Raw genomic sequence first — 44,307 nt, 5'->3', positions numbered from 1 at the left:
GCGGCCTGGGGCTACCGGGCGAATCATTTCACGGTGAGCGTTAACAACCTGCAGCAGTTTGAGACGTTGGCCGATATAAACCAGCTCCTCAAGGATAACGGCTTTGCGGTGAACGCGTCCGGCGGTGAGGTAAAAGGTTCTCCCGAAGACCTTCTTGAGCAATCGTCCACTATGGCTGACCGGGTTCCGGTTACGTTCAGCGATCGGGAAATGACCATTCCCAGCTGCTTTTACGAGTTTGCTCTGCGCTACAAACAGCCCGACGGGCAGCTGTATAGCGGTTTTGTAGCCGCCTCCGCAGACAAGATTTTTGAGAGCACCAATGCCAGCACTAACGCCAGCACTAGCGCCGGCGATTAAAGCGTGCATCGGCGGGCTGAGGCGCAACTTACTTGCCGTTACAAAAATCTCACTCTTTTACAACGGTGCATGTTGCATTCATTGTCTACTTTTTAGACATCTGTGCACTCCAGATGAAACCGGTCAGATCCCACCGGAAACCGCACAAAAACAAAAATAGGGCGGTGAAGCCAGAGTGCCTGGCCGCCGAGGAGAAAACATGTCTGCATCCGCCAATCACCTTGATGAACGCACCCGGGATTCGGGCGAACTGCTCGATGACATCATGCCCTCTGCCATCACGCTTGCCATGATGCTACGCCACAAAAAAATGGCTGCGTGGCTGCGCTCCGAATTCGATGGCTATCAGGATCGTGAGTCAACTCCGCCCTACCGCCTGGATTTGCCGGGGCATATTGTCGCAAAATCGCCGCAGTATGGGTGGATTCCGGCCCCGGTAAGTGACAAGCAGAAACTTGAATTTGGCCACATTGATCTTACCGACGGGACCCGATTGCTGGAGAAAATCTGCGTGAACAGCAAAAAAGGCGACGGCAACCGGTTATTGCTCGACGTCGATGATATGGCGGTTCTTCAGAAACAGATCAACCTGAGCGCAGAGTTGGCCATCAACCTAAGCCGCGATGTTTATTCCCGCCTGCTAAAAACCGTAAGAGGCGCCGTGTATCTCTGGACACACGCGTTGATAGAAAACGGGCTGGAAGGAGAGCACAACCATTACACCCCCCAGCAGCGCGCACTGGTTGCAGAACTGGACGACCCTGAGCGTTTCTGGCGTAACGCCGTGGATGAGATAGACAGCTTGCCAATTCCGGACGTGCGTTCAGCGGGCTTTTTCGAGCGCATGTTCGGGCGAGCAGGCTGAGAGGCTTCCTTTTACCGACCCCAACGGGTACCCACACGTACCGAATATGATCTAAACTGACTCCTTGTTCCCGAACAATGACGTTTTTGTTCGATGCACCTTTTGGTTCAACGCAACAGGGAGTAACAATGAAGCCTGTCGTCACGCTTTTGCTGGCCAGCCTCCTCGTGCTGGCCGGATGTCAGTCGTCGCCAGAGAAATCCCCGGCTAACGAACCAGACAACGCAAGCCAACCTGAAAGCTCTGGAAGCCAAGCCCCCAACACGGTCCTGCTCAGCGCGCATCATTGTCTGAGTGAATATCTGCGTGAACAGGGCCGAGTTCATTATGGTCCCTGCCTCAAAATCATAAGCGTGAACGACACCACTCCGCAGGTCCGGGACGATGGCTTTATAACATTACCCGTCGCCACCGCTGTTATCCTCGGTACCAGTTGTGTGTATCGCCATGCTGACGGCTCGCCGATTCCTGCAACTATGGAAACAACGGATTTTCTTGTAACCCCGCAAACGTTTACCGAGCCGGGAAAACGCTGGTACCTGCATGCACAGACGCAGGCGAGCCAGGTTATCGGCTGCGAACCCACGCTATCACGCTCGAAAAAACCGACCTATAGAACGGATTAGCCGCGCCATGACTAACGATATCAGCATCGTCTGGCTTGGTGCTCTGGCAAGCTTGTTGGCTGGCCTGGCAACCGGCATTGGTGCCCTGGCGGTGTTTTTCATCAAGTCGTTGTCTGACCGGTTGCAGGACAGCATGCTGGCAGGCGCTGCGGGCGTGATGCTCGCGGCTTCCTTCTTTTCGTTACTGCTTCCCGGCCTCGAACATGGGGAGGCACTGCTGGGGTCAGCATGGGCGGCAACACTGCTGGTAATATGCGGCATACTGTCCGGCGCAGGGGCGCTATATTACATCCACCAGAAACTGCCCCATGAGCACTTCAATCTGGGGCCAGAAGGCCCTGACGCCTCGCACATACGTCGTATCTGGCTCTTCATTATTGCCATTACGCTGCATAATTTCCCGGAAGGCATGGCGGTGGGCGTCGGTTTTGCCGGCGGCGATGTGCAGAACGGCTACGTACTGGCCATAGGGATTGGCATTCAAAACATTCCCGAAGGCCTGGCCGTTGCGCTCTCACTGATGGCTATTCAGTACTCTCGAACCCGCGCATTTACCATTGCGTTACTGACCGGCCTGGCCGAACCTATCGGTGGTGTATTCGGCGCCACACTGGTATCGCTGGCGGAGCCGATTATGCCCTGGACTCTGGGCTTTGCGGCTGGCGCGATGCTGTTCATCATCACTAATGAGATTATTCCCGAAACCCACCGAAACAAATATAAAACGCTGGCGACCTTCTCACTATTGATCGGTTTTGTGGTAATGATGTTTCTGGACGCCACGTTGGGCTGATAGGCCTGAACGCTGTTTATTTCACTCGTCATATCAGTCTGGAGAGGCCACTTTGCCCGACAACAATAAAACACCGGCGCTGTTTGAATACGATTACATCATCGCAGGCGCAGGCACGGCCGGCTGCTTGCTTGCCAATCGCCTGAGTGCCAATCCGAAAAACAGGGTGCTGCTGATCGAAGCCGGGGGGCGGGACAACTACCACTGGATTCATATTCCGGTGGGGTATCTCTACTGCATCGACAACCCGCGTACCGACTGGTGCTTCCGCACAGAACCGGCCCCGGGGCTCAACAACCGGTCGCTGATATACCCCCGAGGCAAAACCCTGGGTGGCTGCTCCAGCATTAACGGCATGCTGTACATTCGCGGTCAGGCACGGGATTACAATCGATGGGCAGACATCACCGGCGATGACGCCTGGAGCTGGGCCAATTGCCTGCCAGATTTCATGCGTCACGAAAACCACTATAGCCTTGATGCCGCCGCTGCTTCAGATACCACTGCACCAGATGTCGCTGGCCAGAGCATTGCTGACCAGAGCATCGCGGGAGAGCATTTTCACGGCCATGGCGGTGAATGGCGGGTAGAACGCCAGCGTCTTAAATGGCAGGTGCTGGAAGACTTTGCAGCGGCTGCAGTTCAGGCGGGCGTTCCCCGCACAACTGACTTCAACCGCGGTGACAATGAAGGCGTAGATTATTTTGAAGTGAACCAGCGCGCTGGCTGGCGCTGGAATACCTCCAAGGCCTTTTTGCGAAGCGCTTCAAAACGGCCCAACTTGACGGTATGGCATTCCACTCAGGTGTTGAGCCTGGAAATGAATACCCAAGGAGACTTGCCAAGGTGCACCGGAGTGCGCGTTGCGGGAAAGAACTCAGGTGAGGAAACGCTCGCGATCGCCAGTCGGGAAGTGATTCTGTCGGCCGGTTCGATCGGCTCGCCGCAACTGCTGCAGTTATCCGGCATCGGGCCATCTGATCTGTTGCAGGGATTGAGCATTCCGGTGGTCGCAGACTTGCCGGGGGTGGGCGAAAATCTTCAGGATCATCTGCAGATCCGATCGGTTTACAAAGTAAGGAACGCCCTCACCCTCAACACCATGGCCAACTCGCTGTGGGGTAAAGCTCGCATTGGTCTCGAATATCTGCTCAACCGCTCTGGCCCCATGAGCATGGCGCCGTCACAACTGTGCGCATTTACTCGCAGTTCGGATGAATACGACTACGCCAATATTCAGTACCACATTCAGCCCTTGAGCCTCGATGCGTTTGGCCAGCCCTTGCACAGCTTCCCGGCGATTACTGCCAGCGTCTGCAACCTGAACCCCGGCAGCCGCGGCACCGTGCGGATCAAGAGTCGCAACCCACTGGAGGCGCCGGCCATTGCACCCAACTATTTGAGCACCCCGGAGGATCTGAAAGTTGCGGCCGACTCGCTGCGTGTAACACGCCGCATCGCCGGCCAACCCGCCTTTGCAAAGTACCAGCCTGAAGAATACAAACCTGGGCTGCAGTATCAGACCGACGAAGAATTAAGCCGCCTCGCTGGCGACATAGGCACCACTATTTTTCACCCGGTGGGCACCGCCCGAATGGGGCGCCAGGAGGATGCATTGGCCGTAGTGGATTCTCACCTAAGGGTAAGAGGCGTGCAGGGTTTGCGCGTGGTGGACGCGAGTGTCATGCCGGTGATCACCAGCGGCAACACCAATTCACCCACCTTGATGATTGCCGAGAAAGCCGCACGATGGATTCTGGCCGGTGATTAACCTGTTTGAGCGGACAGCTCAACGATCTCCCGATACTCACGAATTTGAACCACCTGTTCGGCGGCAGCTTCGGATGCGAGGCTGCACACCTCATTGACCATGGCACTGGCAATGGTGGCCGCTTCAACACCACGGTATTTTTCCAGCGGGCCAACAAGAACCCGATTGATCAGTGGCATGGCTTTAACGCCCAACGCTTCGCCAAGCCGATGCTCACGCCGGTCACCAAGCAACAAGCTGGGGTGGTAAATCGACAGATAAGAGTAGCCGAGCGCTCTTACGGCATCCTCCAACTCGCCTTTAACTCGATTGTAAAAGATGGTTGAAGAGGACGATGAGCCTATGGCGGACATCAGAATAAACGCGCCGGCCCCGGCCGCCTGGCCAAGCTCAGCGGCTTTCAAGGCGTAACCGAAATCCACTTTACGGAACTGTTCCTGGGAGCCAGCCTTTTTGATCGTTGTACCCAGGCAGCAAATGATGACATCCACCTGGAAAAGCCCGGCATTATCGTCCATACAATCAAAGTCAATTTCCTGCTGGTGCAGCTTGCGATGATCAAGCGACAACGGGCGCCGCACTGGCAGATTAATCGATTCAACTTCATCACGCCTCAGCAACTCGCTCAGAACAAGCCCGCCGGTTAATCCGGTCGCACCCAGTAATAGCACTCTCATAACGTTCTCTTTTCCAAGTACAGGCGCTCATCGTACCAAAGACTCAACCTGACCGGGGCCGGTCTTTTCCCGGGAGTGTTCTATGGCTACTTCAACAACGCCTTCAAGTACTGCAGCCCGGATAACTGGCGCATCTGGCCGCGAATCCAGAACGCCCGATCCAGTACATAGGGTGATGGAGACGCGGCACTCAATACTTTCGGGTTAGGCAAAACCGCCGCAAGCCGCGCTGCCTGCTCGGCCGAAAGCTGGCTGGCGGGCTTATCAAAGTAAACCTGGCTCGCCGCCTCTACACCGTATATCCCGGGACCGAACTCGGCGATATTAAGATACACCTCCAGAATTCGCCGTTTTGGCCAAAGCCCGTCAACGGCCAGCGCAAGTCCCGCTTCCAGTGCTTTGCGAACAAAGCTGCGCCCGTTCCACAGGAACAGGTTTTTCGCCGTTTGTTGGGTAATCGTGCTCGCCCCTCTTAGCCCTTCACCTGAACGGTATTCCGAAAGCGCTTTGCGAATCGCCGCAAAATCGACACCCCAATGGTCCGGAAATCGTTGATCTTCGCTGGCAACAACCGCGAGCGGCATCCAGGGGGAAATCTCCGAAAGACTGACCCAGTGCTGTCGCACCTCTTGGTCGGGGTTTGAAATGCTGTAACCGAGAATAAACGCGGAAGTGGGAGGATTTACATAGCGGAACAGAAGCAGCAAGGACGCAAACAACAGCAACAGCGTAATGACAATCCAGGCAATCCAACGGAAGATTTGTTTCACGACCGATTTTCGAGCCATAAATGCGTTACCTTAGCTCCGGTGGCTTGTTCTCGGGCTGTCTGTTTCCGGGCTCTGTATTTCCACGTTCTCCCGTGTTCACCACGGACAAACCGATAACCCGGAGACAGTGCTTTCGACACACAACGTGCAGTGGCGTCTTGCCCGCCTCGTCACCGTCTACGGTAATGGTCTTTGGCTTGGATGTCAGAATGTCGCAACGCTCGCACTTAAGATGCACAACGGTGCTGGTGCGTTTGGGCGACTTGCCGCTGAACTGCACCATAAAAAACGTCAGCAGTAGTTGCATCAAGGGGCGTGGTTTAACGGCAATAACGTCGAGCAAACCGTCGTTTGCGGTCGCTTCCGGAATTTCATTTCCACCGCCGAAGAACGCCCCGCTGGACACCGCAATTGATAACCAGCGCCCCCGGACAAACGATTTATCGCATTTGATTTCAGCGTGAAAACCCCGTTTGGCGCTCACTTTGCGCAATAGCTCGACGCCGTAGCTGAAACGGCCAAACAGCTTTTTAGCAGAGCCTTGCGCTTCTCTGGCGGGCAGTGTACCCAAGCCAACGTGGGCAACGTTCAGGAATAATCCATCTCCGAACTCGGCCACGTCGACCCTTTGCGTAACCCCTCGCTGAACCAACTCGCACAGAGCGGCAGGATCTTCCGGCAAGGCCAGATTGCGGGCAAAATCGTTCGCGGTGCCCGACGGTAAAACCGCCAGCGTTGCATTGCGTTCAAGGCATAAACGGGCGCCGGCGTTTACCGAGCCGTCGCCACCTGCAACCATCACCACGTCATCAGGCTGCACGTGCGACTTCCAGCCCTGCTCACCGAAATCACAACACTTCGGGCTAGTAATCCCGGCATCTTCCAGTTTCTCAAGCCAGAACTTCCGGCCTCTTTGGCCATCGCCTGCCCCTGGATTCGCCACTAGCCAATGAGTCATATAATTTTATCTCTCTATCTGAGACAGCCATTTTCCGGAAACAAGTGCGTTAAAGATACCTTAAACGTATCCCCGGTGACGTTACGATCGCGACACCGGGATTTCCCGTTGTCAGCGTTTCCTAACGGCTCTGCCTCTGGGAAACCACCAGTGCAACACCGGTAATAGAGATGATTCCCCCGGTAATGGCCAGTACACCCATACGCTCGTCAAACAGCCAGAAGGCTTCCAGCGCCGTTACCGGGGGCACGAGGTAAAACAGGCTGGCAACTTGGGACGCGGCACCTTCGCGAATCAGCCACATCAGCAGCAGTATCGCACCTATGGAGACGCCCAGAATCAACCACGCCATAGAAAGTTGTAACTGTAACGACCACTGAACCTCGCCCGTTTCCAGCATCAGGGCACCAGCCGCGAAAAACAAAGACGCAGCGCCGTATTGAATGATGGTGCCCGCAACCAGATCGGCACCCGTGCCATGGCGTTTCTGGTAAACCGTACCCAGGGAAATACCGGCCAAAGCAAGCAGGGCCCAGACCAGTGTCCATAACGGAAAACCCGCGCCCGGGTTGCCGGCACCGCCGAACTTTTCCAGCAGAACCAGTGTTACACCCAGCAGGCCAAGCCCTAACCCCAGCCATTGCCGCCATGAAACCGTCTCTTTCAATACGAGAACGGCAACGCCCGCTGTAACCAACGGCTGCAAACCGACCACCAACGACACAATCCCCGACGGCATCTCGCCCTGAATCGCATAGTAGACACCGCCAAGGTAACACCCGTGAACCAGTAACCCCGTTACCGCAAGGTGTCTGGCTGCACGCCAGCCCGGCCAGCGGGTTTTGAGCAAGCAGGCCAGCCCAAGAAGCAGCGCCAGAGTGATGAGCATGCGGATCAATAGCAGGGTAAACGGCTCTGCATAGGGCAAGCCGTATTTAGCACCGATAAAACCGGTGCTCCATAGCCAGACAAACAGTGCGGGAACAAAAAACGAGTAGAAAAACGATTTCATAAAAAACGGCCGGAGTCAGTTATCTGAAACGTCAGTCAGTTTAGAGACTAACTTCTATGCGTAACAGATACAGACACCTGACCAGGTAACCATTACAGATGCGCCTTGGCCAGGAAGGCGTTATTTTGCCGTCAGGATTGAGTGTAGTTTCTGAGCCAACTCTACGCCTTCACTACCCAGTGGCGTGAGGTATCCTCCATCATTCTGGGTAATAAGCCCCTTGGAGAAAAGGCGTTCAGCTGCCTGAACGGTTTCAGGTGCTGCATCGTTCCGGTGCACCTTGATACCGGCCTGCCCTGAGGAAGATTCAAACTGGGACAACAGATTGAGCTCGGCAATATGATCAGAAGAAAATGGCATTGTGTTTCCTTGTCAGCTTTGTTGATGATCAGATGCTTTGGGATTTCTTTTCCTGTTCAAGGGTCAAATCACGCTCAGTTTCATTCCACTGTTCGGAAAGTGCTTTATACGCATCGGAGAACCCCTTTTTCGCTTGCTCCCACGCAGACGCAGAGCTGGCCTTGAGTTCATCATACCAATCTTGCACTCGTTCACGCTGCTCGTGCAACGACGCCAGGCTTTCCTGAGCGCGTTTTCGCGCGGTCTCGCTCATGTCGTCCCAGTTCTCTGAGAGCTCTTTTTGCAACTCTGAAATACGAGCGTCAAGCGTTGAAAGTACCCGATTAATAGAGTCTTCCGCCTGATTCTTCTGGTCCGCGCCGTAATCCTGTAATGCCTCGTCCAGCTCTTGGGTTTCTTGCTTGAGCTGATCTACCGATAAATCGGTTGAGTCTGCCTGCACGGGCACCGTCAACATAAAAGAAGCGGTCGCAAAAAATGCGTAAACAATGTATTTCAAAGCCATAAATTACTCCAGAGCGACATTGCTCAAGAATACCAGCCGAGCAGTGATAACAATATACCAACCAACGGCTTATCTTATAAAAGCTTAATTAACTGACAATAAAGCCATTTAGTCGATCAAAAACAAAACGTTAAAATGTGACAAATGAACTCGAACCCACGAACCCTGGCCTTTCACCTGTGCAATATTTGTGAATACCCGTCGCCTGTGCCATTTTTAGAGGGAGGCCAAACAAGGAGGAAAAGCTATGCTTTATTGGGCAGTCATTTGTCTTATCATCGCCGTTATTGCCGGTGTCTTGGGTTTTGGCGGCATTGCGGGCACAGCCGCCGGCATCGCCAAAGTGCTGTTCTTTATCTTTCTCATTTTGCTGGTGATCTCATTGGTCGCCAATGCTATGCGAGGGCGGGGACCAAAGCTCTAACGCCCTGAGTTAGTGATCAGTGACTCGGCCCGGGAGGCGGATTAGCGCCCGGGCCGTTCTCTGTCGGTAACATTTTTCCGACACGTCGTAATGTCATTTTTACCCGGTAACGCCGTATACTCGAATTTGTGCCTGTTTCTGATGAAAACGGCAGCACAACTGTTGAATGCGCTTTCCGTGAGTAGCCAATGACACGCCTCCGACACATCGCCCTACCCTTGATGACTGCTCTGATCTGGTTTCCCGCGACGGCTACAGCCGACAGTATCAAACGAATTGTGCACCCCGGTGGCCGCGTTGAATTTACCAACGTAAAGAGCAACAATCCCGGCCGGGCCTCCAGCAAGAGCCAGACCGTATTCCGGTATCGGGACGATAAGGGCAGCGTTGCGTACAGTGGCGTTCAGCCCTTGGTCGCGGATTTCGACGTCATCAGTTTCCATTGTTACGCCTGCGATCCAAACTCCCGCGTTAATTGGCGCACCACACCTTTGTTCCTGAGCCGCTATCAGACGGAAATCAAAACAACAGCGGACGAGTACGGCGTAGATCCGGCGCTGATACGCGCGGTTATCCATGCCGAATCGGCGTTTAATGAAAAGGCGCTGTCACCCGTGGGGGCACAGGGGCTCATGCAGTTGATGCCGGGAACGGCTTTGGAAGTTGGCGTGCAGAACGCCATGGTGGCGGCGGAGAACATCCGCGGCGGCGTCACTTATCTTGCTAAACTGCTGGAACGCTTCAAAGGTGATACAAAACTCGCAACTGCGGCCTATAACGCCGGCCCTGGGGCCGTAAGCCGTTACGGTGGCGTTCCCCCTTATGCAGAAACCAAAGCTTACGTTGAGAGAGTTGGCATACTGCGCAAGCGGTATGCCAACAACTGATTAGGCTTCCGACAGCCCTACCTTGGGTAGGTTCAGGCTGCCGGTCACTGCACTCCCCTTACTCAGACGCAGCAATCAGACTGGCATTGCCACCTGCCGCCGTGGTGTCTACGCAAAGGTGGCGCTCAATGACGAAACGCTGATCAAGCATGTGCTCGGTAATCAGCGGTAACAGTGCGCCGTCTCGTTTGGCCAGTGCCTGCCGGTACTTCCGCAGAAGCGGTTTTTCGGCACAGCTTACAATGGCCTCGAATCCTTTGGCGGACGCCAGCGCATCCGGCTCAAGATTCCCCTCAATGCCCACAATCGGCAACCCGGCTTGCGCAGCGCGGCTTACGGCGTCGTTCACGCCCGGTGCAATCACCACAACCTTGTTACCTTGTGACAGCGCCATGGCGGCCTGTTCCAGAGCGGTTTCCTTATCCGGCCCAAGACACACCACCACGCCACGGGCGTGATTGGTCAGGCGGTTAAGCTCACCCGTTGGTCCCGGCAGCTCTTCTTCGTGAGCGTCCAGAGGCTCTGGCACCGTTCCGAAGACCGGTTTCATCATCTCGACTCTGGCACTCGGGGCCGGCACTTTAAGCTTGCTCAGATCGCCAATCAGACCCTCGATTTTTTTGACGTCGACAACGTTGCCGCCCGTTTCTGCTGAACGCTCAACGGTTGCGCCTTTCAGGAAGCGCCGAACGTACTGCGGGCCGCCCGCCTTGGGGCCAGTGCCGGAAAGGCCTTCGCCGCCAAACGGCTGAGAACCCACAATCGCACCGATCTGGTTGCGGTTAACGTAGGTGTTCCCTACCTTGATCCGCCTGGAAATACGTTCAACCCGGTTATCAACCCGGCTGTGAATACCAAAGGTGAGGCCATAGCCCCTGGCGTTCACCTCATCCACAACCTTGTCGATGTCTTTGGCTGCAAACGTCGCTACGTGCAGCACCGGACCGAAGATTTCTTCTTCCATATCTGCGATCCCGTTAACCCGCAGGACAGCGGGCGAGACAAACAGTCCCTTTTCTGGCACCGGAATCTTTTTGAGCAAACGGCCATCGCGCTCAAACTTGGCGCAGTGATCCACAATCTTCTTCCGGGATGCCTCATCGATAACCGGGCCGACATCTGTGGAGAGGGCCCAGGGATCACCAATACCAAGCTCTTCCATAGCCCCGTAGAGCATTTCCAGAAGGTGATCGGCAATATCCTTTTGCACATACAGCATGCGCAACGCAGAACACCGCTGGCCAGCACTCTGGAAGGACGATGCGAGAACGTCACGAACCACCTGTTCAGGCAGCGCAGTCGAATCAACAATCATGGCGTTCAGGCCACCGGTTTCAGCCACCAGCGGCGCATCAGGGGCCAGGTTTTCTGCCATCACCTTGTTTATGCGTTGAGCGGTGGCAGTAGAGCCTGTGAAGCACACAGCAGCCACACGGGGATCAGAGGTAAGCGCGGTCCCCACAACAGCGCCCGAGCCCGGCAGAAGTTGAATGGCATCTTTCGGGATGCCGGCTTCGTGCATCAGCTCAACAGCGCGAACGGCAAGCAGCGACGTTTGCTCCGCCGGCTTCGCAACAACAACGTTACCGACCGCCAGGTTTGCAAGAATCTGACCGGCAAAGATTGCCAGAGGAAAGTTCCAGGGCGAAATACAACACACGATGCCTCTGGCCTCGCCGTCGTCCTTGTAACGCAAGCCTTCATTGGCGTAGAACTGGGAGAAATCCACTGCCTCACGAATCTCGGCAATGGCATCCAGCAACGACTTGCCGGCTTCCCGGGTTGTCAGTGCGAACAGCTCATGAGCGTTCTCTTCCAGCAAATCGCCTACTTTGCGTACGCAGGCAGCACGATCCTCTGCAGGCATCGCTGACCAGGTTGTGAAGCCTTGCTGAGCGGCGGTAATCGCGGCGTCCACATCGGCTTCAGACGCCTGGGTCATGTGCCCGACCAGATCATCCGGGTTCGCCGGATTTTTAACCTCAACCACTTCCGTGCCGTCGATCTCGGCAGCAATAACCGGGCCGCCGGTCCACTGGTGCTTAAGAAATGCTCCGCGCCCTTCATCAATACGAGCAACGGTCACCGGATCGGTAATGTCCCAGCCTTTGGAGTTGCGACGATTGGCACCGAACAAATCCGCAGGGCGCACAATGACCTTGCTGGAAAGGTTTTGGCCCAACTCCTGAACGACATCAATGGGATCTTTCGCAATCTCTTCCGGCGTGATGCTGGTATCCACAATCTGGTTTACGAAGGAGCTGTTAGCGCCGTTCTCGAGCAGGCGACGCACGAGATACGCCAACAGATCGCTGTGCTTGCCCACAGGCGCATAAATCCTGCACGGCACGCCGCTATCACTGAGAACCTGGTCGTGCAGCGATTCACCCATGCCATGAAGGCGCTGGAATTCGTAATTCTTCAAGCCTGCTGTTTTGGCCATTTCCAGAACTGCTGACACGGAGTGCGCGTTATGGGTGGCGAACTGCGGGTAAATACGATCACTCATATTGACCAGTTTTTTGGCGCAAGAGAGAAAAGCAACGTCACTGTTCGCCTTGCGGGTATACACGGGAAAGTCAGGCAGAGCCATCACTTGGGCGCGCTTGATCTCGGCATCCCAATAGGCACCTTTCACCAAGCGAACCATGATGCGGCGATCAAGTTTTACAGAGAGGGCATAGAGCCAATCAAGCGTGTGTGAAGCACGCTTGCCAAAGGCCTGCACGACCACGCCAAAACCGTCCCAGCCAGCCAGCGACGGATCAGACATGATGCCTTCAATAACGTCCAGGGAAAGGTCGAGGCGATCCTGTTCCTCGGCGTCAATATTGAAGCCCATGTTGGCGGCGGCGGCTTTCTTGACCAGTTTGAGCGCGCGAGGCAACAATTCAGCCATCACTCGCTCTTTGTTGCCGTACTCGTAACGGGCCAGCAACGCAGATAATTTGACGGAAATACCCGGATTTTTACGCACATCGTCTTTGCAGTTTTTGGCAATGCTATCGATAGCGTCCGAGTAGGATTCGTAATAGCGCTGGGCATCGGCGTCTGTGCGCGCGGCCTCGCCAAGCATGTCGTAGGAGTAAGTGTAGCCCTTGGCCATATAGGACTTGGCTTCACTCTGTGCTTCTTCAATGTTGCGGCCTAATACAAACTGACGACCCATTTCCTTCATGGCCTGACCGGCAAAGATGCGAACCACAGGCTCACCTACGCGCTTGACCAGCTTTCGCAGCGTTTCGCCTACGGTCTGACGCTCGGAATCCTTGAGCAGGTTGCTGGTTAACAACAGCGCAACCGTCGCAGAGTTGATAAGCGACGAGGACGCCTTGCCAACGTGGCCACTCCAGTTGCCAGATGTAATCTTGTCTTCGATCAGTGCATGGACCGTGGTGTTGTCCGGCACGCGCAATAGCGCCTCCGCCAAACACATGAGGGCCACGCCTTCTTTGGTGGTAAGGCCGTATTCGGCAAGAAACTTTTCCATGATCGTGGATTTTGCGTTTTTTCTGACGTTGCGCACCAGGTCGGCAGCGCGGGCAGAAATCGCTTCACGTTCTTGCGGGGACAACTGAGCATCAGCAATCATCTCGTGAATCACTTTGTACTCATTTTCGAGGTAATAATCGCGGACAGCCTGTCGGCGTTCGTTGAGCTCGGGAGTCACTGATTGCTGCGATGTCATAGCTGTACTCTCTTAGTTGTTTGTCTTTACCGCATTCTACCTACAACGACAAAGACTGTTTCACTGTAAAAACCAAAAACACACCCCGTTTCGGCTTTATTAGGCGATGAGATTGCATTAATTCCATTTAATGGAATATTATTTCAGGCAAAACGACCTCAGCCGTCAAGTCAATAGTATCCAAAGCCCTTGTGGCATCTGGCATTTCTTACTTACAGCATAGCGCTCTTATCGATGACTTGCCCAAAAGTGACAATTTCATGCTTTACACTGCGTCTACGACGGGAACGGCGGGAAAGATCAGATGGGTACAGAGACAGCAGGGACATAACAGTATGAATGAACTCGACCGAATCGATCACTCCATTATTCGAGAACTGCAAAAGAATGCACGGATTACCATCACGGAGCTTGCGTCCCGGGTCGGGCTGTCCAAGACCCCGTGCCAGGTGCGTATGCGACGACTTGAGGAACAAGGTTTTGTCACCGGATACACTGTGCTGGTCAATCAGACCAAACTGGGACAAAGTCACATCGCCTTCGCACAGGTTACTCTGAGCGATACCAGTAGCGAGGCGCTGAAAGCCTTCAACAACGCCGTCAAGCAGATCTCCGCCATTGAGCAATGCCACATGATTGCGGCCAATTTTGATTACCTGATGAAAGTGCGAACACACAACATGGCGGAGTACAGGCAGGTATTGGGTGAGCAGATTTCTGCCCTGCCCCATGTGCTGCAAACGAGTACCTTTGTGGTAATGGAGAGCGTAAAGGATACAGGATTCTGACCAGCCTATTTATTGACTCTGGCCAGTCGAAGAGAAGACATGTGTAGCCCCAACTCGCTTCGATACATCGCGTTGCCGATACCCAGCACAATGTTTTCTATCGTAAAGTTGGATGACACAGCGCTGGCGCCGCCGCTGGAGCGGGACTCCAGAACGAGCACCAACCGAAGCAGGTCAAGAAGGCGGATAACGAGATCCAGCGTACCAAAATCTTTCGGTGCGTCATCAACACGGGATATAACGTAAGTTTTGGCGGCTTCTACCACACACGTTTCATGACCGGTTAGATGCTCAAGACCCAAGCATTTGATGGATTCTACGCGTTGTTCCCGTTCACGCCGGATGGCTTCCATGCAAACCTGACCGGAGTTTTCCGGCGTATCGCTCCCGCGAAGAATACCTGCGAGCCGAAAATCTACCTTGCCCTCGCTGCGTATTTTATCGTAATCGTGTTTCAGGCTCGCTTTCGCGTGAGGGAGGTACCGACGGATCGCGGTCTCGCGAAAACGCTCCAGATCTTCAAACGTTGCTAACGCCACAAGCGAACTCATAACGCGCACACAATGAAGAAGGTGCTGCCACCTAACCTCGTCAATGGAGCGCGGGTTATCCGGTAACACGCGATTGGCAGACACAAACTCGAAATAAAGCGTCGTCACTTCCTGCTCTGAAAAATCAGATGTGCGAATAATCCGCCGCAGCCCCAGCTTTTCAATGTCCTGCAAAAGACTGGGAATCAGCATCAGGACGTAATGTTGCGCGCCTTCCGATATCGACATGCTTGTTTACTGCTCCGCTTTAGACCTGCCCTTACCATAGCACCAAGATCTTTCGATCAGCGAACAGACTTTGCAAACGCACGCGCCGCCTGATGGCCCAGGATCCTGCTTTGGTCGTTGAGCACTTGGGTGGTAGTTGGGATGGTAGTTGGATTGCTCACCGGGCTGTCTCCATTTCTTGGCTCTTGGCCCTGCGCGCCAGATGAAGCACCCACACTCCCAGAGCCATAATCAGCAACGTAAGCCAGAGACCATTGGTGTAGTTACCCTCCACATCGGCCAGATAACCTACAACCGCGGGCGCCAGCATTTGGGCAATGCCATAGCTGAAGGTAAGCCGGCTCATAGGCCGGGAGGGATTTTCCGGGAACACTCGCCCGACCATTGCCAGCATCATGCTGACAATGCCAATAAAGCTGACTCCGTAAATAACGGCACTGAGCATAACGCTGGTCATACTGGTGTCGAGGATCAGTATCAGGATACTGACGGCATTCAGCGTATACGCCAAATAAAGCGCAACCCACTGCCCCCAGCGGCGCGTGAAAACGTCCCAGAGCCAACAGGCGGGAGTTGCTGACAGGCCGGCAACCAGCCAGATAAGCCAGCCATGGCCGCTAAGCTCAGGAATGGATTCGGCAATAGCCACCAAAAACGTTGCCGTGACCACATACCCGACACCGGCGCAAAAATAGGCAAGCTGAAGAATAACAATAAACCGACTTCGTTCATCACGATCAGCCGTGGTGCCAGTTCCTGGCAAAGTACAGGCGCGGTAGTCTGGCATCCAGCGCCAGACGGGAATCAGCAGGGCAAGCCCCACCAAACCGTATATTACCCACTGCTGATCCCAACTGAAGGACTCCTTGATCAACTGGGCCAAAATCGCGGTCAGAACAATTCCGAGCCCAATACCCGAAAAAAACACGCCTAGTTCGGATTTCTCCTTGTTCTTGATCAGCCAACTCATCAGCAAGCCAGCGCCAAGTAACATGCCTGCGGACGTGCTCAGCCCGGAGACAAAGCGCAGCACAAACCACAGCCATATGTTGGTGGTGTACCCCATGAGAACCGTCGAAACAACAGCGACAACAAGCCCCAGCTGATAAAGCTTCACCTTGAGGTCGAGATCACTGATTCGCGTGATCAGAAGCGCACCGGTAAGGTAGCCCGCATAGTTTACAGTCGCCAGTATGCCAACCACAGATTGACTCAAACCGAGCGCCTCCATCATCTCGGGGATCATCGGCGTGTACGAGAACCGGGCAATCCCGACCGTGACCACAACCGTGATCACGCTGGCCACCAGCACTCTTATGGTTTCTATTGATTTCACGGGGCTTCCTTACGGCAGATCAGGCGCGGCTCAGAAACTTGCGCTCTTCCACGTTGATCTTGATGCGATCGCCGGTAGAAATATGCTCAGGAACCTGAATCACCAGCCCGGTTGTCAGTTTTGCGGGTTTGGTACGCGCCGTAGCTGATCCACCCTTTACTGAAGGGTCTGTCTCCTCGATGTCCAGCTCCACCGTTGGCGGTAGCGTCAGGGCAACCGGTGCGTCACTCACCAGAATCACGATCACGCCCTGGGTGTCCTCACTGATAAACAACAGCTCATCCGCAATAGCGTCGCGGCTCAGGCTGTACTGCGTAAAGTCTTCGGTATCCATGAAGACGTATTCTTCGCCGTCGGAATAAGAGAAGGTGACCGGGCGACGAACGAGATCGGCAAGATTCAGCATATCGGAATCTTTAAACGTCTCATCAATCTTGTTGCCCGACACCACATCGTACATGCGCATGCGGTAAAGGCTGCCACCGGCGCGCCCCTGAGGCACGGAACGCTCAATATCCCTGACGAAGTACACCTGGCCTTCGTATTCAACCGCTGAATTCTTTTTGATTTCACTTGCTCTAGGCATTTTTTATAGCTCCAAAACAATACCGTAAACGCATCCATACCGGGCAAAAGCCGGGGCTTGTACTCTCGGCAATTTTACCCGCAGACTTACCCTGCCGATACAGGGAGAGTGCACACTATAGGCCATTCGGCAAAAAGCGTCCCGGCGCTATAACCTGATTCGCATAAGAAATAGCAATTTGATGTAAGCTAGGCAGTATTGTGACCATCATTTGCCCGCATCTGGTTTCAGGCCGGAGCAATACGCATGGTCGGCACGTTTACGGCTAACTTGAAAGGTTTTATGAAAGTACCCAAAAGATTGCAGCCACTGGTCGACGACGGCATGGTGGATGAAGTGCTTTACCAGCTTATGAGCGGTAAAGAGGCACAGGTTTACGTGGTGCGCTGCGGCGAGCAGGTACTCTGTGCCAAAGTATTCAAAGAAGCGCAAAAGCGGAGCTTCAAGCAGGCAGTTGAATATCAGGAGGGCCGAAAGGTACGCAATAGCCGCCGGGCACGGGCCATGAGCAAAAAGACACGCTATGGCCAGAAAGAACAGGAAGACGCCTGGCTCAATGCCGAGGTAGATGCTCTGTATCGTCTGGCTGAAGCCGGCGTGCGTGTGCCGAAACCCATGGGATTTGTGGACGGTGTTTTGCTGATGGAAATGATTGCCGATGCCGAAGGCAAGGCAGCTCCGCGGCTGGATGACGTCACTCTCACGGAGACGCAGGCCCGGGATTATCATGCGCGGGTTATCGCCGAGATTGTCAGGATGCTGAGCGCAGGACTGATCCACGGCGACCTGTCAGAATTCAACGTGCTGGTAGAAACCAGCGGGCCGGTGATTATCGACCTGCCCCAGGCCGTAAACGCGTCCAGCAACAATAACGCCGAGCGCATGCTGGAGCGGGATGTGGATAATATGCGCCGTTATTTTGCCAAGTACGCGCCCGACATCCTGGTTACAGACTACGGCAAGGAAATCTGGGCCTTATACGAAAGCGGTGATCTTCGCCCCGACAGCAAACTGACCGGGTGCTTTGAGCACGACACCCACAGCGCTGATGTGGACGAACTCATGGCCGTCATTGATGCGGCTAAAGAGGAAGAAAGAGATCGACAGGAGCGGATGCTGGACGACGACGACGAGGATTAGTGCCGGCGCCCGCCACATGACTGAGCCATACTACCAGGCAAGCCAGATAACGTGTTTTGCGCCTTTGCCGGGGCGGTGGGCGCGCACCGTTATGGCCTCTGCCGACAACCCGGCGCGCTTCAGACGTTCTGTAAACGTCGGATCCTGGCCCGCTGACCAGTAGGCCAGAATACCTTCAGGGCGCAGTGCTTCTTGCGCAGCCTCAATACCGGCCGGCGTGTACAGCCAATCATTTTCTTTGCGGGTCAGCCCTTCAGGGCCGTTGTCGATATCCAGCAAGATGGCGTCGTAACAGGCCGGCGAGCTCTTGATCAGTTGAACCACATCACCAATGTGCACGCGGGCGCGGGGATCTTTTAGTGGATAACCCGCTGCAGCGCCCAATGGCCCCAGATTCCAATGCTCCACTTCCGGCACCAGCTCGGCAACGGTCACTTCTGCGGTATCACCCAGAGACTGCAAGGCCGCCGCAAGGGTGAACCCCATACCCAACCCGCCAATAAGAACTTTCGGCGCCGGATGATCCGCAATGCGTTCACAGGCCAGCGTCGCCAGGGCGTCTTCAGAACCGTGCAAGCGGGTGTTCATCAACTCCCCGCTGGTGCCGGCAATCCGTATAGAAAACTCCTCACCCCGCTGAAGAAGGCGCAGTTCGGTGCCTTTTCCGGGGATGATAGCCGTGCCAAGCAACTCAAAGCGAGCCATAAAAACCTCTGAAGGTGGAAACCCGGATAGTGGAGGAAATCAATTCTGCGCGAGAATGGCACGCTCCGCTTGGCCCGGCAGTATGCCGGTTAGCCATGCCTCGATAACGGTCTCATGGTGCTGGTTGGATAACACCGCTTCGGCCTTCGCGCGATTGCGCTCATCTGCTTCGGTAATGGTAAACACGCAGGTAACGGTATCGCCGAAATACACTGGCCTGCGAAACCGGAAATTCATTCCGGACGCCAACCAGCCAATCTGCCCGCCCACTTCCGTAATCATGCCGCCCACCAGCAGACCATGACAGATCTTGCCCCGGAAGCCCTTGGCCGCAGCGAAGCGTTCATCGTAGTGAATGGGGTTCATATCCCGACTGATTTCGCCGAATGCTACGGTGTCATTTTCGGTAAACGTTCGGGTAATCGTAAACGTATCGCCCGCCTTGAGGCCCCGAATGGCCCGCTCTCGAATATGCGTCACTTTCAGCCTCCGAGCGCCCGTCTAGCGGCGAGGCGACGCTCGACCCAGTAATGGTAAAACTTCGCCAAAGCGGATCGAATAAGCGGTAAGGAGATCAGCCACGCCAGGGGCTTCAGAACGGGGACTCGCGACATCAGCAGAATGTATGCGTCCATCTCCCGGTGAATGTCGCCCTGATCGTCTTTCACGTGCAGTTCCCGCAGCGCTTTGGCCGGGTCAACGCCCTGTTGACGCAGTTCCTCGTCCCTGCCAGTGATATCAAGCCATTCAACAGAGTCTCCGGTCTTGCCCGCCAGTTTTTCATACCAGCGGCGATCCTTGATACAGGTAGAGCAGGACCCGTCATAAAAAACGATGAGTTTGCCGTGTGCCCTATTCATAAGTGCCCTCCGGTCATAACGAAAGCCTTGAAAGCACCATAACACATCAACGGTTCGCCCTTACTCAGTCTGAGCCTGAGCGCTAGCCCCGGCGGGCTCTTGCGCGTATTTGCGTTCGCTACGAGCGATAACCGCAGTAGCCACAAGATCGCCGGTAACGTTGAGCCCGGTGGCGCCCATGCCAACCAGCGCATCAATGGAAACGAGCAGGGCAACGGTTTCGATCGGCAGCCCAACCTGAGCAAAAACTGTGGCGATCATCACGATGCCTGCGCCGGGAACCCCCGCAGTGCCGATGGAGGTAAGCGTGCCGATGAGCACGATCTCCGCCATCGTCATCAAATCCAGCGGAATACCGACCACATTGGCAGCAAACACTGCAGAAATCGCGATGCGAATCGCAGCGCCGTCCATGTTGATGGTGGCGCCGAGCGGTAAGCTGAAGCCATAAATTCGTTTGGGGATACCCAGGCGGCGCGCGGCGTCCAGGGTCAGCGGCAAGGTGCCTGAACTGCTCTGGGTCGCGAACGCGGTTGCCATGGGTGTGCGTGCTTCGCGGAAAAATTCACGCAGGCGCACGCCAGACACACGCATCAGCAAGCAATAAACAACCAGGTGCACCGCAAGCGCGATATACAACACCATGACCATATCGCCCAGGGCAAGAATAGTGGCCACACCCTGCTCACCCGCGGTCTTGGCAACAATCGCGAACACCCCGACAGGCACGTACTGGAGCACGCCAGTCATCACTTTCAGAGTGATCTCGTTAAGCGCTTCGACAACTTTGTAAAGGTGTTCACCAAGCTCCGAGTGAGCCTCGGATTCCCGCAGCTTCAGTAGCGCGATACCAAACACGATGGCGATAAAGATAATGCCCAACAGGTTCAGTTCGGTAAACGCTGTAAAAATGTTGTCGGGCACAATGCTCAATAGCACGCTCGCAATCCCGGGATTGTCCGGCACTGCTACCTTGGTGCCTTCATTCAGAACCATGCCGCTTCCCGGCTTAAACAGGCTTGCGACTGCCAAACCGACAACAATAGCCAGTGCGGTCGTTAGTACGTAAAAACCAAACAGCTTACGCCCGACACGCCCCATGCTGCCGAGATTCGCCTGGTTGATGCCCACCATCAGCGTGAAAAGTACAATGGGTACAATAAGAAACTTGAGCAGGCGCAGCAGCAGATCGCCGAAAGGCGCCAACCAGTCAGCGGCCTGCTGCCCTCCGATCATACCGACGGCAACACCCAGCACCAATGCAATGCTCACACGCAATATCAACGAGGTATTCAGATAACCCTGGAAGAGAGACCTCATCAGATCACCCCAAGAGAGATTAATGTGAGCAATGGCATAATATGAGTTCCTGATCTGCGGTGGCGCAGATTGTGGTGGAAATCCCCGGGCGGGTAAACCATTGCTATCAACATGAGCGATTGATAGGGCCATTCACCGCTGATCTTGTGTCGCGAGTGTCCGGTCCGTTTGCCTGTGTGTCAGGTGCGTGATTTATCCAGCGTGGCTCAACGCTGCAGCTGTCTTACATCGGCCAGGAACTGATCAACAACCGCCGGCGTGGTGGCCCAGGAGCACATCAGGCGTGCACAGCCGCCGATAAAGTTGTAAAAACGCCATCCTTTTGCTCGCAGCGCTGCCTGCAAGGCCTCGGGCATCTCTACAAAAACCCCATTTACCTGGTTTGGGTACCTGATGGTGATGCCGGGCAATCCCGCCAACCCGTCCGCAAGCTGTTTCGCACAGGCATTGGCATGACGGGCATTTTCCAGCCACACGTTATTTTCCAGCAATCCACACCAGGGCGCAGAAATGTAACGCATTTTGGAAGCCAGTTGCCCGGCCTGCTTGCAGCGCCACTCGAAATCCTCGGCAAGTGCCTTATTGAAGAACACCACCGCCTCTCCCAGCGCCAGACCGTTCTTGGTTCCGGAGAAACACAGCACATCGACGCCCACCTTCCAGGTGATTTCCGACGGATGCACGTCCAGCGCCGCCACCGCATTGGCAAATCGCGCGCCGTCCATGTGGATGTTCAATTTGTATTGATCTGCCAGCGCGCGGATGGTGCTCAGCTCGTCAGGCGTATAAATTGTGCCCACTTCCGTTGCCTGAGTGAGGCTCAGAGCTTTGGGTTTGGGGTAGTGAATATCGGTGCGTTTGGTAACCAGGTGCTCGATGCTTTGCGGGGTAAGCTTGCCGTTTTCACCTTGCCCTAACAAAAGCTTGGCGCCGTTGGAGGCGTATTCCGGCCCGCCACATTCATCCGTTTCAATGTGCGCCAGTTCATGACAGATCACGCTGTGAAACGATTGTCCTATAGACGCTAACGCCAGCGAGTTGGCCGCCGTACCATTGAACACAAAGTAGACATCGCAATCTGTGTCAAAAAGCGAGCGCAGGCCATCTGCCGCCCGCTGGGTCCAGCTATCTTCGCCGTACGCCGGCTCATCCACACGGTTTGCGGCCTCCATCGCGTCCCAGGCCTGCGGACAGACGCCGCTGTAATTATCGCTGGCAAACTGCTCCGACCATGACACGGCAACACTCCTCTATTGGATGATAAAACGTGGGCAACCCTGAAAACTATACCCGTTCCGATTGAACACCAATCAGACCAAAGTGCGAGTCCTTGCTATCCGGACCCTGACTTCGAAAGCGATGGCGCCTCCGCCACCATTTTGGCGGTTCGCTCAAACGTCAGAGCCATACGCTCGAACATGCCCTCAATGGTTCCCGTTTGTGCATCCGGCTCTTTCACAGCGTGAATCGCGGCCAGCAGCTCTGCGCTCACGCTCCGAAACCGCGGATCCATGCCGCCGCGCGCGCTCATCAGGTAGGTATCCGCCAGCACTTGCTGCCATTCGGCAAGCTTTGCGTCAACAGCGGCGCTGCGATGGTTCTTGATACGTCGGCGCAAGCGGATGGACATATGGCCCACGTTCAGGCCGGTAAACCCCAGATCCGTCATATTATGGTTAGAGCTGCCGGAAACCTGATCGTAGTTGGCAAACCGCAGCAGGCGCTCTCCCATCCGGCCGTTAAACCAGTTTTCGGGCCGGCGCTGGTAGTCGATACCGGTGAGATCCCGAGCCGTTATCTTGAGCAAACGACGCTGCATCAACTGGCCATCCAGAGGCGTGATCAGTTTGAACACCCAGTAGAGAATGCTGATGCCTACAAACAGGCCCAACGCATTGCTGGTCGCCGTTTCCATGCTGAACGTCATGTGATTGCTTGGCTGCACAATCAGCGTAAAAGGAATACAGAAGCCCAGGCCATAAGGCAGGGTTGGCCTGTCTGCAAGCGCCAGCAAACCAATGAAGTAGGGCCCCGCAAGCACCAGAACCAGCATCTCGAAGTCGCCACTGCTTCTGGACAGCAAACCCAGCCCGAAAAGCAGCGCCACCGGAACGGCCACCACAACCCCCAACAGCAAGCGCCGCAAAATAGACGTGAGTACCACCAGAGAAAAACGCGCAAACATCACCGAAAACACAACGGGCATGATCATCAGCATAATCGCGGCCGGGGTGCCGGTGTTTAGCCATATCGTTGCCCCGATCACAAACACGACCATGGTACGGAAGCCATTAACGACACCGATTAACGGGTCCCGATGAGTTGTCAGTTTGGAGGCTTTCAGCAGTGTCTGGTCGCGATTTTCGAGCGCGTTGTAGGCTCGCAGTACCATCACCAGATCGGCCACAAGCTCCACGGCTGTCTGGGTCAGGCGGATCACAATGGCAGACTCATTCGAATACGCAGCTTTATGCTCGAGCAACGCTCGCCTGAGCGTCTGAGCCTCGCGGTAAGACTCCTCGTAACTGTCTGACTCCGCCACTTTTATGAAGTGAACCCGCATATCGGCCAGCAGCTTGCTGAACGCAGGCGATACCAGGTCCGGATGATTTCTCGGAAAGCGGCCCATGATCTGGGTTACCGCCAACAGCGACATCACTTTGTTGCACAGCAGGTTTGCGGCCCGGCTCCGGCCCGGGCCCTCAGGACCTTCATACGCGACCGCACTGGAATCATCGTTCAACCCCACCAACGTCTCCAGAATCTGGTCTGCATGCTGGTGCCGCTGCTCATGGGTGCTGTCCGAATCCAGCTCCAGTGAAAGGTATTCGAGCGTTTTGTTGATGACGGTGCGGGCATTGTTGCGAAGGCTGTCTTTGACCGTCACTGGCCACAACAACTTGCTGACCAGCATCGCACAGAGAGCCCCCACTGTGATTTCGCTGATACGGGACTGGGCAATATCGAATACCGCACGGCTGTCGGCCACACTGGGGTTTGCCATAACCAGTATGACCACCAGGCCAGCGGTCATTCCCGACATGGCAAAGGCATAGATGAAGTTGGTGTTGTGCACCATGGAGGACGCTGCAGAATTAAGCCCTATCCAGACGGTCAGGCAGGCCAGTGCCAGCAACGGGTATGGCATGAAAAACGCGAGAATCAGAATCCCCACACCACCGCCCGCAACGGAACCGAAAATTTGGCACAGGGCCTTTTCGATCACCAGGCCGCTTTCAGGGCGAATTTGCAGGAAAACAGCGGATACCAGGGCCCAGTAAGGGCGATCAAGCTCCAGATACATAGACACAAACAATGCCAGCGCCATGGATATCACTCCTTTCGAAGCAAATATCACCGCGCGCCTATTTGGCATCAGAAGCTGGTCCAGCAGCGGGTGGAGCGTCATGGAAGTGGCTCCGCTACTCTTTACCTGGGTCTGGGTCTGAGTCGGATTCCAGATAAATGGAAACCGTCATACCCGCGCTGATGGTCACACCTTCCGGGAGCGGATCAAGCGCTATATCGACTGGAATCCGCTGAGCCAGGCGCACCCAGTTAAAGGCTTGCTGTACTTGGGGCAGCATCTGGCTATCACTGCTGGTGTTTGGATCCGCGATGCCACGGGCAATACTGGTCACCTCGCCGGTCAGTTTTTTTCCGCCGGACAACAATGTAATTCGCGCTTTCTGCCCTATTCGCACCAGTTGCAGCTTGGTTTCCTCAAAATACCCGGTCACGTAAAAGGAGTCGCTTTTGATCAACGACAACACCGCCGTCCCCCGGGACACATAATTGCCCTGGCGCAGCGTCAGGTTGTTTACGATGCCACTCTCCGGCGCCAGCACGTTTGTTCGCTCCAGATCGATTCGCGCCGTGTTGAGCTGGGCCTGTGCGAGTTGATAACTGGCTTTGGCTGATTCGGCACGAAGCCGATAGGTCTCCAGGCTTTCTTCACTGATGGCCCGCCGATCCGACATGTGCTGACGGCGTTCGTATTTATGTCTGGCGAGATCCCTCGCAGTGCGCTCCTGGGCGAGCCGAGCTTCATTCTCGGCGACCTCAGCCTCGTAGCGAGTGTCGTCAATGGCAAAAAGAGGGTCATCTTTACCGACAATCTGGTTGTTTTTTACGTTCACTCCGGTCACCCACCCGGACACATCCGGAGCAATGGTGATTACGTCCGCGCGAATACGTCCATCCCGCGTCCAGGGCGAATAAAGATAATGATCCCACACCCAGGTTCCAGCAACAGCCGCAATACCCACCAATAACAACGTCAGCCCAATACGCCCCAGCTTTTCCATGAGAGTCCTTTAATCCCCGAACAAATAAACAATAGCAGCCAGATAGCAAACGAAAGCAGCCACGTCGAACCAGGCCTCCTTCCAGATATAGCGACGCCAACCCAGGTGATGCATCATTAGCCGCGTCGCTGCAGCCAGAACAAACGCCATGGGCAACAGCACCACAAATGGGCTGAACAACATTCCACCAATACTCATCTCGTGAAGCATGTCATCCCTATTACCGACGTACTGCGGTCATGATTTTCGATTAAGTGTTTGATGATAGGTACGATTTGAGCAATTGGCCAACTAGCGTATGCTATTGGCGTGATTGTTAACTACTCTGCCTCGATGTGCGCTGGCAAAACCTGAAGAACCCGAGATTACAGCAAACAGACGGCACGCACCCATGAAACGAGTTTAAAACAATGTCGCCAATCACTTTATTTGCAGTTTTCGCCGTTGCCGGCATCGCCCTGGCCATCTTCTATTTGTTCTTCTACCGCGCCTGGCGCCGAACGCGCGAACTGAAACAACCTTTCCCAAAGGCCTGGCGAAAACACCTTCAATCAACCGTACCCCTGTACCGCAAGTTGTCGGCTCCGCTTCAGCAAGCACTGGAAAGACAGGTTCAGTTGTTTCTCTCAGAGAAGCACTTCTACGGGTGCGACGGCTTTGAGGTGACCGATCGCGTTCGTGTGGCCATCGCCGGGCACGCCTGCTTGCTGATTCTCAAAAGATCGTACACAGACTTTGACGAGGTGCGCAGCATTCTGGTCTACCCGGATGTCTACCGGGTTCAGGCATCGGAGCGCGACGGCATGGTGGTGGGTGTCAGCAATCAGGTACGGGCAGGCGAAGCCTCATCTCTTGGACAAGTCGTTCTGGCCTGGTCGGAATGCGAAAGCGGGGCCATTACCCCGGAAAGTACACACAACGTCATTCTCCATGAGTTTGCCCATCAGCTTGATTATCTGGATGGAACCGCTGACGGCGCGCCACCGCTAAGCGGAGAACACGCCAAAGAGTGGCAACAAACCATGACCATCGCCTACGACGACCTCCGGCACTCGCTGAGGCACCACCGAACAAGCTGGCTCGACCCCTACGGCGCCACAAAGCCCGCGGAATTCTTTGCGGTGCTGACCGAAACCTTTTATCAGCAACCCCACCATCTTAAAGAACAACAGCCGGCGGTGTATAACCTGCTGTGTGACTTCTACAGGTTAGACCCTGGCGAACTGGCCCGGAGCTAACCCGTGGAACAGTGACGTTAAGCCGTGAGACCCAAACTCTGTGCATCTTTCTCAATGCAGCGATCCAGAAGTTCCAGATATCCCGCTTTGGTTTTCAATTTGGTTTGAGCATGGGCTTTCATGTTCAGATTGCGGAACGCCTGCGCTACTTCGTTCGCGCGCTCCAGAAGTTGCTCGGCTGCCACTGTTTCATCAAGGAAGCCTGCGGCCATAGCACTCTCGGGGCTGTAAATTTCAGCGTTGATCACCGAGCGGTAAAAGTACGCAGGTGCCAGCCGGTGCCGCGCAATTTCGATGCCGGCGTGGTGCATGGTCATACCAATGGCAACCTCATTAAGGCCCAGCTTGAAGTTGCCTTCAACGCCAATCCGATAATCCACCGACAGCATGATAAACGCACCCTTGGCAATGGCGTGCCCACTGCAGGCACCTATAACAGGAAGCGGAAACGCAGCCAGGCGACGGGTGAACGTTGAACCAACCGTTACCAGCGCGGTCGCTTCCTCAGGGCCCTTTTGCATTTCTTTCAAATCGTAACCGCCAGAGAAAATACCCGGCTGCCCGGTCAGGATAACCACGGCCTTGTCTTGCTCTGCTCGGTCGAGTGCCTGGTTCAACTCTTCAAACACTTCGTGGCTCAGGGCGTTCGCTTTACCGTTACGGATAACGATTGTCGCGACACCATCGTTCAGTGTGTACTCTACAAAGTCTGTCACCGGCGCATCCTCTTGGTGGAGTTGTGTCTCAATCCGCAGAACTTTGCCAGCTTATGCAGGCGGCCACAAATCATTCTTTACAGGGCGCAGGTCTCACTCAAGGAAAATCAGATGCGACGCTTAAGCGTCATCCGTAGATTGGCGCGGAAACCTTTCTTCGAGGCCAGCGGTATCAGATAGCTGTCGCCGTCAACATCCGCCTCAGCTTTGCTGCCACCGCGTTCGCTCCACTGTTCGTCAGTGGTGACATAGCGCAGGTTCCAGCCGTCTCCCACCGGGGTCATTTTCAAGGTGAGTGTGTCCCGATAAAGGTACTCGCCCTCTACTCTGTTCTCCGTCCACAGCGCACCGTCTACGTAGTAATCCGTCGCAGAGACCGCAAGCTCAACGGTCATCACCAGGGTTCGTCCGCGCTCAACCGTAATTTTTGAGCTGTCCAGAAACGTGGAGAACAACACCGGAGAGCGAGCGGAATCCAACCCGGTCTGCCCCGGCTTCATCATTTCGTCAAACTTGCGCAGCACCGCACTGAAGGTTTCCTTGCGCCGTTCCGTCAACCGAAAGCTGCGCGCTCCCCGGGGCGATACCGTCGCTTCAAAATAATACGACGCGCGAACCCGACGGTTCTCCTGCTTCGCTTTCTCCACGGAGGGGGGCAGTGGCAGAAATTCAACATCCATCACACCGTCCACCCTCACGTCACCAAACAGAAACCGCACCATGTTCTGGTAGCCGTCTTCAGAATTCACAATGCCATAGGGACCGCTGTGGCTGCGATACACAAAGGCTCTGGGCGCGCCTTGGACAGTGGCATTTTCGATAGCAACCAGGCCGTCACTCATCTTGCCTGCAAGCCACTTCGATACTCCCTTGGCGGCACCGTAGTCCTGCTGATCGGTCCCTACGAGGCAGAAAAACCGATCCGGATCAAACTTGCCATCCAGCGAATCCACTCTTTGCGGACTTCCCTTAAGCCCTAAAAAGCCCGCCATGGTTTCGCGATTAAAGTTGTTGATATCCCAGAGCCCCAGAAAGGCAGGCACGTTAATCCCAGCCATTTCTATGCCGTTGTGCGGCGTGGCATAGGTAAACACCTTATCCACCATTTTGCGCATCAGTGGGGTACTGATTCCGTCATTCTGCAGCAGGCATCGGCACACGAGGCCGCCCATGGAATGGGCTACAAGATGCACCCGGAACTCCTCGAGGAGTGTCGCGTTATCACCGCACAGGTGTTGCCGGATATTGAGAATCAAATCTTTCAGTTGCAGAGCCGCCGCGGGAATGGAAAGCGGCTTGCCTTCGCCAAAGTCCCGGTCGGCCTGGTCGTAGTAGCGGTAAATAACGACGGTTTTGACCGTGATGTCCCGATCAATCTCGGCACCGTCCGAAAAAGCATCGGTATACCCGTAATCCTTCATCAAGCGCAGCATCGGTGATTCGAAAATCTGCTTGTACACTGTCCCATCCCAGGATTGACGCACCTTTGTCGCGCCCAGGTTAAAGCCCATATACGGCATGGATACGGTGTCGGCAATTTCACTGGCAGTCATGGCGTAGCCACGTACGTACACGATGGGATGGAACTGGCTCATATTACGTGCATCCTTTCAGGCTGATCCTGCCCTGCACGCATGCGATATTCGTTCCGGAAGGTTCTTTATGGCGAAAAGGCCAGCACTTGCGCGGTGCCCGTCCGAGCTGCCTGGAAAAATGTGTAAAGAAGACTGACGAGCGAACGCCGGTCAGAAAAAGTAATACCGAACCATTTGCACCACAATCAACAAGGCCATCAGTGGAAAAATAAATCGTGTGAGATTACCGAAGTTGCGCACCTCACCTTTCGGTGCGTATTTCTCAACCAGCGGCAGAATCACAATCAGCGCCAAAAATAGAATCGCGAGAATAATCAGCAGTGTTCCCATTGCGAAACCTCTTCAACGCCGGCTCTGGTGCGTGCCCGGCATAAGCATGAATTTGCTGCGTGTGACTTATCCCTAGGATCTGTGGATAACGTTGTGAAAAGGCACGGGACAAGCAAGCTCAGGCCAGTGACAACGGGCGCCCAACCAACATGACCGTTAACTGACCAGAGCAATTACTAACCAGACTACTTACTGACCAACCGAAAACCACGAAGTTCTAGAAATTTGATAGCTCATCCTGCAAGTCTTTCTTCAGCTCGTCTGGCTCGGTTACCCACACCGTCTTATCAAGGCCCGGAAACACACCAATCTGCAGCCCGTCTTTCGAGAGGCCCGACACCCACTTCTTGAAAAAATCCGGCAGCGAAACGCTTTTTGGGGTCAAGTCGTCCGACCCCTTGGCGTAGGCAACGGCAAACTCCGAACTTGGCCAAACCGGCAAGTGAGCGACGCCATCATCCTCCGATACGATGGTCAGAAAGCGGTTCTCGGCATTGATCAGTATCCAGATCTCACGCTCTTCTATGACCGCGCTCAGAAAATAGTCGTATCGCTCTTCGCCGCTCATTTCGAGCACGCTCGTTAACTGCTCATCACTCATAATCTGAATCTCTGTTTAATGAATTCGACTCACGAAGCCTGAACGCTGGCGCGCTGGGCTTTTCGATATATCCAGGCCAATACCATAGCGCAAGCGCCCTTCCATTCGCCATGCGAGTGCGCCGTATACCGCGCCCCAGGGCAAGAAGGCAAACGCCACAAACAGCGCCGCCAAGCCAGACCACCCAGTTCTCTTTCAGTGCGGCCATAATGTGGCACGGCTCACGGTGCTCAGCCCAGTCATTTGCTTCCCATTGCCGTTGTGGCGTTGGCTGGAGCTCTGACTCCGGGTCGGCCTGCGCTCGTTATTGCAGAGCGCCGGGTGATTGGGTGTGTTTAACGTGCAAGCGTAATTCCATAATCTCCAGGCTAAGCGATGCAACCTCAAGATTAAGCGCCTCAATACGAGCGCCTTGCTCATTACGTTTCCGGTATCCCAGAAAGCCAAGATCTGAGCCTACGGGCATAAACAGGGCGAGACCTACCCCAAAAAGAATGAGTATTGTTTCCAAATCCCTTTTCCCTTTTCCCTTTTCCCTTTTCAAGAATCCCATCAGATGCAGCATCAACCGCCGGAGTGACGAACAGTCTATATGTGACAAAAGGAAATGGCATTATTGTCGGGGCTGAGATGAGACAGTCACTAGCCTAATGAGCAGTATTTTTTGAAATCAGACGGAGTCATTCCAAAATGACCTTTAAACGCAGTTGAAAAATAGCTAGAACTACCAAAGCCATATTTATACACAACTTCGGTTAAGTTTAATCTCCCGTTATGCGCCTTTATATAATTGGCGCACATCTCCAACCTCTGAACTTTCACATACTCTGACAGCGTGATCGAGTGACCAGAAAATGCTCGATGCAGGCTCCGCACCGAAGTCCCGACTGAGTTGGCAACCATGTATGCATTCAGGCCTGGCTCGCCGATATTTGCTTTCACAAACTCAGACGCGGCCCTGAACATCTTATCGTGGGGGTCACTAGTGCGAACACTCTTCAATACCGATGGCTTTATCAGTGTGGCCAACGAATCGAGAATCGCTGCCCCTTCTTCCTGGTCAAGGTTTTCATGCAGTGACGCCTCGATCACCAGCTTGCTGGCAAAGCGGGCAATGTGAGAATTCGAAGGGATTTTGACACCAAGCTCAACCTTACTAAGGTTCAATATCCGCTCAATAATCTGGCGCGGCAATATGAGTGATATCTGTTGCGACGGCTCCTGATATGAGAACCGGAAAGGTAATGCTGAATCTACAAGAACCACGTCTCCTGAAGTCAAAGACGAGCGGTTCCCGACCTGCTCAACCAACGAGTGGCCCAGGATCTGAAAAACACAAAAAAAGTCAGGAATCCCACTTTTGTGTATCTCTTTTGACGTGCGGTAGAGATCTGCCCCCTGGATATTAACCCTGGACATATCAAGCCAACCGCCTACTTTTTCAACCGATCCTGAAAAATCACTACCCACTGTGTTCGCCAAAAAAGGTCCGCATATATCATTGATATTACTGATCCATTTGTCGAAATCACTAGTCTGGCGGGCACATGACGACACGTGTATGACCTCTCACTCTTAGTTGTGATCAACATCAACCGAAAATGACCAAAAAACAATCAAAAGTCAAGGAATCCCTCTGGAAACCCCACCCTCTCATATCGATACAACTTCCCACTTCGTACGGAAAAAAATGTGTCGTGTCGGCATTACATTTCAACTCACTGGCGCAGGAACGAAACCTTCTGGCACCAATGAGGAAGCACGGGGCAGAATTAGTTGATAAAAGTAGAAGTTATGGTGGCTCTTGATATCACAAAGGTGAGCGGTAGCTCAAAGTTACTCCTGAAGCCATTCCAAACATACAACAACAAAGGCTAAATAATGCACCAGAGCAAGCAATTACGACGAGCAACTTTATGTGTTTTCGCGACCTTTATCGCGATTCCTACAGTTTCTGCCGTTGAAGTTTCGAGCAACCAAGATTACCAATTGAATGCGGATTTTGAACTGGCCGCCGGCATTTTCACAAGCGACAAGAGCTACCGCTACGATACCGATCAAGACGGAGCTCAATGGCAGGAAGGCTACATAAAGTATGGGCTGTCGGGCAGCTACTCAACGGGCAACAGCACCGCGGTTTATGGAAGCGTCAATGCACTCTCGTCAGGCACATGGGGTGATGGCGATGCCGGCGGCTTCACCACGGGTGACGAAAGCAATACCGATCTCGAAGATGCCTATATTGGTTTTAAATCCGGCAACCTGCTGCCGTTTCTTGGTCAGGATGGTTTGGATATTTCCATTGGCCGCCAGAACTTCGCGATGGGCAATGGTTTTCTGATAAACGGAGACGCCTTGAACCTGGGCGAAGGCCTGAATGGCGGCGGTTTCGATTTTGATCGCGGTGGCGCCTACTGGCTGGCGGCAAGAAAAGCCTTCGACAAAACGGCGCTGGTGCAGATTGGCGGTGACGAAGGAGTGCGCTCGGACCTGTTCTGGATTGAATCAGACAATAAAGTCCAGGCCGATACCGAGCTAACTGGCATCAACCTTGAATATGTATCCCCTCATGGAACCTTCGGCTTAATGCACCTGAAAGGTCTGGGCGTTAACGAGCCTTACGCGCAGGCGCTTGGCCTGACAGCCAGAGACGGACAAAACACCACCAGCCTTCGGTATCAGGGTAACGCCGGTGTAGACCCGCTTTTCCTTTCGGCAGAATTTGTCACTCAGGACCAAGGTGACGCTAGCAGAAAGGACGCCGACGCCTGGTATATGGAAGCCGGGTGGAGCTTTGAACAACAAGTATGGTCTCCAAGCGTCAATATCCGATACTCAACATTTGACGAAGATTTCGACCCCCTGTTTTTCGGCTTTAATCGCGGTTACGGCACCTGGTTTCAAGGTGAAGTCGCCGCCAACTATGCCGGTCCCTTTAATAGCAACACAGATGTTCTCCACGTTGGCGTAAAAGCCTATCCCGCTCCCACTGTCACAGTCGGCGCTTTATTCTTTGACTTCAGTGACACAGCCCGGGGAAGCGGCTCTTTGGATAGCCAAGAGCTCGACCTTTACGCTGAGTGGGCTGTTAACGACCACCTGTTCCTGAGTCCCCTTATTGGTTTCTTCAAGCCGGACAAGCGCGCAGCTGACGGCGGCAGTCAGTTCCAGGACAACGACCTGAACACCTACGCTCAAATAATGGCGGTTATTTCCTTTTGATAGCCGGGACGAGCCAGTCACCCAGCCCCCGCAGAGATGTGGCCTACCAATAATCGGAGATCAGAGAAATGCAGACTTACCGGAATACCGTAAACGGAACGCTTGCAGAACCCGCCAGCAGCTATGAAATCTTCAATCCTGCTAACGGGCAATCCCTGGGAATGGCACCAAAGAGCGATGAACTGGAGGTAGACCGCGCTGTGCAATCGGCGACGCTCGCGCAAAAAAGCTGGGCAAAACACGGTGATCAAGAGCGCCGCGACATCGTTCATAAGGTCGCTCAGATTCTTGAGGAAAATTCCGAGTATCTGGCTGAACTGGTTACACGGGAACAGGGAAAACCGTTGTCTGGCCCCGGTTCAAGGTTTGAACTGCAGGCCTGTGTCGGATGGACTCAGGTCCCAGCCAGCCTGGAACTGCCGCCCGAGGTTGTGTACGAAGATGACGAGCGTAGAGACACCTTGCATCGCGTTCCGCTGGGTGTTGTAGCCGCAATCGCTCCGTGGAACTGGCCGTTGATGATTGCGATATGGCAGATCATTCCGGCCATACGAATGGGAAACGCAGTGGTTCTGAAGCCTTCTGAATACACACCTATTGCAACACTGGAGATGGTGAGACTGATTAACCAGGTTCTTCCGGCTGGCGTGCTAAACACCGTAACCGGAGACGGAACCATTGGCAGTAAACTGACCCATCACCCTGATATCAACAAAATCATGTTCACCGGCAGCGAAACTACCGGGCGCCGTATTATAGAAGCCTCCGCGAAAAGCCTGTCACCTATCACCCTGGAGCTAGGCGGGAACGACGCAGCCATCGTTTTGCCCGGAACGAACATTAAAGACATTGCCACCGATTTGTTCTGGGGAGCATTCCTGAACATGGGCCAGACCTGTGCCTGCATTAAACGCCTCTATGTCCATGAAGACGATTATGAAGCCGTCATGTCAGAACTCAGCTTAATCGCCAGCCAGACGAAAATGGGTGACGGCATGGATGAGTCGGTGCTGATTGGCCCTCTGCAGAATAAAATGCAGTTTGAAAAAGTAAGGGAACTCATATCCGACGCCCAAGCCAACGGCTGCGATATTCAGGAGTTTGGTGAGGTACCGGGCAAGGGCTATTTTTTGCCCATTACTCTGGTTGGCAATATTGAGGACGGTCAAAGGCTGGTCGATGAGGAGCAGTTTGGCCCTGCGCTTCCGATTATACGTTATCGCGAACTGGAGGATGCCCTCGAGTCTGCGAACAGACTTGAGGCTGGGCTTGGCGCCTCTGTGTGGACCGACAAGCCTGAGGAGGCGAGCGAACTTGCAACTCGGCTGGAAGCCGGGACGGTGTGGGTCAACCAACACGGTGCGATTCACCCCATGGTGCCCTTCGGAGGCAATAAAGCGTCCGGCTACGGCGTCGAGTTTGGCATTGAAGGACTAAAGGCGGTTACTCAAAGTCGAGTGATCAGCATAAAGAAAAAATAACTCAGAAAAACAAACATCGAGGACTCTGATGATGCATCTACCCAAAAAAATGGTGTGCTGCCTTGTGGTAGCGTCCAGCCTTATTGCTGCAAGTGCAAATGCGCGGCTACCGAATGAAACCGTTGGCAGCACTACTCTGTCGCTGCCTGACGATCACCGAAGCTATATGGTGGACTTTGAGTTCAACAACATGGTTTCTACTCGGGTTGTTGTGATTGACCCCGACAAACAGAAATACCTTGGGATGATACCGACGGGCCACGCCGCTCCTGCAGTGCTTTCTAAGGATAGGAAGACCATTTTTACCGCTGACTTCTTCTTCACTCGCTATGTACGCGGGGAGCGCACGGATGTTTTAACCGCTTGGGATAGCCAGACCCTCTCGCCAAAGTGGGAGCTCGAGCTCACAAGCGAGCGGGCCTTCACGCTGACGGAGCGCTTTTCGCTTGCAACAAGTGCCGACGACAAGTTCGTCTACATATACAATTTCACGCCCTCAACGTCGGTAACGATTATTGACACCACCAAACAAGAGATGGTTAACGAGATTGCGATCAACGGCTGCATTCTGAACTATCCGGTTGGTGAACGACGGTTCGCCTCCCTTTGCGGCGATGGATCACTTCAGATGATTACGTTGAATGACGATGGCGAGGAGATCAATCGCACCAAGACCACGTTTTTCGATCCGAACGAGGTGAAGCTGGTCGAGAGAGCTACGGTCGTTGACGAGACTTACTACTTTGTTACCACACTGGGTGAAGTTATGCCCGTTGACCTGTCCGGAGACGAAGTCAAGGTATTACCCCGCTGGTCCCTCGTCACTGACGAAGAGCGCGCTGAAGGCTGGGCCCCAGGTGGCTGGCAATTTCTGGCCGCAGCGCCGGGACTGAATCGCCTTTACGTGCTGATGCACCCGGACCACGAATCCTACAACTGGGAAGATCCAAGCCAGACTGTTTGGGAGTTTGATCTGAAAACCGGTGAAAAGCTTGGAACCCTGAAGTCGCCCAACCTCATCTGGAGCCTGAACGCCACCTCAGATGACAAGCCTCTTCTGCTTGGTGCCAACATTGAAGGCGGGCTGGAGATTTTTGACCTCTCCACCGGCGAGCACAACGGCACAATGGACGGCGTAACCAAAACGCCAACGTTGATACTGAACCACTGAGAGGTGACGTGATGATAGATCCTATTGTCAGTACATCGGCTGCTCTGGCGCTAGCCGTTATATTCGCCAGCGCTGCAAGCCACAAGCTCAGACACCCCAACTGGTTTCGTCGCCAGGTGCGTGAGTACGAGCTAATTCCAGGACTGATGGTGCCAGTCGCAGCTCGAGCCCTGCCCATCGCAGAGCTCGTGATTGCCGCCGGCCTGCTGTGGAGTATAAGCAGGCCTTATGCCGGCGTTCTGGCATTGTTGCTGATTGTTCTCTACGGGCTGGCTATCGCCATCAACCTGGCCCGTGGCCGCAAAGACATCGACTGCGGATGCTCTGGCCCAGCAATGCGCCAGCCCCTGCAGCCAGCGCTGCTCGCTCGCAATTTGCTGCTGGCTGTCATTGCGCTGGGGGCATTGCTGCCTATGCTCGACCGGCCCCTGGGCCTGCACGATAACTTCGTCATGATCGCAGCGGGAACCGTCCTGGTTCTGCTTTATACAGCCACAGACCTCTGGTTGGCCAACCGGCCTTTATTGCTAAATTTGTCAGGAGAAAAATAAGATGCAAGCACTTATAGTTTCAAACATTTTGCTTTGGCTGCTTTTAATCGTCAGCTCTTTGGTGCTTCTCGGCCTTATCCGGCAAATTGGCGTTTTGCATTCACGCATCGCCCCCGCGGGCGCACTTATGCTCGATAAAGGTATTGAGGTTGGACAACCTGCACCACAAGTTACAGCCGCAGACCGTTTCGGACGCCCGATCAACATCGGCTATGCAGGTGAGCGGTCGACCCTGCTCTTTTTCCTTTCGCCTACCTGCCCGATTTGCAAATCATTGATACCCGCAATCAAGGCAATCAGCCGGTCGGCTAAGGATCTGGATGTTATTTACGTGAGTGATGGCGATGCCGCCGAACACGACAAGCTCATAGCACAGGCCGGGCTCGAAAAATCCAGCTATGTCGTTAGCCCTGAAATTGGTATGACCTATCAGATTGGCAAGCTGCCGTATGCGGCGCTGATTGATCAGGCCGGCATCCTCAAGGCCAAGGGCCTCGTCAACTCCAGAGAACACTTGGACAGCCTTTTTGAAACCGAATTACTGGGCTCATCAACGCTTCAGGACTACATGAAGGCGCAATCTGAATCCCCGGGCATTCACACGCCATCCTGATTATGGAGAAGAATAAAATGAAATTTCTTGATCGCTTTTTTGAAAGCTCGTCGCGCCACGTAGCCAATACAACCGGTCGGCGCCAGTTCATCGCAAGATTTGGCTCCTTTTTGGCCGTCGGTGTGGCTGCACCGGCCCTTCTTCCTATCGACAGAACCGGTAAAGCACTTGCTGCCGGAGCGCCATCAGCCGGAGATCCCGGCGACCCCACCAGTTGCGATTACTGGCGCTACTGTTCTGTAGACGGGTTTCTATGCAGTTGCTGCGGGGGCTCGGTGACCACTTGTCCGCCAGGAACAGAGTCCTCCCAGGTCACTTGGGTCGGCACCTGCCGCAACCCGGCCGACGGTATCGATTACATCATTTCGTACAACGACTGTTGCGGCAAGCACAGCTGTGCTCAATGCGCATGTACACGCAACGACAGCGAAGAGCCCATGTACCGGCCCTTCAACAACAATGATATTAACTGGTGCCTTGCCACCAACAGTAACGTTTACAATTGCACTGTAGCCGTTATTCGGGGCGTAGCGTCCTGAGGAGCATAGCAATGCGCTCAACATTCTGCGCTTTGGTTTTAACCCTTATTGTGGCCTCTCCTTCGGGAGAGGCGCGGGTTATTCCGGATCCCAGCCAAAAGCCAGCCCCGGGCAACGAGGCCCGCCAGACACCCTTGCGCCGGGCCAATTATTCACCGGCAGTGAATTATCAGTTGCAATGTTTGGGCTGTCACCTGACCAACGGCGAAGGCTCGCCTCGTCACGATATTCCAATGATGAAAGGCTTTGTCGGCAACTTCCTGAAAGTAGAAGGGGGCCGGGAATTCCTCATGCGGGTTCCGGGCGCCTCGCTGTCTGCGCTTAGCAATCAACAGTTAGCCGAATTGCTCAACTGGATGTTGCAAGACGATGGAATTGCCGGAGGTAGTGCGCCAAAAGACTTCAAACCTTATACGGGTAAGGAAGTTGCGGCCTACAGGAATGTCATGATTAAAGACCTTCCAGGATACCGATCAAGTCTCATTGAACAGATAAGAGACCTGGGCATAGACATTCCCGACGACGTTATCCCATAGCCTCACTCGTACCCTTTCAACGCGGCTCAGGGCGTAATCACGCCCCCAGCCGCGTTTTCTTTTGTTAACACCGACAGACCAAAACTTCCTCAAAACTGACACTACCCAAGAATCGCACTTTACGTTAAGGTCAATTTCACCAGACATGTGTCGGTTTTACCAAATTCGAACAATCTGGAAACGAGAGCATCATCGCAACGCCAGCAGGGTTGCGTAAAGCGTTCTATACTTCGGCAAAACACCGGCGCATAAAACAAGGCTCTTTACATTATCGAAGCCCTCACAAGGGGCATTGCGTTCCTCAAGCCACCACCCCAGGAAGAGGATTATGACAACAACAAAGTCCAAAACCGTTTGTACCCCTGTTTTTACGGACGGTGCGGAATTCCGCATTCCAACGTTTAAACTCCTGAAACAGGACGGCTCGCTCTACAAAGGCGGCAAAGCTCCTGACATCGACAAAGAAAAAGCCCTGCGAATCTATAACGCGATGGTTACAACCCGCGTTCTGGATGAGCGCATGTTGGGCGCCCAGCGCCAGGGTCGCCTCAGCTTCTACATGCAGTGCACCGGCGAAGAGGCTTCCATTATTGGCAGCACCGCCGCACTGGATGACGCCGACATGATCATGGCGCAGTACCGTGAACAGGGCGCACTGGCCTATCGTGGCTTCACCATAGACGAGTTCATGAACCAGCTATTTGGCAATGAGAAAGACTACGGCAAAGGCCGCCAGATGCCGGTTCATTATGGCTCCAAAAAACTCAATTACATGACCATCTCATCGCCGCTGGCCACGCAGATTCCCCAGGCCACCGGCTACGCCTACGGCCAGAAAATGGCCGGTGACGGGCATTGCACCGTGGTCTATTTCGGCGAAGGTGCAGCGTCGGAAGGTGACTTCCACGCGGGCCTTAACATGGCGGCCGTGCACCGCGTACCCGCGATTTTTATTTGCCGTAACAACGGATACGCCATTTCCACACCCGCCGTTGAACAGTTTGCTGCAGATGGCATAGCGCCCCGGGGCTTTGGCTACAAAATGGACACCATACGGGTAGATGGCAACGACATTCTGGCGGTATACCAGGCCACTGAAGCGGCCCGCAAACTGGCGGTGGAAGAGAACCGGCCCGTTCTGATTGAAGCCATGACCTACCGCCTGGCTGCGCACTCATCCTCGGATGACCCTTCGGGCTACCGCAGCAAAGACGAAGAGGCGGTGTGGCGCGAGAAAGATCCTATCCTGCGCATGCAAAACTGGCTCACCAGGAAAAAATGGTGGAGCGAGGCCGAAGAGAAAGAATTGCAGGAACGCCTGCGTCGCGAAGTGCTCGAAACCATGAAGCAGGCCCAAAAGCTCCCACCGCCTGCGCTGGAAACCCTGGTGACGGATGTATACGACGAAGTACCTCCGCTACTGAACGCGCAGTTTGAAAAACTCAAAGCACACATCCGCAAATATCCGGATGAGTATCCAAAATCGGCCGCGCACGCTGAAGGAGGGGCTTAACATGGCGAAGATGAACATGCTGCAGGCCATCAATGATGCCCTGGATATCGCGATGGCCGCCAACGATCGGGTTCTGTGCTTCGGTGAAGATGTGGGTATTTTTGGCGGCGTATTCCGGGCCACCAGCAACCTGCAACAAAAGTACGGCAAAGACCGCTGCTTCAATACGCCTCTGGTAGAACAAGGCATTATTGGTTTCGCCAACGGCCTGGCGTCTCAGGGATCATTCCCGGTGGCCGAGATCCAGTTTGCGGATTACATATTCCCGGCCTTCGACCAGATTGTTAACGAGTCTGCGAAATTCCGTTACCGCTCGGGCAACCTGTTCAACGTGGGTGGTTTGACCATTCGCGCGCCCTACGGTGGCGGCATAGCCGGTGGCCTGTACCACTCCCAGTCGCCAGAAGCCTATTTTGCCCACACACCGGGCTTGAAAATCGTGGTGCCACGCAATCCGCACCAGGCCAAAGGGCTGTTACTGGCCTCCATAAACGACCCCAATCCGACTCTGTTCTTCGAGCCCAAACGCCTGTATCGCGCCTCCACAGGCGAAGTGCCCGAAGGCGAATACCAGTTGCCCATAGGCGAAGCCGAAGTCTTGAAGGAAGGCTCAGATGTAACGGTACTGGGCTGGGGTGCTCAGATGGAAGTGATCGACAAGGCCGTCGAAATGGCGGAAAAAGAAGGCATCTCCTGCGAAGTCATTGATTTGCGCACCATCCTGCCCTGGGATGTGGAAACCGTTGCCGAATCGGTGCTCAAAACCGGGCGCCTGGTGATCACCCACGAAGCACCCCTCACGGGCGGCTTTGCCGGCGAGATAGCCGCCACCATTCAGGAGCGTTGCTTTCTGTATCTGGAATCACCGATCGCACGGGTCACCGGGATGGACACGCCCTTCCCGCTGGTGCTTGAGAAAGAGCACTTCCCTAACCATCTGAAGGTCTATGAGGCCATTCGGGAAAGCGCCGAATTCTAGACTGATATCCGGACAGGAGAACAATGATGAGTGATTTTATACTGCCCGATATCGGCGAAGGTATCGTGGAATGTGAGCTGGTTAAATGGCTGGTAAGTGAAGGTGATTTAATCGAAGAAGATCAGCCGGTTGCCGAAGTAATGACCGACAAGGCACTGGTGGAAATTCCTGCCCCCTATAAGGGCCGGGTAACCCGCCTTTACTGGAAGGAAGGCGACATAGCAAAAGTGCATGCGCCGCTGTTTGAACTGGTTGATGAAAGCGGTGAGGGCGAAGGCGAACCGGCCAAGGCCATTGATGAGGGCAAAAGCGCTGAGCCAGAGGCAACGCAGGCTGAGCCGAAGAAGAGCGCTGGTCGCGCAGAAGCGGTCGCCTCAGCGGCCCCATCGGCCCGCCAAGACGGGGAGCGCACGCCCGCCAGCCCCGCTGTACGCCGCCTGGTTCGCGAAAACGAACTGATGCTGGACAGCATCGAGGGCACAGGGAAGGATGGCCGCGTACTCAAAGCCGATGTACTGGCCCATCTGGAACAACCTGCCTCTGGCAGCACATTGGCCTCAGCGGGCGGAGCACGCAGGCGTGACGCACAAAACCAGGAAGTCCGCATAGAGCCCATCAAGGGCATGCAAGCTGTCATGGCCAAGCGCATGGTGGCGTCGGCAACCACCATTCCGCACTTCATTTTCAGCGAAGACATTGACGTTACGGAACTGCTGAGCCTGCGCCAACAGCTCAAGCCCGTGGCCGAAGCCCGTGGCTCTCGCCTCACACTCATGCCATTCATCATGAAGTCCATCGCACTCGCGGTGCGTGAATACCCGGTACTCAATAGCCAAATCAACGAGAACGTCACCGAGGTTCACTATCAGCTCCAGTGCAACATCGGCATGGCGGTGGACAGCAAGATCGGGCTGCTTGTACCCAACGTGAAAAACGTAGGGCAGCTTACCCTGCTGGAAATTGCCGATGAGGTAACCCGGCTCACCGAAGCGGCCCGGGAAGGCCGGGTAAGCCAGGCGGACCTCAAAGGCGGCACCATTACCATTTCCAACATTGGCGCACTGGGCGGCACTTATGCCTCGCCCATCATCAATGCGCCGGAAGTGGCGATTGTGGCGCTGGGGCGCACCCAGAAATTGCCGCGCTTTGATGCGAATGGTCAGGTTGTAGAGCGCGCCATCATGACCATCAGTTGGGCGGGCGATCACCGCATTATTGATGGCGGCACCATCGCCCGATTCAACAACCTGTGGAAGAGCTATCTGGAGTCACCGCAATCCATGCTGCTCCACATGGGCTGACCGGTATGGCGCCACCGAACCCGTCATCGCCGATGTCGCAGTCGCCGCAACCGGCACAGCTGCAGCAATTCTACATCCCGGAAGAGCAGTCGGTTTACCTGCTCAGCCATGACGATGCGAGAAAGCTAAAAGACTGGGTTGAGCTGTGCACAACCCAGCTCAAGCAGATGGGCTATGCCGACATATCGATGATTGGCAAGGGCGCCTACGGTTTTGTGTTTGCCGGCCGGCTACCTTTGGAGGGCGCGCGGGATCTTGAGCACGTGTTCAAGTTCACCCGCATCACCCTGCCCCAACACCTGCACGACCGGCTGGAAGACGAAGCCTATATTCTGGAACAGGTAGAGCACCCTCGGGTGCCCGGCCTGGTCGCGTTCCACCGCGCCGGCAGCCAGCCAATTCTGGTCATGGAACGGGCGCCGGGCTTTAACCTGGAAGAAGTATCGCTCCAGCAAGGCCGGTTGAGCCCGCGCCTGATTATTCGCATAGCAGATCAACTGGCGGACATTCTGCGAAACCTGCGACGCGAAGCCGATAACGGAAAGCGCCCTATCGTGCACGGCGACATCAAACCGTCCAACCTGGTGTTTGATGCCGAGACCGAAAACATTGCGCTGATCGATTGGGGCTCCTCGGTGTTTGCCCAACTGGACGCCAACCAGCAGTTCCTCAGCCCCAGCGTAATGGAACTGATGTCTGACAACCTGCAACAAACCAATGCTCGCCTGGGCGATGTGTATTTTATCGGTGAAGAACAACTCTACGGTGGTTTGTCGTCCCCCAGGTTTGATGAGCAAGGCGCAGCGGCCACGCTTTACGCGCTGGCTTCCGGCCAGTCCTGTCGCTTTGGCCATCTGGCCATACCCGCCACATCGCTGGGCTTACCCATGGAGTTTGCCCGCATGCTGGAAGGTATGCTTGACCCGGATCCCGCCCGGCGTATGCGTGCCGGTGAATATTATCTGAATGAGATGCCTCGTATGGGCCGCACGGTGATGATTGACCTGCCCGAACCTGCCCCCGTGCCCCTGGTTCCAATCTGGACGCGCCTTTCCGGGCGCGAAATCGACACCGTGGTTTACAGCTCTCGCAAATCCTTTCTGCGACAAGAAGGCGCCCCGGAAACCCTGAACGACGTCAACGACGTGCAACTGGATCGCTACTACAAAAATTTCATGCAGGGCATGGGCGAAACGGAAAAAGCGTTCCTGGCAGCGGTTAGTCGCCTCGGCCGTTATCCGGTGGAAGGCGGACTCGCAGTGCGCTGGGAGACAGACGGCATTTACGTGGATACGTCCTTGAATCTGCACGACCCGAAACTCAAAACCGCGTTTACCACGGCCGTAAACAACATGGTCAACCTGGCGCAGGCAATCTATCGCCAGGGCATCTTCAAAAGCTGCCTGTTCAACGCCCGAGACACCCTGCACATCGAACGCGATGAGCCTGAGCAACAGTTCATTGCCCCACCCGAGATGCGACTGCCCTATCAGGTAAGTTCTGCGCCGGAAGTGGAGGATCGCTCACGGGTGCACTCCTATTTTGAGGACGGGCCAGATCCGGAGGAGTTTCTGGTGCTGCCACAAACCATTATCACCTCACTCGAAGCGCTCAACACCATTCGCCACACTGGCATGATTATTTTCGAAGCCTTGCCCCGCCACCTCAAAATACACAGCCAATACCGGCTTCTGGATCCTGAAAAAGAAGACGAATTTCGCCAGCGGCTGGACGAAATCCTCGCAGCGGTGGACCAGATATCCGGGCTGGGCGTGTCTGGCTTTATGAAAATGCCCTATAAAGACACCCGCTTTTTCCCACACATTGAGCGCCTTGCGGAACGGTATTACCCTCGAAACCCGAGGCAAGACACCACAGAGACACGCTAACTCCCAAGATACTTACGTGCTTCGCAAATACGCCGGGTTGGTTTACGATGCCCTGCCAAAGAGTGTTCTCGCCAAAACCGCCAGGCCGCCATGTCCTCACATTATCTGTATACCGACTTATCCGATTATTACGATTTACTGTGCACAGATATCAACTACCAAGCACAAAGCTGCGGCGTACAGAGGTTGCACAGGCTTTTCGGCACCGATGGCAACACCCACTTGGATCTGGCCTGCGGCACCGGACCGCACGTGCGCCACTTTATCGATTTCGGATATCAAAGCAGTGGCCTGGACATCAACCAGCCCATGCTTGAAATAGCCCGGAAACGGTGCCCACAAGCGTCTTTTTCATTAGGGAACATGTGCGATTTTGACGTTGATGAGCCTCTGGATTTAATCACCTGTTTTTTGTATTCCATTCACTACAGCGATGGAATTGAAAAACTGACGCAGTGCATTGTCAGCGCACACCGCGCCCTGAAACCCGGCGGTGTGTTTTGCTTTAACGCCGT

General features: G+C 54.6%; 46 protein-coding genes. 22 read left to right on the top strand and 24 right to left on the bottom strand.

Annotated elements, in window-relative coordinates; all coding sequences use genetic code 11:
• The 5 genes from ENI00_RS02325 to ENI00_RS02305 form a co-directional block, all read left to right on the top strand.
• The coding region (locus ENI00_RS02325; RefSeq protein WP_304098267.1) for a 2-oxoadipate dioxygenase/decarboxylase family protein at nucleotides 1-360 on the top strand (360 nt) is incomplete at its 5' end.
• Between the two features lie 199 nt (nucleotides 361-559).
• On the top strand, nucleotides 560-1,225 hold the full coding sequence (locus ENI00_RS02320; RefSeq protein ID WP_304098264.1) for a hypothetical protein: 666 nt from the start codon (nucleotides 560-562) through the stop codon (nucleotides 1,223-1,225).
• Nucleotides 1,226-1,353: 128 nt separating this feature from the next.
• Nucleotides 1,354-1,851: a hypothetical protein gene (locus tag ENI00_RS02315; protein WP_304098261.1), complete on the top strand. Its 498-nt coding sequence runs from the start codon at nucleotides 1,354-1,356 to the stop codon at nucleotides 1,849-1,851.
• Between the two features lie 7 nt (nucleotides 1,852-1,858).
• Nucleotides 1,859-2,644, top strand: coding sequence for a ZIP family metal transporter (locus ENI00_RS02310; protein ID WP_304098258.1), 786 nt, complete (start codon nucleotides 1,859-1,861; stop codon nucleotides 2,642-2,644).
• 52 nt (nucleotides 2,645-2,696) lie between these two features.
• Nucleotides 2,697-4,415 carry a GMC family oxidoreductase gene (locus ENI00_RS02305; protein WP_304098254.1) on the top strand — a complete coding sequence of 573 codons (1,719 nt, stop codon included), beginning with the start codon at nucleotides 2,697-2,699 and terminating at the stop codon, nucleotides 4,413-4,415.
• On the opposite strand, the gene ENI00_RS02300 is transcribed toward ENI00_RS02305, so the two are convergent.
• The 6 genes from ENI00_RS02300 to ENI00_RS02275 form a co-directional block, all read right to left on the bottom strand.
• Nucleotides 4,412-5,092 carry an NAD(P)H-binding protein gene (locus ENI00_RS02300; protein ID WP_304098252.1) on the bottom strand — a complete coding sequence of 227 codons (681 nt, stop codon included), beginning with the start codon at nucleotides 5,090-5,092 and terminating at the stop codon, nucleotides 4,412-4,414. The two genes, ENI00_RS02305 and ENI00_RS02300, sit on opposite strands and share 4 nt — an antisense overlap.
• Nucleotides 5,093-5,178: 86 nt before the next feature.
• The gene (gene mtgA / locus ENI00_RS02295; RefSeq protein ID WP_304098249.1) at nucleotides 5,179-5,880 is read right to left on the bottom strand and encodes a monofunctional biosynthetic peptidoglycan transglycosylase; all 702 of its coding nucleotides are present in this window, start codon (nucleotides 5,878-5,880) and stop codon (nucleotides 5,179-5,181) included.
• A gap of 7 nt (nucleotides 5,881-5,887) precedes the next feature.
• Entirely contained in the window at nucleotides 5,888-6,820 is a 933-nt protein-coding gene (locus tag ENI00_RS02290) for a diacylglycerol/lipid kinase family protein (RefSeq protein WP_304098246.1), read from the bottom strand.
• Nucleotides 6,821-6,941: 121 nt separating this feature from the next.
• Nucleotides 6,942-7,832 carry a DMT family transporter gene (locus ENI00_RS02285; protein ID WP_304098243.1) on the bottom strand — a complete coding sequence of 297 codons (891 nt, stop codon included), beginning with the start codon at nucleotides 7,830-7,832 and terminating at the stop codon, nucleotides 6,942-6,944.
• 120 nt (nucleotides 7,833-7,952) lie between these two features.
• Entirely contained in the window at nucleotides 7,953-8,192 is a 240-nt protein-coding gene (locus ENI00_RS02280) for a TIGR02647 family protein (protein ID WP_304098239.1), read from the bottom strand.
• Between the two features lie 28 nt (nucleotides 8,193-8,220).
• Nucleotides 8,221-8,697 (bottom strand): hypothetical protein, encoded by a 477-nt coding sequence (locus tag ENI00_RS02275; RefSeq protein WP_304098236.1) that lies wholly within the window; start codon nucleotides 8,695-8,697, stop codon nucleotides 8,221-8,223.
• Between the two features lie 247 nt (nucleotides 8,698-8,944).
• On the opposite strand from ENI00_RS02275, the gene ENI00_RS02270 reads away from it, so the two are divergent.
• Together ENI00_RS02270 and ENI00_RS02265 are read left to right on the top strand one after the other, a co-directional pair.
• Nucleotides 8,945-9,121, top strand: a complete 177-nt coding sequence (locus tag ENI00_RS02270; RefSeq protein WP_304098234.1) for a DUF1328 domain-containing protein — start codon at nucleotides 8,945-8,947, stop codon at nucleotides 9,119-9,121.
• 188 nt (nucleotides 9,122-9,309) lie between these two features.
• Nucleotides 9,310-10,008, top strand: a complete 699-nt coding sequence (locus ENI00_RS02265) for a lytic transglycosylase domain-containing protein (protein ID WP_304098231.1) — start codon at nucleotides 9,310-9,312, stop codon at nucleotides 10,006-10,008.
• Nucleotides 10,009-10,066: 58 nt separating this feature from the next.
• On the opposite strand, the gene putA is transcribed toward ENI00_RS02265, so the two are convergent.
• A complete protein-coding gene (gene putA / locus ENI00_RS02260; protein ID WP_304098227.1) occupies nucleotides 10,067-13,696 on the bottom strand; it encodes a bifunctional proline dehydrogenase/L-glutamate gamma-semialdehyde dehydrogenase PutA in 3,630 nt (1,209 codons plus the stop codon).
• Between the two features lie 335 nt (nucleotides 13,697-14,031).
• On the opposite strand from putA, the gene ENI00_RS02255 reads away from it, so the two are divergent.
• A complete protein-coding gene (locus tag ENI00_RS02255; RefSeq protein ID WP_304098224.1) occupies nucleotides 14,032-14,484 on the top strand; it encodes a winged helix-turn-helix transcriptional regulator in 453 nt (150 codons plus the stop codon).
• A 5-nt stretch (nucleotides 14,485-14,489) separates the two neighbouring features.
• On the opposite strand, the gene ENI00_RS02250 is transcribed toward ENI00_RS02255, so the two are convergent.
• The 3 genes from ENI00_RS02250 to yeiP form a co-directional block, all read right to left on the bottom strand.
• Nucleotides 14,490-15,263, bottom strand: a complete 774-nt coding sequence (locus tag ENI00_RS02250; RefSeq protein WP_304098221.1) for a hypothetical protein — start codon at nucleotides 15,261-15,263, stop codon at nucleotides 14,490-14,492.
• Between the two features lie 157 nt (nucleotides 15,264-15,420).
• A complete protein-coding gene (locus tag ENI00_RS02245) occupies nucleotides 15,421-16,599 on the bottom strand; it encodes a YbfB/YjiJ family MFS transporter (RefSeq protein WP_304098219.1) in 1,179 nt (392 codons plus the stop codon).
• Between the two features lie 19 nt (nucleotides 16,600-16,618).
• On the bottom strand, nucleotides 16,619-17,185 hold the full coding sequence (yeiP, locus tag ENI00_RS02240) for an elongation factor P-like protein YeiP (RefSeq protein WP_304098217.1): 567 nt from the start codon (nucleotides 17,183-17,185) through the stop codon (nucleotides 16,619-16,621).
• Nucleotides 17,186-17,467: 282 nt separating this feature from the next.
• Between yeiP and ENI00_RS02235 the strand changes: the two genes are divergently transcribed.
• Complete coding sequence (locus tag ENI00_RS02235; RefSeq protein ID WP_304098271.1) at nucleotides 17,468-18,325, top strand: PA4780 family RIO1-like protein kinase; 858 nt, start codon at nucleotides 17,468-17,470, stop codon at nucleotides 18,323-18,325.
• Between the two features lie 30 nt (nucleotides 18,326-18,355).
• On the opposite strand, the gene ENI00_RS02230 is transcribed toward ENI00_RS02235, so the two are convergent.
• The 8 genes from ENI00_RS02230 to ENI00_RS02195 form a co-directional block, all read right to left on the bottom strand.
• Entirely contained in the window at nucleotides 18,356-19,030 is a 675-nt protein-coding gene (locus tag ENI00_RS02230; RefSeq protein ID WP_304098214.1) for a spermidine synthase, read from the bottom strand.
• A 39-nt stretch (nucleotides 19,031-19,069) separates the two neighbouring features.
• Nucleotides 19,070-19,510 (bottom strand): MaoC family dehydratase, encoded by a 441-nt coding sequence (locus ENI00_RS02225; RefSeq protein WP_304098211.1) that lies wholly within the window; start codon nucleotides 19,508-19,510, stop codon nucleotides 19,070-19,072.
• A gap of 2 nt (nucleotides 19,511-19,512) precedes the next feature.
• On the bottom strand, nucleotides 19,513-19,890 hold the full coding sequence (locus ENI00_RS02220; protein ID WP_304098207.1) for a thiol-disulfide oxidoreductase DCC family protein: 378 nt from the start codon (nucleotides 19,888-19,890) through the stop codon (nucleotides 19,513-19,515).
• A gap of 60 nt (nucleotides 19,891-19,950) precedes the next feature.
• Nucleotides 19,951-21,210, bottom strand: a complete 1,260-nt coding sequence (locus tag ENI00_RS02215; protein ID WP_304098203.1) for a dicarboxylate/amino acid:cation symporter — start codon at nucleotides 21,208-21,210, stop codon at nucleotides 19,951-19,953.
• Between the two features lie 206 nt (nucleotides 21,211-21,416).
• Nucleotides 21,417-22,448, bottom strand: a complete 1,032-nt coding sequence (locus tag ENI00_RS02210; RefSeq protein WP_304098200.1) for a threonine aldolase family protein — start codon at nucleotides 22,446-22,448, stop codon at nucleotides 21,417-21,419.
• A 95-nt stretch (nucleotides 22,449-22,543) separates the two neighbouring features.
• Nucleotides 22,544-24,619, bottom strand: coding sequence for an FUSC family protein (locus tag ENI00_RS02205; RefSeq protein WP_304098198.1), 2,076 nt, complete (start codon nucleotides 24,617-24,619; stop codon nucleotides 22,544-22,546).
• A gap of 13 nt (nucleotides 24,620-24,632) precedes the next feature.
• Nucleotides 24,633-25,517 carry an HlyD family secretion protein gene (locus tag ENI00_RS02200; RefSeq protein WP_304098195.1) on the bottom strand — a complete coding sequence of 295 codons (885 nt, stop codon included), beginning with the start codon at nucleotides 25,515-25,517 and terminating at the stop codon, nucleotides 24,633-24,635.
• A 9-nt stretch (nucleotides 25,518-25,526) separates the two neighbouring features.
• Nucleotides 25,527-25,727, bottom strand: a complete 201-nt coding sequence (locus ENI00_RS02195; RefSeq protein WP_304098192.1) for a DUF1656 domain-containing protein — start codon at nucleotides 25,725-25,727, stop codon at nucleotides 25,527-25,529.
• Nucleotides 25,728-25,927: 200 nt separating this feature from the next.
• On the opposite strand from ENI00_RS02195, the gene ENI00_RS02190 reads away from it, so the two are divergent.
• Nucleotides 25,928-26,755 carry a zinc-dependent peptidase gene (locus ENI00_RS02190; RefSeq protein ID WP_304098189.1) on the top strand — a complete coding sequence of 276 codons (828 nt, stop codon included), beginning with the start codon at nucleotides 25,928-25,930 and terminating at the stop codon, nucleotides 26,753-26,755.
• A 17-nt stretch (nucleotides 26,756-26,772) separates the two neighbouring features.
• Here ENI00_RS02190 and ENI00_RS02185 read toward each other — a convergent pair whose 3' ends face one another.
• The 6 genes from ENI00_RS02185 to feaR form a co-directional block, all read right to left on the bottom strand.
• Entirely contained in the window at nucleotides 26,773-27,471 is a 699-nt protein-coding gene (locus ENI00_RS02185) for a crotonase/enoyl-CoA hydratase family protein (RefSeq protein ID WP_304098186.1), read from the bottom strand.
• Between the two features lie 107 nt (nucleotides 27,472-27,578).
• Nucleotides 27,579-29,066 (bottom strand): esterase/lipase family protein, encoded by a 1,488-nt coding sequence (locus ENI00_RS02180; RefSeq protein ID WP_304098184.1) that lies wholly within the window; start codon nucleotides 29,064-29,066, stop codon nucleotides 27,579-27,581.
• A 150-nt stretch (nucleotides 29,067-29,216) separates the two neighbouring features.
• Nucleotides 29,217-29,396, bottom strand: a complete 180-nt coding sequence (locus ENI00_RS02175) for a hypothetical protein (protein WP_304098181.1) — start codon at nucleotides 29,394-29,396, stop codon at nucleotides 29,217-29,219.
• Between the two features lie 217 nt (nucleotides 29,397-29,613).
• The gene (locus tag ENI00_RS02170) at nucleotides 29,614-29,997 is read right to left on the bottom strand and encodes a DUF2750 domain-containing protein (RefSeq protein WP_304098179.1); all 384 of its coding nucleotides are present in this window, start codon (nucleotides 29,995-29,997) and stop codon (nucleotides 29,614-29,616) included.
• Between the two features lie 304 nt (nucleotides 29,998-30,301).
• On the bottom strand, nucleotides 30,302-30,508 hold the full coding sequence (locus ENI00_RS02165; protein ID WP_304098177.1) for a hypothetical protein: 207 nt from the start codon (nucleotides 30,506-30,508) through the stop codon (nucleotides 30,302-30,304).
• A 131-nt stretch (nucleotides 30,509-30,639) separates the two neighbouring features.
• Complete coding sequence (gene feaR / locus ENI00_RS02160; protein WP_304098175.1) at nucleotides 30,640-31,554, bottom strand: transcriptional regulator FeaR; 915 nt, start codon at nucleotides 31,552-31,554, stop codon at nucleotides 30,640-30,642.
• A 324-nt stretch (nucleotides 31,555-31,878) separates the two neighbouring features.
• Between feaR and ENI00_RS02155 the strand changes: the two genes are divergently transcribed.
• The 12 genes from ENI00_RS02155 to ENI00_RS02100 form a co-directional block, all read left to right on the top strand.
• Nucleotides 31,879-33,219, top strand: coding sequence for a hypothetical protein (locus tag ENI00_RS02155; protein ID WP_414674196.1), 1,341 nt, complete (start codon nucleotides 31,879-31,881; stop codon nucleotides 33,217-33,219).
• 68 nt (nucleotides 33,220-33,287) lie between these two features.
• Nucleotides 33,288-34,700 (top strand): aldehyde dehydrogenase family protein, encoded by a 1,413-nt coding sequence (locus tag ENI00_RS02150; RefSeq protein ID WP_304098169.1) that lies wholly within the window; start codon nucleotides 33,288-33,290, stop codon nucleotides 34,698-34,700.
• Nucleotides 34,701-34,728: 28 nt separating this feature from the next.
• Entirely contained in the window at nucleotides 34,729-35,871 is a 1,143-nt protein-coding gene (locus ENI00_RS02145) for an amine dehydrogenase large subunit (RefSeq protein ID WP_349740316.1), read from the top strand.
• 11 nt (nucleotides 35,872-35,882) lie between these two features.
• Complete coding sequence (locus tag ENI00_RS02140) at nucleotides 35,883-36,422, top strand: MauE/DoxX family redox-associated membrane protein (protein ID WP_414674195.1); 540 nt, start codon at nucleotides 35,883-35,885, stop codon at nucleotides 36,420-36,422.
• 1 nt (nucleotide 36,423) lies between these two features.
• Complete coding sequence (gene mauD, locus ENI00_RS02135; protein WP_304098164.1) at nucleotides 36,424-37,035, top strand: methylamine dehydrogenase accessory protein MauD; 612 nt, start codon at nucleotides 36,424-36,426, stop codon at nucleotides 37,033-37,035.
• A 17-nt stretch (nucleotides 37,036-37,052) separates the two neighbouring features.
• Nucleotides 37,053-37,574 (top strand): methylamine dehydrogenase light chain, encoded by a 522-nt coding sequence (locus ENI00_RS02130; RefSeq protein WP_304098161.1) that lies wholly within the window; start codon nucleotides 37,053-37,055, stop codon nucleotides 37,572-37,574.
• An 11-nt stretch (nucleotides 37,575-37,585) separates the two neighbouring features.
• On the top strand, nucleotides 37,586-38,110 hold the full coding sequence (locus ENI00_RS02125) for a cytochrome C (RefSeq protein ID WP_304098160.1): 525 nt from the start codon (nucleotides 37,586-37,588) through the stop codon (nucleotides 38,108-38,110).
• A gap of 328 nt (nucleotides 38,111-38,438) precedes the next feature.
• The gene (locus tag ENI00_RS02120) at nucleotides 38,439-39,623 is read left to right on the top strand and encodes a thiamine pyrophosphate-dependent dehydrogenase E1 component subunit alpha (protein ID WP_304098157.1); all 1,185 of its coding nucleotides are present in this window, start codon (nucleotides 38,439-38,441) and stop codon (nucleotides 39,621-39,623) included.
• A gap of 1 nt (nucleotide 39,624) precedes the next feature.
• The gene (locus ENI00_RS02115) at nucleotides 39,625-40,602 is read left to right on the top strand and encodes an alpha-ketoacid dehydrogenase subunit beta (protein ID WP_304098152.1); all 978 of its coding nucleotides are present in this window, start codon (nucleotides 39,625-39,627) and stop codon (nucleotides 40,600-40,602) included.
• Between the two features lie 26 nt (nucleotides 40,603-40,628).
• Nucleotides 40,629-41,903 carry a 2-oxo acid dehydrogenase subunit E2 gene (locus tag ENI00_RS02110; protein ID WP_304098149.1) on the top strand — a complete coding sequence of 425 codons (1,275 nt, stop codon included), beginning with the start codon at nucleotides 40,629-40,631 and terminating at the stop codon, nucleotides 41,901-41,903.
• Between the two features lie 5 nt (nucleotides 41,904-41,908).
• Nucleotides 41,909-43,792: a protein kinase domain-containing protein gene (locus ENI00_RS02105; RefSeq protein WP_304098146.1), complete on the top strand. Its 1,884-nt coding sequence runs from the start codon at nucleotides 41,909-41,911 to the stop codon at nucleotides 43,790-43,792.
• 90 nt (nucleotides 43,793-43,882) lie between these two features.
• The coding region (locus ENI00_RS02100; RefSeq protein WP_304098143.1) for a class I SAM-dependent DNA methyltransferase at nucleotides 43,883-44,307 on the top strand (425 nt) is incomplete at its 3' end.

Origin of the sequence: Marinobacter antarcticus, assembly GCF_011049865.1 — a bacterium.
GTDB lineage: Bacteria > Pseudomonadota > Gammaproteobacteria > Pseudomonadales > Oleiphilaceae > Marinobacter > Marinobacter antarcticus_A.
Note: the sequence above shows the minus strand (reverse complement) of the source record. Positions and strands in the feature narration are given on the sequence as shown.

Bases quoted from the DNA above. Each gene is read 5' to 3' on its own strand.
- ENI00_RS02175 (WP_304098181.1), bottom strand. From the start codon at position 29,396: ATGGGAACACTGCTGATTATTCTCGCGATTCTATTTTTGGCGCTGATT.
- ENI00_RS02180 (WP_304098184.1), bottom strand. From the start codon at position 29,066: ATGAGCCAGTTCCATCCCATCGTGTACGTACGTGGCTACGCCATGACT.
- ENI00_RS02205 (WP_304098198.1), bottom strand. From the start codon at position 24,619: ATGACGCTCCACCCGCTGCTGGACCAGCTTCTGATGCCAAATAGGCGC.
- mauD (WP_304098164.1), top strand. From the start codon at position 36,424: ATGCAAGCACTTATAGTTTCAAACATTTTGCTTTGGCTGCTTTTAATC.
- ENI00_RS02120 (WP_304098157.1), top strand. From the start codon at position 38,439: ATGACAACAACAAAGTCCAAAACCGTTTGTACCCCTGTTTTTACGGAC.
- ENI00_RS02320 (WP_304098264.1), top strand. From the start codon at position 560: ATGTCTGCATCCGCCAATCACCTTGATGAACGCACCCGGGATTCGGGC.
- ENI00_RS02155 (WP_414674196.1), top strand. From the start codon at position 31,879: ATGCACCAGAGCAAGCAATTACGACGAGCAACTTTATGTGTTTTCGCG.
- ENI00_RS02255 (WP_304098224.1), top strand. From the start codon at position 14,032: ATGAATGAACTCGACCGAATCGATCACTCCATTATTCGAGAACTGCAA.
- ENI00_RS02310 (WP_304098258.1), top strand. From the start codon at position 1,859: ATGACTAACGATATCAGCATCGTCTGGCTTGGTGCTCTGGCAAGCTTG.
- yeiP (WP_304098217.1), bottom strand. From the start codon at position 17,185: ATGCCTAGAGCAAGTGAAATCAAAAAGAATTCAGCGGTTGAATACGAA.
- ENI00_RS02285 (WP_304098243.1), bottom strand. From the start codon at position 7,832: ATGAAATCGTTTTTCTACTCGTTTTTTGTTCCCGCACTGTTTGTCTGG.
- ENI00_RS02220 (WP_304098207.1), bottom strand. From the start codon at position 19,890: ATGAATAGGGCACACGGCAAACTCATCGTTTTTTATGACGGGTCCTGC.
- ENI00_RS02190 (WP_304098189.1), top strand. From the start codon at position 25,928: ATGTCGCCAATCACTTTATTTGCAGTTTTCGCCGTTGCCGGCATCGCC.
- ENI00_RS02265 (WP_304098231.1), top strand. From the start codon at position 9,310: ATGACACGCCTCCGACACATCGCCCTACCCTTGATGACTGCTCTGATC.
- ENI00_RS02105 (WP_304098146.1), top strand. From the start codon at position 41,909: ATGGCGCCACCGAACCCGTCATCGCCGATGTCGCAGTCGCCGCAACCG.
- mtgA (WP_304098249.1), bottom strand. From the start codon at position 5,880: ATGGCTCGAAAATCGGTCGTGAAACAAATCTTCCGTTGGATTGCCTGG.
- ENI00_RS02280 (WP_304098239.1), bottom strand. From the start codon at position 8,192: ATGCCATTTTCTTCTGATCATATTGCCGAGCTCAATCTGTTGTCCCAG.
- ENI00_RS02250 (WP_304098221.1), bottom strand. From the start codon at position 15,263: ATGTCGATATCGGAAGGCGCGCAACATTACGTCCTGATGCTGATTCCC.
- ENI00_RS02140 (WP_414674195.1), top strand. From the start codon at position 35,883: ATGATAGATCCTATTGTCAGTACATCGGCTGCTCTGGCGCTAGCCGTT.
- ENI00_RS02125 (WP_304098160.1), top strand. From the start codon at position 37,586: ATGCGCTCAACATTCTGCGCTTTGGTTTTAACCCTTATTGTGGCCTCT.
- ENI00_RS02200 (WP_304098195.1), bottom strand. From the start codon at position 25,517: ATGGAAAAGCTGGGGCGTATTGGGCTGACGTTGTTATTGGTGGGTATT.
- ENI00_RS02270 (WP_304098234.1), top strand. From the start codon at position 8,945: ATGCTTTATTGGGCAGTCATTTGTCTTATCATCGCCGTTATTGCCGGT.
- ENI00_RS02150 (WP_304098169.1), top strand. From the start codon at position 33,288: ATGCAGACTTACCGGAATACCGTAAACGGAACGCTTGCAGAACCCGCC.
- putA (WP_304098227.1), bottom strand. From the start codon at position 13,696: ATGACATCGCAGCAATCAGTGACTCCCGAGCTCAACGAACGCCGACAG.
- ENI00_RS02215 (WP_304098203.1), bottom strand. From the start codon at position 21,210: ATGAGGTCTCTCTTCCAGGGTTATCTGAATACCTCGTTGATATTGCGT.
- ENI00_RS02110 (WP_304098149.1), top strand. From the start codon at position 40,629: ATGAGTGATTTTATACTGCCCGATATCGGCGAAGGTATCGTGGAATGT.
- ENI00_RS02195 (WP_304098192.1), bottom strand. From the start codon at position 25,727: ATGCTTCACGAGATGAGTATTGGTGGAATGTTGTTCAGCCCATTTGTG.
- ENI00_RS02130 (WP_304098161.1), top strand. From the start codon at position 37,053: ATGAAATTTCTTGATCGCTTTTTTGAAAGCTCGTCGCGCCACGTAGCC.
- ENI00_RS02230 (WP_304098214.1), bottom strand. From the start codon at position 19,030: ATGGCTCGCTTTGAGTTGCTTGGCACGGCTATCATCCCCGGAAAAGGC.
- ENI00_RS02275 (WP_304098236.1), bottom strand. From the start codon at position 8,697: ATGGCTTTGAAATACATTGTTTACGCATTTTTTGCGACCGCTTCTTTT.
- ENI00_RS02315 (WP_304098261.1), top strand. From the start codon at position 1,354: ATGAAGCCTGTCGTCACGCTTTTGCTGGCCAGCCTCCTCGTGCTGGCC.
- ENI00_RS02145 (WP_349740316.1), top strand. From the start codon at position 34,729: ATGATGCATCTACCCAAAAAAATGGTGTGCTGCCTTGTGGTAGCGTCC.
- ENI00_RS02235 (WP_304098271.1), top strand. From the start codon at position 17,468: ATGAAAGTACCCAAAAGATTGCAGCCACTGGTCGACGACGGCATGGTG.
- ENI00_RS02170 (WP_304098179.1), bottom strand. From the start codon at position 29,997: ATGAGTGATGAGCAGTTAACGAGCGTGCTCGAAATGAGCGGCGAAGAG.
- ENI00_RS02115 (WP_304098152.1), top strand. From the start codon at position 39,625: ATGGCGAAGATGAACATGCTGCAGGCCATCAATGATGCCCTGGATATC.
- ENI00_RS02300 (WP_304098252.1), bottom strand. From the start codon at position 5,092: ATGAGAGTGCTATTACTGGGTGCGACCGGATTAACCGGCGGGCTTGTT.
- ENI00_RS02290 (WP_304098246.1), bottom strand. From the start codon at position 6,820: ATGACTCATTGGCTAGTGGCGAATCCAGGGGCAGGCGATGGCCAAAGA.